Origin of the sequence: Methanolobus sediminis, assembly GCF_031312595.1 — an archaeon.
GTDB lineage: Archaea > Halobacteriota > Methanosarcinia > Methanosarcinales > Methanosarcinaceae > Methanolobus > Methanolobus sediminis.
The window spans coordinates 1499460-1557130 of sequence record NZ_CP133592.1 but is presented as its reverse complement, the minus strand read 5'-3'; the positions used below and the strand labels follow the sequence as shown (position 1 = coordinate 1557130).

Here is a 57671-nt window from a genome sequence, read left to right as displayed (position 1 = left end):
ACCACCGAACAGTTCAAGTGACTGCTCAACAACCCTTTCTCCCAGATTGAATATTTTAGGAAGAAGTGATTCCCTGGCAACAAGCGGAACATTTCCAGTAACAACATAAGTAGGAAGAATTTCAGCCTCTTCAAGCTCTTTTGGAGAACCAAGCCTGAAAATCTCATCTGCATTGGACTCGACCCTGCGGTCCATACTAAGCATTTCAAGGATACCTGTACTGAGCTTGTAGCCTTCTTCCCTGAGTGGTGAATAGAAGAAATGAAGATAATATCTGGTTCCTACAATGAATTCCTGAATTGTGAACTTTTCATTCGGATCGATATGTTCCTGGAATTCTTCATAGTTCTTGGCGATAAAGAAACCACGTCCGCCTTTTGCACCATGATACTTGACCATTACAGGGCCATCGATTTCCTGTGGTTTGACAAGCCTTGGCATTTCAATACCAGCGCCTTCAAGCCATTCACGTTCCATTTCCCTGTCTGATTCCCATTCAAGAACTGCCCTGTTTCCAAAAGTAGGGACTCCGAGTTCGGCAAAAGCCTTGCCACCCATATACTCTACAAATGAACCATGTGGGATTATAATAGCATTTTTCGCGCGAAGCTCATCAACGATATTCGGAATCTCCTTGTAGCTGTCAACTACAATGAACTCATCCGGTTTTGCAAGAGGAAAAGCATCGTAAAATCTTGGTGGCTCCTTTACACAGATGCCTATGGTCCTGAAACCTTCCTGTCTTGCACCATAGAAGATCTGAAGACTGGAATGAGAACAAACAGTGGCAATGCTCAGATTGTCCAGGTCATAATTCTCAACAATTCCCATTATTTCTTCTTTTGTAATCATAGTGTAATAGCCCCTAGAATTTACCCCATATTGTTCTTGCTATTCTTTAACTTTACGAGTTACACTTTAAAAAGGTATAACTTCAAACGGAATTGAACTTAAAGGAAATAATATAAGTCAACATTCATATACTGGAATTTATGGGAGAGAACGAAGAAAGTACAAGCTCCGAAAAAGTGCTTATTCTTCCTCTAAGTGAGGATTCTAAAAAGATCACACAATTGCTGTCAAATGAAAAAGCAATGAAAATGCTGGAGATACTTGCGGATAGACCAATGTCAGCCAGTGATGTTGCTGAAAAACTTGACCTGCCGCTGACGACTGTGAAATATAATCTTGACGGACTCGTCGAGGCTGACCTCATAAAGGTCAAGGAAACAAAATGGAGCCGCAAGGGCAGGGAGGTAAAGATATACGAACCTGTCCATAAACTGATAGTTGTTGCCCCGGGAAGCATGAAAAATGACAGGTCATCCATCATCAGTATGCTCAAAAAGTATCTAGGACTCATTGCAGGAGCTGTTTTTGCCGCCACGGGACTTGAAGCCCTCAGCAGATACTCCATGTTTTCCTCTGCACCACAGATGGCACAGGACTCTGAAGTAATGACCAAGGCAATGCCGGAGTTTGAAGCAGATGATTTTGCAGGATACGAAGATATCCCGGACACAAATGCATCTGACACTGTGCTCTATGCGCAGACCACCACCGAAGAGATGCCTGTTGATACTCTTACAGAATCTGCTGATATTCCAACTGAATCTGCAGATATGACCTCAATACCATCAGACGGAGTGCAACCTGAAATGTTTGCCTCTGCGGCACCTAACGGAACCGATGCAGGTGCTGACATGATGAGAGAAAGTGCACTGGCAGTAAACCAGACACAGGTTGCACCAATGTCAAATACAGTAACAGACAACGTTACTGCTGCAGGAGGAGCTGTTAGTGATACATTTATGCACGGTTTGCTGTCCCATGTGAGTGTATGGTTCTTCTTTGGATGTATTTTTGTGATTACCATTCTATTTGTAAGAGAAATGTATTATAGAAAAAAGAACATATGAAGCCAGAGTGAATTGTATGAGAGTTGCTCTGAAAATAGCATATGTAGGCACTGGCTATCATGGATCACAGGTCCAGCCGGATGTAGCTACGATAGAAGGCGAGCTGTTCAATGCACTCACACAGCTTGAGATTATCGAAGATCCTAAAAGCGCACGTTTTTCAAGTTCTGGAAGAACGGATGCAGGAGTACATGCAAGAGAACAGGTTGTTGCTTTTGATACCGACAAACCCAATCTTGCAATTCCAAGGGTCATTAATTCCAAATTACCAAATTCCATATGGGCATGGGCACATGCTGAAGTTCCTGACGATTTTGACCCCAGAAGATGGGCCATCAGCCGCAAATACAGATACATAATGAGCGGTGAGCAATATGATATAGCAAAGATCAGGGCTGCTTCAAAACTGCTTGTTGGAGAACATGATTTCGCCAATTTCTGCACAAAGGAAGGAGACAAAAGCACCGTCCGCAATGTGGAAAAGATAGATGTCCGTGTCAGTGGAACCTTAACCAAAATAGATATCCAGGCAAACAGTTTCCTCTGGAACATGGTCAGGAAAATAGTCACCGCCCTTACAATGGTTGGAAGTGGAGTGAGGGATGAAGAATGGCTAATGCAGATGCTAGATCCGGAATCATATGAAGAAGGATTGGAGTCATCACCTGCATACGGCCTGACACTCATGGAAGTGGAATACCTGGAACCTATTGACTGGTGCGAGGATGCTTATGCCATCAGGAGAGCCACAGATAATGTACACGATTATCTGGTGCGACACAGGGTCATGGCTGAAGTAATGGACCATCTAGTTCCAAACGAATAACCCCTTTTTACCTTTTTTAAGAAAATGCGTTGTACTGCAAGCATCCTGAACATAGTTATAGAGTATGAGCTCATCCGCAGGGATGTGAAGAATCCAAGGCTGGAGTTTCGCGGAGGAGAACTATATCTCATTGTTCCAAAATCGTTCATGGAACATGAAATAATAATCCGTAAGCACCGGAGATGGATATATAACCACTATTCCAAAGTGCAGAAAATCCAGGAAGTATCACAGAACATTGAACTTGTAAGCGGCAGGTCAGTGGATGAACTGAAAAGCCTCGTCAATAAATGTGTGATAATTATCGGAAAAGAACTTGAAGTCAAACCTGAAAATGTAAGGTTCAGGAAGATGAGAACTAAATGGGGAAGCTGCAGCTCAAAAGGCAACCTCAATTTCAACACTTTTTTGCAATACCTGCCGGATGAGATGGTAGAGTATATTGTCCATCATGAGATGGTTCATCTCATCGAACTGAACCATAGTCCTAAATTCTGGGATCATGTGAAAAAGCGTTATCCAGATTATAAGGAATCAGAGACAAGGCTTGCAGCCTACTGGACTCTGATACAGCAAAAATGTTAAAATTGTCAGTAGGGCTTTGTTAGTCCTTGCGGATGACAGTAAAAGTCCTTGTAAGACTCTTGTGTACTTTTTGTGTGAACACATCTACAACTGTAAAGCCAGCTTTTTCTGCAAACTCGACGACTTTCATCTCGGAAACTACAACTGCAAGTTTTCCGGTTTTAAGTATACGATACATTTCTGCAAATGAATCAGTATACAGGTGATGAAGAGATTCAGCCCTGATAGCTGCAGACCTGCCATAAGGAGGGTCAGTTACGATTGCATCTACTGATGAATCTTTAAGTGAAACACGACATGCATCACCTACCAGTAATGAATAATCAGCATCATATTCATCTAAGTTCATCTTTGCACCGTGGGATATCTTGCGGCGAACTTCAATACCAATAACATGTGCACCGATGAGACCTGCTTCAACCAGGACACCTGCAGTTCCGCTAAAAGGGTCCAAAAGTACTTCACCTGAACGTATTTGGGATATGTTCACCAATGCCCTTGCAACTCTTGGCATGAGCACACCCGGGTAGAAAAATGGTTTTTTATGTGGCGCACGGTGTTCATAGTCGCCCCTGTCAACAATTGCCACTACCGAACCCAGAACTGCCTTGTTGGTCATTATTAGACGGAAAGTCACATCAGGTTCTTTCATGTTGGCCCTGAAACCTTTACGATATATGCTGCCACCAAGTCTTCCTTCTATGAACTCCCTTTTGACATCACCATGGTGCTTGGCCCTCTTTGCACGAACAACATAGGTCTGGCCTTCTAAAAGGTGTCCTGAAAGATCGGAATTGTCACACATTTCTATTATCTGCTCGGCTTCAACTTCAAATATCCCTACTACTTTCAGAATGTAATGGGACATCGCCAATCTGCCTGCAATAAAACGAAGCTTTGCGTCCACATCCTCGCCTTCAATATCAACTATCAGGCACTGGTCGTAGAATGCATGTTCCCTGTATGTCAGTCCTTCCATTGAAAGACAGGCATAGACCTCTTTTACTGGCAGGACAGCGTGTTCACCGGATAACTCAAAAGCATACAGCATAATAACTGCAATAGAGAATAGAAGTAGTATTTAAAGCGTTTCAGTGAAGATTTAAAAAACAAAAACTAATTGGAAGTTAGTACAAAAGGAAATATCAGAACATCAGTTCTAATGCTTCTTTTCCGGTCATACCTACTTTAATTCCAAGGTTGATGGCTTTCGGGGTTGCCTCGACAACAGGTGCTGCAAGCACATCTTCAAAGCTGTTCACACCCTTGACCTTTACAGCTACGTCCCCAAGAGCAGATGCAGTTTCCATGTCAAGATAACCGCACATCACAAAACCCCTGTCAGCACGAATTACGAGTAATGAAGCATTCTGCATCGCAAAATTCAAACCCATTGCCGTCCCGTTCTCAAGTTCGATATTTTCTATCAGCATAATTTCACCATGGTCTTTTTTAGTATGTATCAGGATAATTGGTGCCATCCAATTTCAATTTTTTAAGTATTTCATCTGAATCAGTGGAAAACAACCTCTCAAAGAAATCCTCAATACGTGTCTTCTTTGATTCTTCGGAAGAAGCATTTGTTGTATCGGCGATTACATTTTCAGCATCATTTCCTTTTTCGACTGCAGGTTTTTCCTCTACAATGGAATACTCAATAGCCACTTCACCTGTGAAGCCAAACTTTCCTTGAATAATAGTTTCTTTTGATGATTCATTTACAGATTCGTTATCAACACCATCAACTGATAAAAGCTTCATCTTTTCTGGCAAGCTTATTGTAACATCGGTTTCCGGCTCACCCTGGAACCAGAGCACAGAACCAGACTCATCGAGTGGAACCCTGAAATCATAATAGACCTCATATTTGTTGACAATATCACGCTCCTCGCCTGTAAGGCCAAGAAGTTCTGGTGATATGTCTGTTTCAACGTCAAGTAAAATGACATTCTTTGAAGAATTGTCAATTTTCACGTCCATATTTTTCTCAATGGCCTGCTTAAAGGATTTGCTCATGGCCACATCAGCTTTCAGCAGTTCCCATGCACTTACAAAACCGTCATCGTCCCCGAATTCCATGTCAACGTATTTTTTGAAAATAATAGACCTGTCACCTGAGTATTTCTCCGTGTACCCCCAGGTCATACTGTCTTTCTGTATATTTATGCTGTTATCCCATTCGTAGGTTGCACTTGCAGGGATGACTAACAATGAAAAAAAAAGAAAGATTAAAGATAAGAAACTCCCGATTCTCAATCAGATCTCTTCCTGATACGTTATTTAGTTGTAACCTGACATCCGTCTTCTGTTACTATAACTGTATGCTCTGCCTGTGAAACCATTCCACCTGCAACTTCTTTAAGTACAGGATATGAATGAACGATTCCTGATCTTTCAAGCTGTATGAGAGCAAAGTCAAGTTGCGGGGTCTTCAACCATCTTTTTGCAAATGGAAGGGTCCTGTATGGAGCGAGTTCCTTAAGAAGAGCTCTTGCGGCTGGTAAACGTACTGGTTTTTTATTCACTACCTGGAAGATCTCAGTTAGTGATCCGTCCACTACCTTCCCTGCACCATCTGTTGCGAAAGGCTCTATGGCAATTATGTCACCTGTACGAAGCACAACTCCACTGGTAACTCTTTTGTTGGGTACACTAGGAGGAGCATGTGGGAGATACTGCGCAAGCCCGTGCCCTGTAAGGTTACCTACAGGTTTCAGGTCATGTGCAAGAATTGCATCCTCAATAGCTGCAGCGATATCTGCTGTGCTCACACCATTTTTAACAGTATCTATTGCAGCATCAAGTGCGTCTTTAGAAGCGTTTACAAGTTCGGTATACTTTCCAGAAAGGTCAATTGTGATTGCAGAGTCTGCAATGTAACCGTCAACATGGACACCGAGGTCAAGTTTTATGACATCTTCACCAAAGACAGTTTCCTCACCTGCAAATGGTGTGGCGTGTGCTGCCTCATCGTTACGGGAAATGTTACATGGAAAAGCTGATCCATCCGCACCGAGTTCTACTGCGCGGTTCTCCACAAACTCAGCGATCTCCAGCAAACTGACACCTACCTTGATCCTGTCCTTTGCCTCACTTCTTACCTGTGAGAGTATCTTTCCTGCTTTGAGATATTTTTCAACTATCTCTTCGATCTCCTTAACTTTGTCAGCCATGTAAAATCTCCTTATAGCAATTTAGTTGGCACTAATATACAAATTTCTTTTCCATCTCGGTCAGGTTCTCATGCCCGTCTGCTGTCACAAGGATCAGGTCTTCAAGACGAATGCCGCCTACATCCGGATAGTATAATCCCGGCTCAATGGTGATGATATTGCCTTCTTCCAGTTCCACGTCACTGTTGCCAACATATGGAAGCTCATGGATCTCAAGACCTACGCCGTGCCCTGTTGAATGAATAAAACCAACAGTTGAACCTTCTCTTATTGTGTCATAGCCTCTTTCCTTAAAAACATCACATACCTTGTTGTGTATGTCGCTGCATTTGACACCTGGTTTTACCATCTCAATCCCAGCTTTCTGAGCTTCAAGAACTGCATCATACATGTCCTTTAACTTATCAGAAGGAGTTCCATGAAGAACTGTGCGGGTCATGTCTGCATAGTATTTTTCCCTCTTACTGCGTGGGAAGATATCTATGACCACAGGTTCATCTGCCTTTAGCGGACCCTCACCTTCCCAGTGAGGATTGGCTGAACCCGTGCCACCTGCAACGATGGTGCTGTCTGCCTCACACCCATGTTCAAGAAGAGTTATATCGATTTCTTTGCGGATCATTTCTGATGTCAGGGCAAAACCACGGTAATTGAGTATGCCTTCCACATTTTCGGATTTGCGGATCATTTCCGCTGCTGCTTTCATTGCGGTGTTGCAGGCATCCTGTACTTTTCTGACAATCTTTATCTCAGATTCATCTTTTTTTGCGCGCAGCTGGGCAAATGGGCTTTTGACTGCCTGTATGCTAAATCCTTCTTCCTTAAGAGTCTGTGCAATATGATATGGGAAATCCCTGGGCACAGCAATATGTCTTGCACCTTCCTTTTGAAGGATCTTAGCGATGCAGTCGCAATAGGCAAGGGCAGGATCCTGTCTTTCCTTCACTTTTGACCTGTAATCACAGCCCTGTAAGGTACGAATGTCAGACACCCTGGATTCGATCTCAGCCCTTCCTTTTTCCATGTCGGAAATAAAGAGTATTTCGCTACCGTCCTTTATCTGAATGTATGTGAACTCGTCAGAAGCGGAAAAACGGGTTGCGTAATAAATATCGGCATTGTTCGAATTCCCTACCATCAGATATGCATCTGACTTGTGGCTTTCCAGCGTTTTGGAAATATTAATGGGAACTGTTGATGAGGTCATGATATAGTATCTAGTAGCTACTAGTACAAAATTGTTATCAAATGTCTGACTGGAAGCTGATAACACATATCCTTACAGGATTTGTTCTTTTTTGACCATATTTCTAGTGCATAATTTGGCATTTAGTCATACATAATTAGGAGTTCTATGAACATAGAATGTGGATATATTCACATTCCGGTTATATACAGCTCCATGAAAAGCAACTATTATGCACAACCCAAATCAGTACGTTTCACAGTTTTCAAATGTCTCTGATTTCCTCAGGGATATCAAGTATATAATACTGTTTTACGTACTCGGTGATTTCCTGACAACAGCTCATGCGCTTAACTATGGATTCGAAGAGAATGGTTTCCTGGCGGCAGTTATGCAGAACTATGGTGTGGGCTCTCTCCTTATACTTAAAATCCTGTTCATTGGAATCGTGTACTGGAATTATACAATCCTGAAGGATGTAGATTCAAAGTGGACAGATCTTTTGTGGAGATTGTCAAGGACGGCTATTGCATTCGTAGGTCTGTTCCTGGTGGTGAACAACCTGATGGTCATATTCATGGAATGCAGCCTTGTACAGATACTCCACACTGTAGCATTATGATGATTAAAACGGAAAAACGTTCTAAAAACGACGCAAAACGGAAAAACGGAAAAACGTTCTAAGAACGATACTAAACGGAAAATCCACCATTTTTATTACTATTCTGTAATTGAACTCTTTTGTCATGCTGTTATGTTGACATAATCCCAGCTAGCAGACCCCGGATAGTACCATTAAAAGATACAACATCAAAACAAATAGTAGTTGGAACTGTGTCGAAACTATTGTATCAAGGCCGAGAAAACACCCATAGACAACATCAAAAGGGCATAAAGAGATACAAGTAAAATTAACCTTACTACCGTGGATTTGCCGGTTTTATCAAACATAACAGTCTACAAAAAGACGGTTGTATTATAAATACATTTCTAACTGTGCAAAAATCATGCCTTTAATGAACATGTAAAGAATGCATGGTAATCAAAAGAAAACTTGACAGGGCAGAGGCGCCATGAACACTTATAATTACAGGAAGTCGTTTTTGAAGTAGCATTTGGAGAACACTAGAATAATCGAAGGCGACCATCCGACCTGTCTGACCCCTAGATAGAATCGATGATATATCAATGTTACGAATACATAGATTTGTAACATTTTGTATGCGTTTTACATATATTATCATAATTATTACTAACAATCCCGGACACCAGCTATAGTAGAAACAAAATGTCCATCCGTATTCAAAATAATATGCAAAAAGAGTATTTCAAAAGAGAATAAAATCAAATATTCGTTACGCCTGCAAAGATCACTATTCCAAAAAGGAGAGCAATGTACAGGATCGCAAGTATCAGCGCTTTAGCAGCAATCAAATTGTTAAAATCGTTCATATGTACCACAATTTAGGTAACATATACATGCTATTTATACGTAGTTAAAATTCAAAAATTATTAAAAATGTTAAATAAAGTTGATTTAATAAAGATAGAATTTAGTAATAAACCAAAACAAAAAGAGAGAATTTACCCGGAAATTCCGGGATTTAGAATTTAACGCCCGAACCGGGATTCGAACCCGGGTCGGAGCCTCGACAGGGCTCCATGATAGGCCTCTACACTATTCGGACATTCACGTTGATTTCGCTTGTGAGCACCCCTAAAAGGCTGCTCTTGTATATAAAGCTTTTTGTGCTTTATTCATGATTTTGAAAGTCCCGCCTCCCAGACTCGAACCGGGGACATCGCGGTGCCTGCGCGTAATGTGACCATGCACATGAATCAAACTACAGCCGCGCACTCTACCAACTGAGTTAAAGCGGGTCTTACAAATCATGCTTCCGCACGACAGTGCCGTGCGATGCAACACTCCAATACGCATAATCATACTTAGCTCTTTCGCCGTAAAACACGTTTGCACCTAAAGAGTATATAAAGAGAAACATCTAAGCCAGCCATAGTAAAAATTTGAAAAACAGAATCAAATAGAAAAAACCTAAAAGAACAAAAATGAAGTTGCCCCGTCACCGCAGGACAGGGGCTCTTCAGGATTAGAAAGTGTCAAGTTCTCCGTTGATGACCATCTTTGTGATCTTGGTGACATCAGCGAGCCACTCATCCATAATGACCTCAACTTCTGACTTAATAGAGTTGAAGTTTGCACCGTCGGCAGGGATGATCTGTGCGCTTGCTACAAATGGCTGGTCTATTGGCTGGCCAATCTGGGAAAGCAGCTTAATGTAAACATCATCAACATCAGGAACTGCCTTTACGATATCCTTTGCCATCTGGGTTGACAGCAGGTTGTATATCTTACCAATGTGGTTAATTGGGTTCTTACCACTGGTTGCTTCCATACTCATTGGCCTGTTAGGAGTGATAAGTCCGTTACAGCGGTTTCCACGTCCTACTGAACCGTCATCACCCATTTCTGCAGAAGTACCGGTAACTGTAAGGAACACTGAATTACACTTTACATTATCTGCTGCATTGACAAATGCCTTTACTGTGCGGTCTGTGCGCTTAAGAGCAAGGTCAGTAACGTAATCCACCATCTCTTCCTTGATGTTCAGGTAGTGGTCCATATCATCGACGTACTTGCCTACCATTCCACAGCAGATAGTAAGCTGAATATCATTGTTGTCCCTCAGACCCATGACCTTGATATCTGTACCAATTCCAGGAATCTTCTTCTTAAGATCTGTTATCAGCATTCTCTCTGAATCGTAAACGATCTGCTCAAGTTCTGAGAAGGGAGCATGCCCTACACCAAAGGAAGTATCGTTTGCAACAGGAACCCTGTCTCTCTGGAAAACATCTCTCAGGTCAGATGAACCTGTACCAAGCTTACAGTCAAGAATTATGTCTCCTTCAAGGTCAATGTCAACAATAGTATTTCTGAGATACTCCTTGGCTGCCCTCAGGGCAACAGCCTCTGCTGGAATCTCTACACCGTTGAATTCTTTGGTTGCCCTTCCTACAAGCAGAGTATAAATTGGCTGGATGACCTCTCCGCCTCCAAACTGAGGGTTTGACCTTCCTGCCACGATCTGAGTCTCATCGGTATTGTGGTGAAGGACCACACCACATTTTTCGATATATTCCTTACACAGTGCACGGCTCATTGCCTCTGCCAGACCGTCTGAGATACTGTCAGGGTGACCTACTCCCTTCCTCTCTACAAGTTCGATCTGCTGTTTTTCCACCGGTGTTTCAATCAGGTGTTCAACTTTGATGTTTCGCATGTTAATCCTCTAGAAATCAATTAAAACAAATAAAAGAAATAAATCAAATTGATTATCTATTCTTCGCTATATCAAGAACCTAATCCATATATAATATTTACCATCCAAAAAATAACCAGCGGTAATAACATTGCACGAAGTAAATTAATTATGGTAAATCTAAGCTCAGCGTGAACTCTATATGCTATAAAAGTCTTTGAAAGAACGTTCAATTGATACTGATTATAATTTCACAGAAGGATCCCCATGATACGTATTGCAATACCTAACAAAGGGCGCTTACATGACCCTACCGTAAACCTCCTTAAAGAGGCAGGCCTGCCTGTACTTGAAGGGGGAACAAGGAAACTTTTTGCTAAAACAACAGACCCTGAGATCACATATCTTTTTGCAAGAGCCGCAGATATCCCGGAATATGTGCAGGACGGTGCCGCAGATGTAGGTATCACAGGTCTTGACCTCATTGATGAGACCGAATCCGATGTAGAGGTCATGCTTGATCTTAAATTCGGTGGTGCAAATCTGGTACTTGCAGTGCCTGAAGAATCTACAATCAGTTCTGCCGCCGAGCTTCAGGGAATGCGTGTTGCAACTGAATTCCCAAACATCACTGCAAAATACTTCAAGAACCTTGGTGTTGATATAGAGGTCATAAAGGTCAGCGGTGCATGTGAAATGACACCACACGTAGGAATTGCCGATGCAATAGTGGACATTTCAAGCTCAGGGACAACTCTTGTAACCAATCATCTCAAAATGATAGAAAAGGTATTCACTTCATCAGTTTACCTCATAGCAAACAAAAAGACAAAAGCTGACAATGAGAAGATCGAACAGATCCAGACAGCTGTTGAAAGTGTGCTCAGGGCAAAGGGCAAACGTTATCTTATGATGAACGTTCCGGAAAGCGAGCTTGAAACAGTTAAGAAAGTACTTCCCGGAATGGCAGGTCCTACAGTAATGAAAGTAGAATCTGATGATTCCATACTTGCTGTACATGCCGTTGTCGATGCGTCTGGTATTTTTGCAACCGTTGGCGAGCTCAAAAAAGCAGGTGCAAAAGATATCCTAGTAGTACCAATTGAAAGAATGATGCCCTAACTGAGGATATATGTCATTCGAAGTGATACCTGCCGTTGATATGAGAAACGGCAAATGCGTACAACTGGTACAGGGTGTTCCCGGAAGCGAAATGGTTTCCATTGACGACCCGGTTGCTGTGGCAAAAGACTGGGTATCCCAGGGTGCAAAGACCCTGCATCTCATAGACCTTGACGGTGCCATTGATGGGAAACGCAGGAATGCACCAATTATAGAGAACATAGTCAAGGAATGCAAGCCTCTTGGAATGAAGATCCAGGTCGGCGGCGGAATCCGTTCTTTTGAAAATGCTGCCGAACTTCTGAACATCGGTGTTGACAGAGTAATACTCAGTACTGCTGCCATCAACAACCCACAGCTTGTAAAAGAGCTTGCTGATGAGTTTGGAAGTGAACACATAAACGTGGCTCTGGATTCCAAGAATGGTAAAGTATCTATTGAAGGCTGGAAAAAAGAATCCGAATTCACAGCCGTAGAAATGGGAATCAAATTTGAGGAGCTTGGCGCAGGAAGTATCCTATTTACTAATATAGATACTGAAGGACTACTTCAGGGAGTCAACACTGCTCCTACCGAAGAACTGGTCAGATCAGTTAACATCCCGGTGATTGCATCTGGTGGCGTAACCAAACTGGAAGATCTCATTGCACTGAAAAATACCGGAGCAAAAGCAGTTGTTGTCGGAAGTGCATTATACACTGGTAAATTCACACTTCCAGAAGCGATAAATATTATCAGTGAAGATTTATAAAGCAGCTAACTATAGAGAGCAAATTCAACAGGTGCACCCATGAGAAAAGCAGAGATTTCACGCAAAACCAGCGAAACTGACATCTTCATTGAGCTTAACCTTGACGGAAAAGGTGTTGCAGATATAAGTACAGAAGTAGGGTTTTTTGACCATATGCTGACTGCTTTCACAAAACATGGGAACTTCGACCTCACGGTAAAAGCTACCGGAGACCTCATTGTAGATGACCATCACCTGATTGAAGATACAGGCATAGTTCTTGGGCAGGTGCTGGCGGAGGCACTTGGAAACAAGGCAGGTATTGCAAGATTTGGAGAAGCACGCATTCCTATGGATGAAGCACTTGCAACCGTTGCACTGGACCTTGGAGGACGCAGCTATCTTGTAGTAGATGCAGAGTTCAAAGCTCCTAAAGTTGGTGAGTTCAGCACCCAGATGGTAGACCACTTCTTCGAAGCTGTTGCCCAGAATGCAAAAATGAATATGCATGCTCATGTTTATGGTGACAACGATCACCACAAAATAGAAGCACTCTTCAAAGCCTTCGCTTATGCTCTCAGAAGAGCAGTGATTGTAGAAGGAAACGAGATCAAAAGCACCAAAGGAGTGCTTTGATCCATTACTTAGATTTTAATAAAAATAATTGATTTTACAATTCCATAATTCCATATTATTGGAATTTAGTCCTCAATTTTTCGTAAAACTCCTGTTCTTTACCACCGGTTTTCTTTGAAAGTCTCTCTACTATCAATTCAGGAGTGCTTTTTGCAACATAATTATACCGTGGAGTCCTGTCAACTACAAGATTCAATTCTGAATCCAGACCACTGGCTTCAATTCCATCAACCCGGATGTTGCATACGGTATTTTCCATTATCTGCTCGGACAGATGTGATACGAATATCGACATTGTACTGTCATTTTCCATTAGAACCTCAAGTATCCCAGCCATTATTTTTGCTGATGCACCGGGTTCGGTGATCGACTCAAGTTCATCAGCCAGAACAAACTTAGCAGATTCATCTGCCACCACTGAGAACTCAGTAAGTGTTGTTTCAAAAGCACCTGCATCCAGTGTACCTTTTGATTTGGCAAAGTAGTACATAGACTCTGTAAGAGAGATTTCCATCTTTTCTGCAGGAACCGGGAAACCCATATGTGAAAGAATTATGCTTTGTGCAAGCAATTCCAGCAGGGAGGTCTTTCCTCCTGAATTTACTCCGCTTAAAAGTACAACACGGCTATCATCATTTACCGGTGCAAAGGAATTTCCACCTATAGAATAATCCACCGGAATTACATCTCCATGCCTTGAAAGAAGGAAAAGATTCCTTCCACCCTTAAACCCGATACCTGCACCATCTATTATAGCGGGCATTGAAAGACCGTATGTTCTTGAAAAGAGTCCAATAGCAAAACCTACATCGAAATCAAGGACTGACTTTACCATTTCCCTGGAAAGTTCCCTGTAAGCAGACAATACACGGGAAACTTCGCGTTTATGGTTGAACTTCCTTTTCTGTGCCTTTTTGTCAAGGTGCTGTCTGAGGTTATTAAGGCTTTCAACATCAGCCTCTATTGGATGCATTATTTCCTCCGGGAAAAGAGAATCCACAAGTAATCGTTCTTTTTTCTCCAGGTGAAGTTCATTGCATATCCTTTCAACAGCATTCTTTACAACTGAACTATAATTCTTATGCAGCTTCTTGCCCAGTATCTCTTTCAGTTCCATGGAACCGTTCATGACCTTGAGCATATCCTGACCACTCAATGTCATCTGACTATTCTCAAGGGATGAGTTCAGTTCCTTATTTACAGAGCTGACTGTTTCAGTAACAACTGAGTTGAGACTGGAAATTGCATCGGATATCCTGTCAAGTTCAGCATCCATTCCATGAACAATGTCACCATCCTCATCTATGAGAGCAAGAGTTGATGACAACATTTCAATAGCATCATCATCCATTTTCTCAAAAAAACTCACTCCTTTTGACCGCAGCAACCTCGCTAAATTAACAGAGGACTCGAGGGACCTGAGATTACGGGAAAAAAGGAATATCTCTTTTTCCGGTATGATCTTATAATCATCCAAGTCATCGAGATCAGATACAAATTCAGGTTCTATATCCTCGGGAAAATCAAACGCGAGGAATTTATCACCTACTGCGATCACCTGGGAAAAACCTCTGGAAATATCTATTAACTCTGAAAGAGACTTTGCAAAATGAACGTCAACTATACCTGAAAAACGCTTTCTTGCAGACTCATAACATTCCTGGTCTGATGTGATGATCACACGATCCCGTATTTTGGGACATTGGTGCCTGAAGTTAAGCTGGGAGACAGTTGACAGAAGATCTGCAACGTTATCATCGCCTTCCAGCAGGCTGGCTGTATGCATATAATATGAAACAGAGTCCCTCACCTGCATGATCTTTTCTGATTTTGCGGAAGGGTAAGGGAAGAACACATGTAACTTTTCCCTGGAATAACGTGTATGAGCAAATTCACGTACAAGGTCAAGCAATTTCTCATAGACATCCATTGCCTCCCTTGTCCTAAGAAAATCATCTACTGTTACACCTTCTACCCTGGATGCGACATCCTGTATCAATGATATGGCATAACGTTGTCCTATTCCTTCAACTTCCGAAATGCTGGCAATATCTCCAGCCAGTATCGCATCGAGTGCCTGAACCTCGCTACCAAAATGTTCCACGAAACGTTTTGACATCTTATCCCCTATACCGGGAATGTCCTGTAATGTCCTTACTTCTGCCAGCATTAGAATCATACCTCCGACCCGGATGCAAAATTGTCAAGAGTACAATTTGCGATTCCCCTTTCAACTTTATACCTGTCCCTTTCAGACATTTTGCTCATTGAAGCTGATGCTTTTGGTTGTAATTGTTTTGCATGAGCCTTGTTTCTCCTCTTGGGGATTGCCTGTGAATCATAATACATATCCCACAGGTCATCTATCTCATCTGTTGCTGATGAGAATTCCAGACTTCCGGCAAGAGAAGAAGGAACACAGATATAATGTTCTAATCCCACATGGCTCCCATTTCCTATCCATGCAACATCTTCCTGTATAACTGAAACCGGAAGATCAGGATTCTTTCTGGCAAGCCAGCGACAGAACATATCCCCTATATGATGAGGAGAATCCACTTTTACAGAAAGCACACCATTTACAGAATATGGTCGTGCAAACATGCACAGACGATGATATGAACGGCTCACGTCCCGCATGTAATTATAATATTTCTTTCCGGTTCTTGTCTTGCCGGAATATAGCAATTCGGCATTTCCTTCACATGAATCCAGAAACTGAACCAGCTCAATTGGACTTGAACTATGATGCCTCAGAACCAGCGATATGTAACCTTCAACATCAGGATCACGCTGGAACATCCTTGGTCTTTGTGAGCCGAAAATGTGGCGTACCAACTTTGAAGTATCAACTGTAGCCCTGAATCCCAGCATTTTTACATCAGTTATACCTGCAAACTCCATTTTCTGTTTCAGTGATTCCCTGTCCTTCGCACTGATGAGTTCACAATCTTTATTTTCCATAAGTTCTGCACATGCAAGCAGAACACCTTCCACATTTTCCCTGAATGCTACTATCATGCTCCCACACCTGTAAAAGAGAAAAGGTTCGTCTGTCTTTTTCCATTGAGCTCAATAAAAGGCCTTGCGCGGCTCATAACCACACCCATACGTGAAAGTTCCTTTTCAGAACTTATTGGCCTTGACTGAATGATCCTGTTTGCACCCACCGGCCCGATTCCCGGCACTTTGAGCAGGTCTTCCCTGCTTGCAGTATTCACATTTATAGGGAACGTATCAGGGTTACAGGATGCAAGAAGCATCTTTGGATCCATATCAAGAAGGAAACCATTGTCATCAAGAACAGAATCCAGGTCATATGCAGTCATGCCATAATCCTTCAGCAGATAAGATGTCTGGTATAGCCTTATCTCTCTCCACATTGGAGAAGGATCATTATTTTCAAGAGGAGTGAAGGGAACCGGATCAAAGCTCATGAAATATGGTCTTCTTAACTCATACCTGTTCATAAAGTTCTCAACGGTCCCGATAATTTCCCTGTCTGACTCCTGAACTGCACCCACCACGAATTGAGTGTCGTTGGCACCGATAATGCGTCCTCTAAAACCTTCTTCTTTTCTTTTTTTGTTAATGAGATCACGGGTCCATTGCAACCGCTGAAGCACATCGTTCTTGTAATCAAAATTAGGGCAGATCTCCGAGTAATTTATCGTACTTGTGGTCTCTGCATTTACTCCGAACTTATTTGCACATTCAGCTATCTCCTCCAGCAAATACTTAGGTGTTCCTGGCATCACACGAATGTGTATATAGCCTGTAAATCCCTGTCCTCTCAGAAGCCTTGCTACCTCCAGTTGCTTCTCAGCGGTCCTTTCAGCATCACCCATTACCCCGGATGACAGGAACAAACCTTCAATTGCATTTCTGCGATAGAATGACCACGTGATCTTTGTGATCTCTTCCGGACTTAACGATGCCTTCACAGAATCCCTGCCGCACCTGTTCGGACAATACGTGCACTCACCGGAGCAGGTATTAGTCATCAGCGTTTTGTAGAGCTGTATGCAGCGACCATCGGGTCCGAAAGCATGACAGACAGCGCTCTGGTTGCAACTATCATACTTCGTGCCTTCGGATAATACTCTCATCCTTTCCATAAGCGTCATATGGTGCTCATTAGCAGGACTTCTGCGGGTCATCAGTGAAAGATATGACAGCTATGAATATAAGCAACCTGTAAGCGGAGTGAAAGTATTCTAGAAACAAGAAAATGAGAAAAAAGACGAGAGAGAAGAACGATCTAACGTTCTTCATGGATGACTATTCATCCTGAACATTTACTTTAACTTTCAAAATGCTGATAGGTTCCAGTTTCTTCCACATAACAGTGGAATTCTTGTCAAATACGAATTCATTGACATTCTTATCGGAGAAAACACCATCCACTTCATAGACAAAGAAACCTTCCTCGCCATTGGTGGAAACAATATTATCCTGTCCGTGAACATCTTTCACTTCGACAACTGCTGCCTTCTTAAGTGCTTCCAGCAATGTGGCACCTTTTTTAACTTCAACTGTTCTGGAAGGTGCGAAGATGTCAAGTGCATGGAAAATATTCTTATTGTTAAGCTGCAGGACATGGGTCTTTCCATAAACCTTACGCTGTATAAGCTCAGCGTCCTCCAGTATGTTTGCGTGTTTTGCAGCAACCGGCACAGAGATACTGAGTTCCCTTGCAAGTTCTGATATGTGCATTTCACCCTCAGTCAGCCTTTGAAGCATCCTGAGCCGGGTTTCACTTCCAAGAGCGCTAAACAGTTTCAGACGGTCAGTGTGCTCTGGATTCTCGGAGTCATTGTTATCGATAGTGCTCATAATTAGAAGTAATTCGTGAGTGCCATATATAGTTTTCTACAAAAACAGCTCATAAAACAGTCCATATTTTGAAAAAATAAAAAGACTAAACTAAAAATATCAATAATAAAAAGAAACGTAATAAAAAATATAACTTATTTGCGTAATGCTCCTCTCTGTATATACAGTTTCTCATCCAGAGAGCGCAAGTCAGTTGCAACAAACTCATGCGTCAAGTAATCAGGTGACACCATATCAACTATCTGTGAACAATTTTCGCTTGAAAAAGGCATATGTTGATCCATCTGGTCCAGTATTCCCATTACGGACATCAGACGCTCATGAAAAGACAAATCTCCAAAACCTTCCGGAATTTCCAGGTCCATCGAGTTTCGCATGAACTCTCCTGACAGGCTGCAATGGAAATGCATGCCTTCAATTCTTTTAATGAAGTCTTCCGGATGCCTGGAAAGCACATCAAGTACCACATTGATAGAGCAGTTCTCATCCTCACACTTCATAGTGGCATTCATCAGGTGACCCGTATCAAGAACAAAAGCCCAGTTATCAAAATCAAGTAGTGAAGCAAAGTATTCAACATTCATAGGATCAAGGAATGTAAGTCCCGGCCACCAGAGATTCTCAAAGAACAGACGCACCGGAGGCTCACCATTCGGATAAACAGAAACAGCTTCATTCAAAAAATCTGCTGTTGTTTCAAGTACATCGTAGTCCGTACAATCAAAGCAGCGTGTATATACCTGTTCCATTTCTGCATAGGATACATGAAAAACCGCATACTCTGCCTCCAGAGTATGAGCGTTCTCAAGAGCCTTACTGAAAGTCCCGATAACCTCACCCCGGCTTCCACCGCCGAAAACATATATCCTTTCAAATTCCTCCATATCCTGTGTGAATACAGACGGATCGACCCATGCCCTGTGCCTTCCCATCCAGTAAGGCAGATGAACCCCTACAACCAGATCCTTTGGTACATCATCAGGTAGAGGAGAAGAGTCAACAAAAAGTTCCAGACCATCAAGATCATGTCGTACAAGGAAATTTCGAATCTTTCCCCAGTCCGAATCAAACAGTTTCATATCCGGCTCATACAATGAGAAGTTTACCGTCTCTTTCATAACTCAACCACCTACTCCTGCGGCACCTGAGAACACAACCCTTTAGATTCGCAGTTTTTTGCCATCCAGGCGGTAACGCGTACCCAGTTGTCTATGATACAGTCTTTTTCATCCGCAAGTTCATCAAATGGTACGGAATCATCTATTCCAAGAATTCCTGGAAGAGTCTTCATCAGAGAAACAGCAACTCTCCTTCCGGCTGTTTCAGGAATAAGTCCCCATGAGATCTCATCAACAATATGTAATATCGTCCCGGTTGCCCCTACCAATACGGGGTTCTTGGACATCTCTCTTAGAACTTTCAGGAAAGCTGCTTTTCGGTTTGCACCATTCAGTCCTGAGGCAACCTTCCAGTAATCTGCTTCGGATATTTCAAAACGCTCAAGCCTCACAAGCATATCCCGCTGTGAAAGAACAGTAAGATCAGATTGCAGCTCAAGTGCCTTGTGAGTGCACTCAATAACGGCTTTACCGATAAGTTCTCCCAGTTTGGAATGCTGCCCCGCATCAGTCAATTTTAAAGAACTTGCCCCATCACAGACAACTGCGACCATATCAGTTCCTGAACCAGTAGCAATTCCTTTCGAATAGCGGCTTGGAGCCATAAGTTGCTGTAAAGCAGCAGCTTTTGCCTCACTTGCGGTTATAATTGCTCTTGCCATGGCATATTCCGGAAGATCAGCTCCAATGATAAGGATCATATTTATAGTACCCTGGATGAACTGGTGAGAACCGTCCTCCTGATAATACGATGCGGGGTCACCGACACGTCCCCCATTTACTTCAATGCCGGCAGTCATGACAGCAGTCACTTCGACCCCGCGGAAAGACTTTGTTACAATAGCAACGTTGTCCATGTTGGCAGCTGTCAGAAGCCCTGAAGAAGTATCCGGATCGACTCCAAGTCTTTCCGCAATAATACGAAGATAAGCAGGAACACTACCACCTTCCAGTTCCTTTGGTGCATGTTTGCCTTTTGGGATCATGTGATTAAAAACTGCCCTGACATCTTCACGATATCCTCCGTTTAGCCAGGAGGTTGTAAGTGTTTTGTGTCCTTGTGGCAAGCTAACAAGAATAGAATCGCTGAATCGGTAAACTTTCTCCTTGCCCGTGGTCTCAAAAAGAAGGACACTTTCCCTTTCTGTACCGCTTTCAGCCTTTGAAGGATCGGCATCCATATCTGCCCCGTTTGTGGTTCTGGAAGTCATGGAATATTCTCCAGGATATTGTAGAATTAACAATAAATGAAACCTATGATACGCAGCAGATCAAGATTGAGAGCGCTGCTACCAGCATATGTGAATACATATGATCTGCCCTGCGACTAAATCCGGTTACACGGAGGATCTGGTTGCACAGGACATTAATGAATATATCACTGAGTGTTTTAAATATCTTTTCAAATACAATGGAGCATGAAAATTCATGCCCCAACTTCCTCGTTCTCATGCGAAGCAGTTGTCCTGCTACCGGATCCAGACTTCAGAAGCCTTGAAACATACAACCTTGCCCATCCAAAGATGAACAATGAACCCAATATATTTCCTGTTACCATTCCCCACCATACTCCGACAAGTCCCAGATTCAGGTTAAAGGCAAAGATCACAGCAAACAGTGGAACGAATATCAGAGCACGCAGTATGGAAGCAAAGAGCGCATTCATTCCCTTACCAACACCCTGGAAGAGAGAGGAAGAAAGCAAACCAAGAGAGACAGTAGGATAGAATATGCAAATAATCCTCAGGAATACGGTAAGGTCATTTGTGATATGTGATGCACTTTCTGACAGAGTGAATACCCATGCGATCTGAGGTGCCAGGACAAAAGTGAAGAAAGCTATCACTGTTTCCACTATAAAACCTACTTTCATGGCGTATATGTGTGTGAAAGACACCTTGTCATAGGAACCTTCACCATATGAGAAACCTGCAAGCGTTACAACTGCCGTGGCAATTCCTATTAGCGGAGCGATGGCAATAGTAACAACACGCCACCCTACAGTATAAACTGCAACACCATCAGTATTGCTCACAGCAATTATGATGACATTCATTATAAGCATCATAAAAGCCATTGATGTCTGCTGCACTGATGCCGGTATACCAACACGGAAAATATCCCTGAGAATTCCTTTTTCAAAATGGAAATCTTTGAAATCAAATGTGATATATGTGTCTTTTCTGAAGAACAGCCAGTTCACCATCATAACTGCAGTAACTGCCATTGAGAGAACTGTTGCCCAGGCTGCACCGGAAACACCTAAGTTCAGCTTATAGATGAATATCGGGTCAAGGACTATATTCAACACAGAACCGAATATCATGGCGTTCATAGCTCTTTTGGTGTCACCCTCACTACGCAGTATAGCATTTGCAACGTTAGTGAAAAAGAGAAGAATACTTCCACCGAAGATGATCTTACCATAGACACTTGCCATTGCAGTTGTTTCCCCTGCACCTATAAGAACGAATATTGGTTCAGCAAAAGTATACAGAGGTATCGTGAACAGAGCTGAAAGTATCAGCATTAGTATCATTGTATGAACTGCAACGTTATCAGCCCCTGTTTTATCCCTTGAGCCAAGCCTGCGGGATATAGCAGAACCTGCACCCACACCAAGACCAGTGGACAATGCAATAATCATAAAGAAGAACGGGAATACGAAACCTACAGCTGCAAGGGCATTAGCTCCAAGCCCTGAAACCCAGAATGTATCCACCAGGTTGTAAAGTGTCTGAACAGACATTCCAAGCATCATTGGCAATGCCAGTTTGAACATTGCTTTTTTAGGGTCGCCCAGTATGGCCTTCATGCCGGATGTAGTTTTTCCAAGCCCTGCTTTTGGCTCAGAATTATCGTCAAAATTATTATCAGTCATTTGAAGCCTTCCTCATTTCGTTTTCCGAAGCAATGTTCATTGCCGCCTTTTCCACAAGTGAGATGAACATAGCCTTTTCCTCATCGTTGAAACCCCGAAGCAGTACATCATTGAGATTAGCACCTATTTCCATCAGTATAGGAGCCATTTTCTGACCTTCCCCTGTAAGATAGACACAATAGGCACGCTTGTCTTTGGGGTCGCGTTTCCGGATCACATAACCCTGATCCTCAAGCTTGTTCAGCGAACGGGTGATCGTTGCCCTGTCGTATCTCAACATATTTGCAAGAGATTCCTGACTGACACCGTCATGGTGAAGCAAGCGCATGAAAAACGGGAACTGACCGCTTCCCAGACCGTATGCATCCAGTTCATTTGAAAGATAGATATTGATAGACCTGAAAAGGTGCGAGATGTCACGGCCGATGCATTCGTTTTTCCCTATACATTTGCAGGAATTGTCATCAAGAACAGCGGATTTAGGATCAGGATTCATTAAGGTCACCATAATGTTGTAATTGCAATTATTGCACATGCAATTGTTGCATATGCAACTACCCTATAAAAGCGTATGCTATATGAAAAAAGGAAGAAAGATCAATCAACAAAAAGTTCAACGCCCATAAGCTCGAGGAAAATCTCTTCCAGTGACGGGACTATAGTACGCATTTCAACAATGTCCCCGCCTTTGGAAGCAACCCATTTTGTAGTCTGGTTAACTACATCAATGTCGTTTGTGATAACAACATAGCTTTCATCAACTTCTTTGATCACTTCAGAGATATTGTAGTCCGTAATGTCGTCAACCTTAAACTCAAGCCGATACTGGATCTTACCATACTCTTTCCTGATCTCCTCGGCTGTGCCAAGTGTTACAAGCCTTCCGCCTTTTAAGATCAGTATCCTGTCACAGAGACTTTCCACCTGATACAGGTTATGGGCAGTGAAGATGATAGTCTTGCCGGATTGCTTCAGAGAACGAACATAATCAGTAATATACCTGGAGGTCATTGGATCAAGACCCGAGGCAGGTTCATCATAAATAAGAACATCAGGATCATTAATCAGTGAGCGTGCAATAGCGACTTTACGCTTCATACCTTTAGAAAGATCACCTATCTTCTTGCCGTCAGGATTGAGCGCAAGATCAAAAAGAAGCTCACGTATCCTTTTCTTTGCCTGGTCTTTAGGAACACAATATAACTCAGCAAAGTACATCAGATAATCATCCACTTCCATGCCCTCATAAAGAGGAGATTCTTCTGGAAGAAAACCGAGGAATGACTTTATTTCAACAGCATTGGTGGCTATATCCAGACCTTTCATGTGGATAGAACCGGCTGTTGGCCTGATCAGACTGCTGAGCATTTTCAGAGTAGTGGTCTTACCTGCACCGTTTGGCCCCACAATTCCGAAGATCTGACCTTTTTCCACTGAGAATGAAAGATTATCAACGGCTACAAAATCGCCATATTCCTTGCGAAGTCCTTTTACTTCAATTATGCCAGGTTCCACACATAGACTATGAACCTTACTATATATAAATTAAATTATAAAATAAAAAAGAGCATAGTTGAATTACAACTATGCCAGTAAGACCTTAGATCTTGTACATGTGCACATCCACCTGCGGGAATGGGATCTCGATATCCTGTGCACCGAATTCTGCATGAATTGCTATTGTAAGGTCGTTCTTTACGCCCCAGAAGTCTGAAGTGTTAACCCATGCACGAAGCTGTAGATTCACAGAGGAATCTGCCAGTTCGGTGGTTATAACTGCAGGTGCCGGATCTGACAGTACGCGGGAATCCCTTTTGATAACATCCAGTGCGACCTTAACAGCTCTTGGAATATCAGTAGAGTAACTTACACCAACATCAACAGCCACTCTTCTGGTTGGCATACGTGTCACATTGATTATCGGACTGCCCCACACAAGTTTATTTGGAATTGTGATGAACTGGTTATCAGGTGTGAGAAGTTCTGTTGCCATGATACCCACTGCATGCACATTACCTGACATTCCATTGACGGTTACAAATTCTCCTTTGTCAAGTGGCCTGAGGGATGCTATCCACACACCTGCAGCCAGGTTGTTCAGAGAATCCTGCAAACCGAATCCGAGGACCAGACCTATCACTGCAGAAAGTCCGACTACAACTGAACTTATGTCAACTCCAAGTGCACTGACAACTGCCAGAAGCACGCCCACATATAATAGAGCACGCAGGAAACGCACAAGGAATTCAATAACCAACGCAGGAAGTTTTGTCTTTTTCAATCCGTTGCGGAACATACCGGAAAGTATTCCCGCAATAATAATTCCGGCAACAAGAACCACTAAAGCAAATAAAATATTTGCCACAGTGATATCTGTGTAAGGAATCGCCTGAGATAAAATATCTGCCATCTATAAAACTCCATTAAATAATTAAGACTTGTTGAAATATATCATTAAATAGTGGGGGTTTCAGTACATATAACTCTTTTTAATTTATATACACAGTATATTTATGAAACAAATATTAATATAATAGATTACTAATAAAATAACTATGCCAGGCTGGTTAACTATCGCAAAATGGGAGCTAATGCGATCAAAACTCAAATTTGATGCACGCTCAATAATCATGCTCATGATGGCACTCATACTTGTGGTAGCATCATCCTACGCTGCATCACAAACCGGGATGAGCATGAACCAGAAGATATACCTTGTAGCTTTTTCCCAGCCAGACGTGCAACCAATTATTGAAACGGACCAGCGATTTGACTACATGCTTGTGGATAGGTATGAGGCCACCGTATACTATGAATACGGAGCTGACATGGCCATTATCGGCAACAATGTCTACCTGGCCGACACCAGAAAAGCGGCCTCTGCAGGTGACGCACTTGAAAATACATTCAAAGAGTACAGAGAGATCGTACTCAGCTCATATAATGACATTAACAATACTCACCCGGTGTGGGTTACCGTCCATGACCTGGAAAGACCCCAGGACTTCCAGCTTGCAGGAGCCACGGATACACTGGATGAACTCAGCAGAGGTTACAACAGGACAGCCGTACTGGAGAGCGTTCCAGGAGGAAGTGAAGCTGCAAGTGGTGATGGCAGTGTGAGGACCGGTTCATCAACAATTTCTCCCGAAGACATCGAGGCACTTGATGCCATGCAAGGAAAGACATTCTTTGAGAGGCAGACCATTGCAACACCATCGAACTTCAACCCACCTGTTCCTTTTACAGCAATACTTTACGCATTCCTGTTCATATTCCCGATATATTTCGTATCACAATTCTACTCCACCAGCCTGATGGATGAGCGTACCAACCGCAAAGGAGAGCTTGTGTTAATAGCACCGCTTAAAAGCAGGGACATTGTTATTGGCAAGACTGTACCATACCTTGTAATAACAATGGCAATCCAGGCAGCCATAACCCTGTACATACTCAAGATACCATCTACACTTGCTGATGTGGAGAGAATTGTCCTGATACTGGCTGCAATAATGCCGGTAATACTACTCTTCTTTGCACTTTCGTTTTACAGCGCAATCCTCTCAAGGAGTTTCAAGGAACTTACATTTGCAAGCGTTTTCCTTTCAGTCGTGATATCAGGATACCTGTTCTTCCCGGCAATGTTTGCAAACATCCATGCAATAAGTTCCATTTCCCCGATCACCCTGATAGTGAGGCTCATTGAAGGAGAATCAGTGCCCATGAACACATACCTGTTCTCCACATTACCATTCTATCTTGTAGCAGGAGCAGTTTATGCATTCGGAACCTCCATCTTCAGGGAAGAGGACCTGTTCACTCAGAAATCAATAGGTTCAAAGATAATAGACTGCTTTGAAATGTTCCTTTCATACCGCTACGGGTCTGTCTTTTTCCTCAGTATCATCTTCATCCCTGTAGTTTATATGACACAGCTCATGCTCATTGTCATGCTTTTCAACCTGCCGGTTCCTTATTCGATTATTGCAATGATCATATTGTCAGCACTGGCTGAAGAGATAGTCAAATCCATAGGAATCTATACACTTTTCAAGAGAAAGATAAGCGAGATTACATTCAAAAATGCCATACGCCTGTCAATATTGTCCGGTGCAGGATTCTTTGTTGGAGAAAAAGCCGTTGCTGTACTTACACTTGCACCTATTGCAAGTTCAGCTTTCGGGACAGTGATGACAATGGGTGCATTACTGCTTATACCGCTGCTTCTGCATATAACAACCATAATAATCAGTTCACTGGTAATGTACTGGAAGGGACCTGGTGCCTATAAATATGCAGTAGTGGCTGCAACAATTTTCCACACCATATATAACATGACAATTCTCAGGGGGCTGCTATTCTGAGAAAGACGGGAAACTCGTGCAGGAAAATGAAAACTGTGGCGAAGAAAGAATTCAAAGACCTCCTTACAGAGAAAACTTTCATACTTGCAATTATAATCCAGCTTTTCATAGCATCATTCTCAACCTTCCTTGTCATTGGCCTGACATCTTTCTATGACCCAACAGCGCTTGGAAATGTCGACTTTGATGGAGTTAACATCGGAGTTGTTGGAACTCAGGATGATGAACTCTACAACATACTGATAGAAAACAATGTGCAGACTTACCTGTACGATGACTTTATTCCGGCCTACGGAGACTTCTTTGACCGGAAAATTGATGCTATCATAGTAACTCCCCTTGGAACAGCCGAAGGCACGGACCTGCTCAACGTTGACATCTACCTGCCAAAATCAGAAATCAAAGCAACGGTCATATCTCTACAGCTGAAGGAATCACTGGAAGAATACGAACAGAGTGCCAGGGATGTCAGGGCACAGAGACTTCCGGGATATTCACCCATAGAATTCAATATCATTAAAAGAGGAGTGCATGCTTCATCAACATTCTTTGAATTCGTTTATGTGGCACTGCTGCCACTACTGGTATTCACACCTGCCTTCATTTCCGGCGGCCTTATAATTGATTTCATAACTGAAGAGTATGAACGCAAAACAATGGACTTGCTTCTTGCATCTCCCGCATCTTTGCTTGAGATCATAAGCGGTAAAGCCATACTTGCGATCCTTGTCGTACCGCTGCAATCATTTGTGTGGATTCTGCTCCTGTCCATGAACCGGATATCTATAAGCCATTCACTTCAGATTTTGCTGATAGTCACACTGATAGCATCCGTGCTTGTATTCTCAAGTACCATAATTGCAGTGTTCTTCAAAGACAGGGGTGTAGCACAGCTACTGTACTCACTTGTATTGATATTCCTGTTCATGTCATCGTACCTCTTCACAAATTCCCCACTTAACCTTGTAACACGGCTTTCCATTGATAGTATCACTGCAATAGAAAGCTGGACATGGACCGGTATTTACCTGTTACTGGCACTGTTCCTATACCTGGCAACAATGCTGGTTATCAAAAAAGACCCACATAACATTTAAAAATACACGGATGATAATAATGCGACTGACCCGGCTGCTTTTATTGACCATTATCCTGATGACATTCATAAATCCTGTTAATTCCACTGCAGTTAAAGAGGAAGATATATGGATCTTCCAAGGTTCGTATGAACTTGGAGTTGGAGAAAGAGCATATCTTGAAGGATTTACAGTCAAAGTAAACGAGATCAACGAGGTAAATTTACTCACAGCAACTCTGCTAATATACAGCAACTCTATTTTCATGGAGTCTTTTGACGTGGATGCAGGAGTTAACAATGAACACATCTATGATGGTGAGTTGAAGATCAATGTTGTCTCTATAGAGAATAACAAGATTTCTCTAGAGATATACAAGCATAAATCCGAACTTGTGTGGGTCACAGATATCCCAAAGACAGCATTTAAAGCAGGAGACTCACTTTCAGGAAATAATTATCGCATTACGCTTGAAGGAATAAACGGAAGTACGGCAGATGTTGTTGTCAAACTGGATGGGGAAGAGTATGAGAGGACATACACCAGCGGTGCTTATGAAAAGTTCTCAGAGGATTTCATGATTAATATTGTGTACATCAACAAGGACACTCAGGAAGTTTTCATCGAAACGCTCAAGCCTGGTGCACCTCAGATCCAGATCGATGTTGGAAATCTTCAGGAAAGCTATGAACCGGATGGTTATGTGGAATACGAACTTGTGGTCACGAATAACGGAACAATACCTTTGCATGGAATCATACTCACCACTGAATGTGATGATGGTGAAGTAGAACTTGTAACACAACAACATTCCATACTGGACCCGCAGAAAAAGAAAAAGTTCCAGATACGTATAAAGCCTTATATTGAGCCTGTTACCAGAAATATCACGATCACTACCAGTGTAGAAGGATATGACTACAGGGGAAATAAATACAAGGACCAGATAAAAACGGAAGCAACGGTCAATTCCTATATTTCCATTGAAAAAGAAGTGATCTCTAAAGAGAAAGCATCCGAAGATCCTGAATTTGGAACTGAACAGTATTTCCAGATCAATATTACAGTTGCTAACAAAGCAAATTTCCAGACAGCTGTCACAGTTACTGATATCCTGCCTCCTGAATTTATACCAAATGATATTGAAAGCACTGAGTGGTCAATGGCTCTTTCTGCAGGAGAAACAAAAAGCATCGGGTATTTTACATCTTCAACCGAGCCGGGAGATTTTACTTTTGAGCCTGCAACTGTTGTCTGGAAAGATAGCGGTGAAACTTACACGATGCAATCCAACGTGATCGACGGAACATTCCATGTAAGCGGTTCCAGGGTAATACTCCAGAAAGAAATAAGTTCCAGCTACATGGTTGTGGGAGAAACAATTGATGTTACCCTCAAAGTTACAAATCAAGGAGACAAAGATATCGATATCTCTTTCAGGGAAGACATCCCGGATGAACTCAGTTATGTGAACGGTGAAAGTGAATGGCAAGGGACACTTGAAGCAGGAACAACAAATGAGTTCACATATATTGTAAAGGCTGAAAGATCTGGAGAATACTACCTGCCTGAAACCGAACTGAGTCTTACGGATGAGAATGATAAGAAGGATAATGTCGTTTCAGATGAACTTTTCCTTTTCATTGATGACGTACCTGTTGATGCAGATAATCAATACTATGAACAAACCTACAATCAGCTGGATGCATCGGCTTCGTACCCCGGTGATACATCTGTTGCAGACCCGGATATTACAAGTGTAGATGTCATGAAATTCCTTGTTTCATCTTTTGCAAGCCTTTTAGCTATAATTGCAATCGTGCCGACATTCGCATATTTATTTATATCCAGAGTATATAAGTAATGAAAAAAATATAAATCAGGAATTGAGTATGAATATTGCAGCGTTTATAGGATCTTCAATGCTTTTTGTCTTGTTTGTAATTGTAGTGCTCTTTGTCCTGATCAATATGTCATCCAGGCTTGCACTTATCATTTTACTGGCAATCCCTCTTGTATTTATTTTTGTGGTACCTGACATATCAATTGCTTTTCTTTCCATCCAGCAGATGTCGCTGGTTAACGGACTTGTACCGGTGAATAACTTCCACATATTGCTTATGATCTGGTCCACTCTCATTGGAGTTATTCTGTATACGGAATTCCTCACATGGTATCTGGGAAAGGGTATGAGGCTGAAGAAAAATGCCGATGGTTCTATGAAAAACGGCGTTTCTGCTAAACTGGATAAAAGCGTGTACGATGCTATTGGAAACGTCAAAAATATCCTTAGCAACAAAAAATAAGGGGCACAAAAGTGTTATGCAAATAACACATCTTTTTTAACATAGACTTATGAGGAGGGTATGCCTGAACGCCGAAGAACTAATGGAAAGCAATGATGATGTGGTGACTGTCAACGAGGAGTTCAAACCAAGAGCCTGGAGAGCCGGACTGTATTCCGCAGTATTCCCCGGACTGGGACAGATGTACAACGGAGACTTTGGCAGAGGCTCTTTTTATTTTGTCCTGGCTTTCATACTGATAGTCACATCTCACCTTATATTACCACTATTCATTTTAATTGCATTCTGGATCTACAACATATACCAGGCTTACAGCTACGCCAGAAGTTTCAGAAAAGGTATCAACAAAGATGATTAGAACTATAAAAACTGAAATATGATATAATTAAAATAAGTGCATAAAAAGAAGGAGCAAATTACTCCTCTTATGCCGGATTATTTTTGTTATATGGTGCTGCTGCCAGTGATGAAACACCACTTGATGCAATTGAACTGTAGACTGGCTGTGTTGGTGCAAGCCATACGGCACCTGTTCCCTCGAATGTCTGAAGAAGACCTTCTCCTGATGTAAGCTTTCCGGCAATTCCTTTGCCTGATCTTTCGACACTGAATTTTACTGAATCAGACCTGAGGAGAGCAAAGTTTCCGTCAACCTGAAGGCGCTCGTTGTCAAGGTTATATTTAAGAATTTCAGACATTGGTACAGGGCTTTCAAGTATGCATGTACCTGTTCCGCTAATTTTGGTCTGGAACCATCCTTCGCCACCGAAAAGACCTGCTGTGATGTTCTTCTGACTTGCAACGCCTACTTCAAGACTTGATTCTGCACAATAGAAAATACCTTTGTCCACAATTATTGAACCATTATCAAGACTTACAATGATGAAATGACTGAAACTTGGTTCAAGGAATATCTCACCGGAACCCTTGTAAAGCGGATTGAAAGTGGATTCGTTTGTGAGCTTGTTCTTGATCATTTTCTTTGCAAGACCACCAACACCACCTATGTTTGCATCACATGTGATGTTACCTTTCTGGAAGTAAAGAGCTCCGGGTTCTACGATCACGCCGCTGTTGTTCAATGTGACCTTTATCTGCTTAAGGGTCATGCCTGCCTGCTGTATATAGTACAGGTGCCTTGCAAGTGAAGGATCCTTGCTTCCTGTGAGAGATTTATATTCTATGATCTCTGCTTTGAAATCTCCTTTATCGACACTATCAAGAACGTTAATGTTGTTATAGAATTTACTTTCAGCTATAATACCACATCCAGGTGAAAAATCACATTCGGTAAATTAATCTTGCTTTTGTAGACGAATAATATATAAATATGTCACATATAAATATATCTCAACTGTGAATATGAAATGTACTCTAACCCAATAAAGCACGGTCCAAAACCTTACAAAATTGCAGTCATACATGGAGGACCCGGAGCTCCCGGAACTGTAACTGATATGGCCGAACACCTTTCAGACAGACATAGTGTACTGGAACCTTTACAGACTGCCATGAGTGTTGACGGGCAGATTAGTGAACTCAGAGTAATGCTCAAAAAGCATGCAAAATTGCCAGTAACATTGATAGGACATTCATGGGGAGCATGGCTGGCTTTTATGTTCACCGCACGTTACCCTACTTATGTCAGTAAGCTAATTCTTGTGGCCAGCGGACCATTTGAGGAACACTATGCCAGATCTATAATGTCTACCAGACTTGAAAGGCTTGGTGAAAGCGGAAGGCAGGAATACCTGCACCTGAGTACAAGTATGAACAATCCTGCGGTGAGCAATAAGAACGTTGCCTTTGCAAGATTCGGAAAACTCATGTCAGATGCTGATTCCTTTGACCTGGAATCAATGTTGGAAATCAATCAGACATTTTGTCATGACTGTTATAATCTCAATAAAAGAGTGTGGGAAGAAGCTGATTACCTGAGAAGAACAAAAAAACTCCTGAATATGGGAAAAGACATCCATTGTCCGGTAGTTGCCATTCATGGAGATTATGACCCGCATCCATATGAAGGTGTAAAGGAACCTCTCTCACGTATACTGGAAAACTTCAGGTTCATCCTGCTTGAGAACTGTGGTCATTATCCGTGGCTGGAAAGACATGCATCCAGAGAGTTCTATCAGGTCCTTGAAAAAGAGCTTGAAAGCTGAAGCAAATAAAAGAAAAAAATCTGATGAATAATTATTCATCAGCAACGTCATGATAGTAATATTCACCCTTGGCTTTCTGTTCCCTGTCAAGCCTTGAGTCCTTTTTGTTGACCCTTGGACGGGAAGTATCTTCATCACGCCTGAATGTGATATCCAGATTTGCAAGGAACTTGTTCATACCATCCTGCATGCTTAAAGGCTGGTGTGCCTTTCCGTAAACTGCCGGTTCACCTTCAAACACAATGAGACGCTCACTGAGCATGTCTATCATGTAAATGTCGTGGTCAACTACCATTGCGGTCTTACCGTTGTTCTCGGCGAATCTCTTGATGACCTTTGTTGCCATAGAACGCTGTTCTACGTCAAGGTGAGCACTTGGCTCGTCAAGAATGTACATGTCTGCTTCCTGACAGAGACATGCAGCAATCGCTACTCTCTGGAGTTCTCCACCACTGAGCTCTGTGAGCATGCGGTCATAGAGCCTCTCAATGTTCAGAGGTTTTGCAACCTCGGTCTGGAAGTAACTGCTATTGAATTTATTTGAAAGACCTCCCAGGAAATAGCGAACCTGCATAGGACTGTCAGCTTTGATGTACTGTGGTTTGTATGCTATCTTGATGTTGTGGTCAAGCTTTCCTTCATCAGGTTCTATCTCACCTGCAAGTATCTTCACAAATGTAGACTTACCAATACCGTTCGGACCGACAATTCCCAGAACCTCGCCCTCTTTCAGTGAACCGCCATCGGTTGAAAGTGAGAAGCCTTCACCGTATTTCTTGGAGAAAGCATCATAATCAAGAAGTGTGTTGATATCGGTTTCAACCCTTGGAGGGTGGACCTCGAACTTAATTGCTTCAGGTCTTACACGCACGTTCTCTTCAGGCAGGAAGCCTTTGAGATACTGGTTAATGGCAATACGCACACCCTTTGGATGAGTGATCACACCGTATCCACCTGGCTCACCGTATGCCACATGTACTGCATCCGCAAGCATGTCAAGTATGGCAAGGTCGTGTTCTACAACAAGAACCGCCTTGTCCTCGGCAATCTCCTGAATGAGCTGTGCGGAGTTGATACGCTGGTAGATATCAAGATAAGGACTTATTTCATCAAAGAAGTAGAAATCTGCATCTTTGGCTGCACAGGCTGCAATGGCAACCCTCTGGAGTTCACCACCACTGAGCTCTGTGATCTTGCGGTCCATTACATGTGAAAGGTTCAGGCGTTCAACAAGTTCAGGGAGCTTGCCTCTTTCGTCGGTCTTGTCAAGGAGCTCACTTGTCTTGCCCTTGAAAGCCTTTGGGATCATGTCCACATACTGAGGCTTCTGTGAAACTTTTATGTCACCATCAACTACATCACTGAAATAATCGTAAAGGGCTGTACCTGCATAGTGATGAAGTACCCTTTCCCAGTTGCTGTTATCCTCTGAGAAGTTAGGGACAAGAGTTCCTGACAGAATCTGGACTGCGGTACTTTTACCGATACCGTTGGGACCAAGGATACCTGTTACTTTCCCTACCTGTGGCACCGGCAGGCCGTACAGTGCAAAGCCATTCGGACCATACCTGTGGGTTGGTTCAGTTAGTGCCTCAGGAAGACCAATGATCATTATAGCTTCAAAAGGACACTTGTGGACACATATACCACAACCTACGCACATCTCTTCGGAGATTATTGGTTTTCCGTCATCCCCAAAGATAATGGTCTCGTCACCCGTTCTCACACGGGGACAGTATTTTTCACATTCATGACTGCAGCGTCTTGGCTGACACCTGTCTTTGTTCAATATAGCAATTCGCATGTAAGATCCCTGTCAATAAAATAAAATGAATAAAAGATAAAAATAGAAGATCAATTCAGAAGCAATGTCCATGTTAGAAGACAGAAGTCGATAACTATGAACTCAACGTAGAACCAGTCCTTAAAACCAAACTCTTTTGGCTTTATCTTGAATATAGGGAATGAGAATTTCATGACATAGAAGGAAATACCGACTATGAACATCAGTATAACATACCACTCATAACCAGTTTCAGTGGGAATGCCTTCACCAAGCTGCGTATAGGCAATAATACCTGCCACTATGCCTATAATAGCAGCAACTGCCGTTTTGATGATTCCCTCCTTATGAGCCTGCTTCTTTTCCTCCGGTGTTCTCACCTTGAACTGTGATCTTCCGTGGGATGGAGTAGGAGCTGGTTGCGCATCATCAGCGGGTTTTACTTCAGTATTGTCCACTGACTGCTTTTTGTTGGATGGTTTTGACAAAGTGATCTGATCTCCTGGTACAACTTGGATAGTGTGGGTACTATAAAATCAAGTACTTATATAAATGTTTATCCTGCCAGAGTGAACTTCATACAAATTCATTGCTCAGGACATTCTCGATCTTATCAATTGAAAGTGCATTAAAACCGATGGAATCGAGATGTTTTGCAAATCTTCCTGGACGATGACCGTTCGGATGATAGACAACAGTGAACTCAGGATCGATGTTTTTCACCATATCTACAAGCCCACGCGCGTCAAGATGATCACTTATCTGGATTGCAGGATAACGATAATCACTGCGCCCTGTCATTACGAATTTAGAAATATGGGATGGCAGTTTGTCCAGATCCCAGGGCGGTACTATACTTATACTGTCACCGCAGCAGTTGCCAAGATATTCAAGTTCCCCGGCATCCTCAAGAAGAGTACGTGTAAGGGAGAGAGACTGGTCCTCCATCTCAATGACACCGTCATAGCCAAAACCTCTTAGCAGTTCCACAGCTCTTTGAGCTTTGCCGAATGCATAAGCTCCAAAGGCAATTGAGGAATTGTCCCTGAAAGCGTTCTCAAAACCTTCCAGGTCGTCATCAAAATAACATGTTGTGTCACCGGGATCGCCGTAATTGGCTTCGGTTATAAGAAGATCACATTCAGGAAGCATGGAAGCGTCTTTCACATCACCTGTGACAAGTATGCGGGTTCCGACTTCGTTCTCCCACATGAATGCCACTGAGCCAACCGTATGGAAATTCGGGAATGTGTGAACTTTTACGCCGCTTACCTCGATGGTTTCTCCAACTTTGAATGTCCTGCCGGCATACTTGCGGTCATGACGGATCTCAAGTGCAATAGCGGTCTTTTCAGAACAGACTGCACGGTCAGAAAGCATTGCGGATTTGCCGTGATGATCAGAATGCGCATGAGTGATAAGATAAGCATCCGGTTGCTGGTATTTTGCAGGTGTACGGGTTGTGTCGATAGAAAAAGTTACAAGTTCTCCTTCGATTGATCTGAATTTTATAGAAAGATGAGGTTTGAATGTACCGCGGGAATTCTTTTCCCTGAAAACCATTACACCAAGATCAACCAGTTCTTTCAATTCCTGTATCCCTCGAGACTGGAATGATCTTAAGCTATTTACGCTTTTTCAAGAAAAGATAAAAATAAGCTGGTCTTAGATGACCTGAAAACAGATATCAAAAACGAAAAGCAGGTGCTTAAAGCACCTTTTTAAGCTCCTCAAGGAGGATTCCTGAGGTAGTAAGGCCTGTGAAGCGCTTTACAATTTCCCCGTCTTTAAGGATGATAAGTGTAGGTACTGCCTGAATACCATATTGTGCTGCAAGACTCTGGTTCTGGTCTACATCAACGACCTTTACTTCGATCTGGCCTGCAAGTTCGGCTTCAACTTTTTCAAGATGAGGTTTCTGCATCTTACAAGGTCCACACCATGTTGCACTGAAATCCAAAAGTTCTACTTTGCTCATATGAATACCTCTAATAATTTGTAATATTGCTTAATATGAAGGAACAATGATATTTATTTGCATCCATCACCATTAAGCGGAAAGCGACTTCTTGTTGTTAGATAAATTCAAAACACACAAGTCTCCTTGCACCGGTAATGCAAGGAACATACACAACCATGTTGATAATAGTATTTAAAAGTTTCGCGTTGTTTTTATACTCAAATCCTTCTTATCTTGGAAGTGAGATCCAGCGGTTTGGCATAATACGGAGCAGTGGTCACAATAAAGTCTACATGCTTTGCATAGTCAGAGATCATTCCAAGATCAATTCCACCTGCTCCAACCTCAAGCTTTGGATTCAGGGCACGTAACTCCGGAACAAGGGTTTCCAGCTCCTGCGGACTGTAATGGTCAAGCAGGAGCACATCTGCAACCGGAGCTGACTCGAAAGCCTCCTCTCTTGTCCTTGGCTCGATCTCTATCTTGCGCATGGACCTGAGCTTTACACGCTTTTCCATGATATCGAGGTGGTTCTGCGTGATAAGAATTGAATCACTGAGAGAGTTACGGTGATGGTCACCTCCACCTATCTTTACAGCCTTAAGCTCATATTTCCTGAATCCCGGATGTGTCTTGCGGCTTGTTGCCACCATTATGTCAGGGTTTGATTTTCTTGCAAGTTCGACAGCAAAGCGTGTTTTTGATGCAATGGAACAGACCATTGAAAGGAATGTCTGTGATATCCTCCAGAGTTTGAAAATAGTTGGCAGGTCACCCTGAGCTTCAAATATAACATCATTAGGGTTGAACTCGGCCCCATCTGCAACCATGCTTACGACTTCGAGACCATTTTTCCTGTAGAAAACTGCAAGGTCATCCATACAGGCCGCAACACCATGTTCTCTTGATTTGATACGAAGCCTGCCGCTGCCTTGAATCTCAAGAAGTTCGGTGGTCTCATCTCCGTATGGGCAATCCTCTGCAAGGTAAAGGTCAAAAAAGTCTATCATTTTGTCACCTGCATGAGTAATAGTAACGTATGATTCATAACTATTGCTATTTTAAAAGAAATAAGAAAGAAAAATAAGAAAGGAGGAATCAGTCCTCCAGTGTGGAAATGTCTCCAGGGTCCTGGCCAAGTTCCTGTGCCTTGAGGAGACGTCTCATTATTTTTCCGCTTCGGGTCTTTGGCAGGGATTCCACGAACTCGATCTCTGATGGAATTGCTATCGGACCGAGGTTCATTCTTACGTGGTAGACAAGTTCCAGTTTGAGTTTATCGCTGGCTGTGTAGCCCATACGCAGAATGATGAAAGCCTTGATGGAATCTCCCTTGAGTGGGTCAGGTTTTCCTATTACTGCTGCTTCTGCAACAGCTTCGTGGGAAACGAGGGCACTTTCAACTTCTGCACTGCCAATGTTGTGACCGGCAACGATCAGGACATCGTCGGAACGTCCGAGGATCATGATGTAGCCGTCCTCATCCTTTACAGCAAGGTCGCCTGCTGCGTAGTAGTTCCCGACGGTACTCCAGTACTGGCGATATCTCTCATCGTTGTTGTAAACCGTCCTCATCATGGAAGGCCATGGTTCCTTAATAACAAGGAAACCACCTGTTCCTGCAGGAACCGGTTCGCCATTCTCATCAACGACATCTGCAATGATGCCCGGAACAGGACGACCTGCAAAACCTGGCTTCATTGGTTCACCGACAGCTGTTGTGAGCATGTGCATTCCGGTCTCTGTCTGCCACCATGTATCGAGGATCGGACACTTTTCCTTACCAATTACACGATAGTACCATTCAAACGCCTCAGGGTTGAGAGGTTCACCTACCGAGCCCAGTATCCTCAGCGAGCTGAGGTTGTACTTTTCAGGCCACTCTTCACCCATTCTCATAAACATTCTGATAGCCGTAGGTGCCGTGTAGAAGATAGTAACATCGAACTCCTCTATCATGCTCCACCAGATTCCAGGGTCCGGATAATCAGGAGTAGTCTCGGATATCAGGATAGTCGCTCCCATGGCAAGCGGACCATATACTATGTAGCTGTGACCGGTAATCCATCCAGGGTCTGCCGTACACCACATGACATCGCTTTCTTTGAGGTCGAACATATTCTTTGTTGTATAATATGTACCGACCATGTAACCACCACATGCATGCACAATTCCCTTTGCCGGACCTGTCGTACCACTGGTATAAAGGATAAAAAGCGGATCTTCGGAATCCATTACTTCTGGCTCACATTCCTTTTCTACATCTTCCATGATCTCGTAGAAATCAACCTCAATCTCAGAGAAAAGCTCCATCTGCGGAGTCATCCTTCTGAGAACTACGATCTTCTCAACGCTGGAAGCATTAACAACAGCCTCGTCCACAAGAGTCTTGAGGTCAATCCTTTTACCACGTCTCAGACTTGCATCAGCAGTAATGACTATCTTTGCCTGTGCATCCTTGATCCTTGAGTGAAGTGCATTAGCACCAAACCCACCAAAAACAACGCTGTGTACAGCACCGATACGTGCACATGCAAGCATTGCTATGATCTGCTCAGGGACAAATGGCATGTAGATACAGACACGATCACCTTTCTCTACACCAAGGGATTTGAGACCATTGGCAAATCTCATAACCTCACGGTAAAGCTGACGATATGTGAGAACAACTTCCTCGCCATCATCTCCTACCCAGATGATAGCTACCTTGTTTCTCTTACCGTTCATCACGTGCCTGTCAAGACAGTTGTAAGTGATATTCATTTTAGCATTGGTAAACCACTTTACATGTGGATGGTCCCATTCTCTGACCTTATCCCATTTTTCGAACCACTCAAGTTCTTCAGCGACGTTTTCCCAGTGTTTTTCAGGATCTTTTAAGAATTCATTGTAAGCAGTTTCATAATCGCCTATCCATGAATTTTCTTTGACGGAAGGATCAGGAAGATAGCTTTTCCCATCCAATTTGACATCAAAATTTTCAGACATGTTTACTCCATTCATAATCAATAATCATTATGTTTATTTCATGACCTCGAGTTATCTCAAGGTCTTGAACCAATACCTGCAGAGCAACCGTCTCATGTCATTTTGAAGAACAAACAAAGGTTCCAGGTGGAACCCCGGGACATGAAAGGGACCGCATTGAAAGAGCAGTCTAAAGCTAGCTACTCCTCAATTATCATGTATAATCATGACGATATTATATACCTATTTTGGTCTCTAGAACGATAAAACACCATAAAAGTGGATCTTTTTGTATGAATAAATATGAGATATATGTTAGCAACTGTCACGGTTAAAACAACAGCCAAACCTGAAAACCGAATATAAAAGAATAAACTCAAGACGAGATAAAATAACTAAAAAAGAGAAAAAGAATTTATGATGAGAGTGCCAGAATTGCTTCTGCCAGATCACCGTTGGCATTTTTCAATGCTTCACGTGCCTGATCCTCGGAAACTCCTGTCTGCTCTGCAACGAGCCTCACATCATCATCAGGTATCTGGACTTCCCTGGCGACCTCTTCCGGAGTACCGACTATCTGATAAGTATCCACACCCTGAGCATTCATAATTGAGACATTGGCATCGTTAAAAACGATATCCCTTGCAGGTGTTCTGATAATAACCTGTTCAACGTCATCGATCTCAGTGATGTTTATACCCATCTGTTTCATCATCTGTTTGACTTTTGCAGGGTTCATTCCCCTGCCACCTATTCCCGGAAACATGTAATCACCTTATATGAAATTGTTTAATAAGCCAGATAATTGTTGCTTAGCAGCAACCGCCACCACAGGATGAGCTGTTGCAGCCACCGCCGTTATTGTTATCGATGATGAAGCCCTTACCGGATGGACCATCCACGTAATCGATCTTTGCTTCTAAAAGATTATCTGCATCGTCCTTGTTCATGACGACCTTAAGTCCTTTGTCCTCAACTACAAGGTCATGTTCTTCGCTGATCTCGTCCTCAAGTGACATTCCATACTGCACACCGCAGCAGCTCATGCCTGCAACGAATACTCTGAGAGCAAGACCTTCTTTACCCTGTTCCTTAAGCAGTGATTTTAATTCGACTGCTGCATTGTCAGTTATTTCTACCATTGTTGATTCCTCATTATTTGTTTGAAATTGATACAAGGTGACTACCGGGTAATCCCTTATATGTGTTTTTGATATATAAGTTTATTCGCATGAGTACGAACTTTCTGGGCACCTGTCAAAGATATAAAGGTTATACAAATTCCACATCATCATCAACTGGATTACGCAGAACTTCACCACTTGAAGCGTTGATCTCGACTGAATTTCTCTGACCTTTAACTTCCCATACAGGCACATAGACAAGTTCTACACTAAGATTAATATCTGATGCTGCTGGCTTAAACCTTTTGTGTTCGGAGATGATCGCATCACCCTGTGTATTATCAAAACGCAGGTCGCGTGTATATTCCTCAATGACATCTTCAAGCAATTTTTTAGTCGTTTCTTCCTCAGTGATTGCAGGCATCTTGACATCATATTCCACATTTGGCACAGCAACGGTCTTCTGGATATTCTGAAGACGCATTTCCTCCTGATTACCATTCAGAGCATTGAGATAACCTGAACCATCTCCGGAAATATCTATGATCTTGGAACGGTAACGGTGTTCCACATTAAGGGAGTAACTGTACATCCAGAAAGGTACGAATTTCAGTATTGCTGCGTTTGCACCACGGATATGCGGAGCAGCTAAGGAGTAGGCCTTATCAACAGATATATTCACCGGCGGAGAGTGAAGGCTCATAACTACTGGCTCCTGAGTAGCTGGTTTTTCCAGAACCGGAAGAGGTTCCTGAATAAATTCTTCTTCAGTTTTTACTTCAGGTTCATCAAATGCTTCAGATACATAAGAGCCTTCTGGAGTCATTTCCACAGATGGAGGAGCTGCACGAGGGCGATAATACTGAACTTCCATAGGTTTTTCGTCCGGAATAAAAGGGGATCTTGGCGGACGTGATGCAAGAGATTCTTCAAGAGCTTTTTCTTCTACATGGGGTGACGAACCTGTACCAAATATCGCATTAATAGCCTCTTTTGCAACCTCGTCAACACTGCTGGAAGCAGGTTTCTTTGTACATAGCCCATCAAGCAGTTGAAGATCCTTAGTCGTTCCTTCCATATCCGCAAGTATCGCCCTGCCGATCCTTACAGCCATATCGTCACGTGTCCACACGGTCAGACCGATGTCGCGTGCATTGAGTAAGAATGAGTTAGTAACCTCTCCTGCCAGTATGTAGAGAGCCTGGCCTTCTGTCACCTGTCCTTTAAAGTCCCTTATATCTTCAAGGTCAGGATTATATGAAAGTTTAATGAACGTCTTTGAGCCGTCCTTTTCGGCTATAAGGTCAAACCTGAATGATTCGGACATATCATAGCCCGCTGATATGAAAATATCCCTCAATATTCGCACTAGTTCCTGTTTCATTATGATCATTATCCATTTTACCGGTTAACTAAAATAGCTTTCTGTGAATAAAAAAGTAAAGGTAAAAAGACCCTGAAAAGAGCCAGTATCAGAGGACACGGGTGGTCGTTTCAAGTTCAATTCCTTTATGGGTTACCATGTAGGAAATCGTCCTGTTAGGAACCAGCATTCCACGCATCTTTCGTATCATAATGGTCCTTTCAATCTCACTTCCACGTTCTTTTATCCTGAATTCTATGACCCCGTCACAGATATGACGCAACGTGTTCTCTGTAATAGAGTCATGCATGCCGCTTGTCATCAATATAAGCTGAATGGATCCTGTGGCTTTTCCAATAGAAGATATCATTTCAATAGCTTCCACCACACTGTTCAGGTTGTAAGCACGCAGGAAATATGATATGGAATCCACAACGCCCCGATACTTCTGGTCTCTTGGTTGCCTCACGGTTGCTTTAAGAAGACCCATGGAATCTATTCCCTTTTTAAGGAAATCCTTTGCTGACAGGTCGCTAGTTAACTCTTTGGGAAGGACACTGTAGAATCTTGGAAGATATGCATCGACAAATTGAAGATGGCCATCATCCATATATTTTTCTACGTCCCATTTCATGTCCTCCATCTCATGGACTATCTCCTGAGCCGGATGTTCAGAAGTAAAATAGAAAACATCTTCATTGTTCAGAAGGCCGCCATAAACAAACTGCTGAGCAAACATCTCAGAATTTGCTCCCGGTTCTGCAAGAAGGAGAATAGTTGATCCCGGAGGAACTCCTCCTCCAAGCTGTACATCAAGTCCGGCTATACCTGTAGGGATTCTGAATCCACCTGTACCATCAAAACTGTAATCCATAGTTATACCCCTGATAATAAAAATATTTATGATTAATTCATAATGAATTATATTAATACTGATAGATAATAGTATTTTATAGTATATAGCAATTAGTGGTGGACATGATAAATCTCGATGATCTGAAATATGACAATGGTCTCATCCAGGCCATCGCACAGGATAGTATTACTAAAGAAGTGCTTATGTGTGCCTTCATGAACAGGGAAGCCCTTGAAAAAACAATAGAGACAGGTATCGCTCATTACTGGAGCCGCAGCAGGCAGAGTCTCTGGAAGAAGGGAGAAAGTTCAGGCCATACACAAAAAATAGTCGAGATCCGCATCGATTGCGACATGGATGCCATACTTATGCTGGTCGAGCAGGCAGGAGGAGCATGCCACACCGGTTTCAGATCATGCTTCTTCAGGACAATAGATGGAAAGGAAGTCGGAGAGAAAGTTTTCGATCCGGAAGATGTTTACTGAAATTACATGTGTAATTGATTGCTAATATAAACAGCAGTCACTCTTTTTTTATGCTACCTGAAGTAGAGTGGCAATATAATTTATAGAAGCAACAGCTTATTCGTAATTATGGAAGAGAGTTCACAGAACAGACAAATAATAGTTCCTGATACCAGTGCGGTCATAGACGGCATCCTTTCCGGAAGGATACGTGATGAGGGACTCAGGGATGTAGATATTTATGTGCCTGAAGCAGTCATGGCTGAGCTGGAAGCCCAGGCAAACCGTGGGCTTGAGATCGGATACAAAGGCCTTGAAGAGGTACAGGAACTCCAGAAATTCGCTGAAAGCGGCGATATCAGATTATTTTTCACGGGTGTCAGACCTAATTCTGACCAGGTAAAACTTGCAAAGGGTGGAGAGATAGATGCCCTTATCAGAGAGACAGCAGTTGAACTTAAAGCTAAATTTGTCACAGGTGACAGGGTCCAGTCACTTGTTGCAAAAGCAAAAGGACTTGATGTGGATTTTGTCAAGCCGCCAATTGAGGAATTCGGACCACTTCTCGTTGATGATTTTTTCACACCTAACACAATGTCAGTGCACCTGAAACACAAAGTATCCCCAATGGCAAAGAGAGGTTCCATTGGAAATGTGCAGTATGTGAAGATAAGGGATGAGCCATGCACATATCATGAACTGAAAATGATATCCAGGGAGTTGCTTGACAGGGCACGCTCCGATCAGGAATCATTCACTGAAATGTCATTCAGCGGTGCAACGGTACTGCAGATAAGGAACATGAGGATTGCTATTTCCACACCTCCATTCTCAGATGATGTGGAGATTACAATCGTAAGACCTATCGCCTCGGTTTCATTGGAAGAGTACCGCTTAAGTGATGTGCTCAAAGAAAGAATCAGAAGCCAGAGAGGAATTCTCATAGCAGGACCACCTGGTGCAGGTAAGTCCACTTTTGCAGCAGGAGTTGCAATCTACCTGAAAGACAAGGGATTTGTGGTCAAGACCATGGAATCTCCACGCGACCTGCAGGTTCCTGATGAGATCACCCAATACGCACCTCTTGACGGAAGTCTTGAGAACACCGCAGATGTGCTTCTGCTTGTGCGTCCGGATTATACAATATATGATGAGGTGCGCAAGACCAAGGACTTCGAGACCTTTGCTGACATGAGACTTGCCGGTGTGGGTATGCTGGGAGTTGTCCATGCAAACCGCGCAGTAGACGCTATCCAGAGACTTATCGGCAGGGTGGAACTTGGTGTTATTCCACAGGTTGTAGATACGGTTATTTTCATCGACAAGGGTGAGATCGCAAAGGTACAGGTGCTTGAGTTCACTGTGAAAGTTCCTGCCGGAATGATGGAACAGGACCTTGCAAGACCTGTCATTCTTGTTTCTGACCTTGAGACGGGAAAGAGCGAGTTTGAGATATACACCTACGGCGAGCAGGTCGTAGTTATGCCGTTAGGTAGCGAGAAGCAAAGAAGTCCCTCCTGGAAACTGGCTGAAGGGGAAGTCCAGGATTACATCAGCAATTACGTCAACGGTCCGGTTGAGGTGGAAATGGTCTCAGACAACCGTGCTTTTGTACGTGTAAGGGACAAGGATCTGCCAAGAGTTATCGGTAAAGGTGGAAAGACCATAGATGAAATTGAAAGGTCACTGGGAATCCATATTGATGTGCGTAAGTTCGAAGACGGAGAGGAACGCAGACCTCGTGAGAAGAAGGAACATCATCCAATAATCGAGCGCAGCAGAAAGCATGTGATCCTAAATGTACCTGAAGCTGCAACAAGAGATGTTGAAGTCTACGCAGGCGAAGGATTCCTGTTCTCAGCAACTGTTGGCAGGCATGGAGATATCAAGGTCCGGTCTGATTCGGAGGTCGCACATGATATTATGTATGCCTTGCAGGAAGGAGAAGTCATCTGGGTAAAAGAGATATGATGATGCTGTCATCACGAATCTTTTTCTTTTTTTATTGATTTTCATTCTCCATTAACTAATCCTATGAATGCAATTGTTGAGCTCAAAACCTATTTATATGCAAAAATAATTAATTTTTAATTAGAATGGATATCGATATAAAACGTGGATATGAGGTTCTTCCGGACAACAGCATCATATTCGGGATAAGGATCACCAATAATACAGACATCGTTATTTCTGACGTGCAAATCGTCCTTGATTACAATGAATCGATTTTCGAGTTGCAGGGAGACGGGGTCCTTAAACTTGGAGACATCCACCCTACCATCGCCCGAACTGCAAAATTCACACTTAAACCCGAGACATGTATTCACAACGAGAAGATCGAAGCGAGTATCATTTATCGTGACACGAATCAGGAAAAGCACATGTCTGCCATGCAGGCAAAGGAGGTTCATTGCATCTGTCCATTCCTGCACCCAAAACAGACTACAAAAAACGAGTTTCTTCAGTTATCAGGTTCATGGCATTCAGTTGATACAGGTATAAATTATGAAGGCATCAGCGCAGAGCAACTAATCTCATTCCTGATGCGGACCTGCGCAAGAAACCTCTATGTTGCAGATGGATACACAATTTCAGGAGCTAATGTGCTGCATTTCTCGGGTGAATCTGATGGGAATACTCATTACCTGCTCACAGCCCTGATAAAAGAGAATGAAGGACTTACACAGGTGATGTTCAGAGCAGCTTCTGATAAAAAGACCGGATTAGATGGTTTTCTAAACGAAATCGTATCAGAGCTAAAGCACCTTGTTAGTACGGTCAATTCTGCAAAGGATATCGGCTTCATCAAAAATGAACTGGTAACCAGTATAATCGATACTGTGGTTTCAAGAAATAAATTCGCAACCGACAATAGAGGTTCTTCGATCAATGCCCCGAACAGGGGAATGCAAAAAGACAGCTTAGACACTCTAAAAGAAGAGGAACATAATATTCAAAAGCCGGAAGATGCTGATGTTGCAAGAATGTATGAATCTTATTTGAAAGAGGTTAAAAGTAAGCCGAAAATAGAAATAACTGAAAATATAGATTCAACTACATCATATCCTCAGGAGCTTTTTACTTCGGAAAGAGAGATAAGATCACTTAGAAGCACTGCTTCTGTCAGAAGAGAGAGAGAAACTATTAGTAAGCCAGAAAAATCAAAGAAAAAATTGATGCAACAGACACTGATCATTGTTATTCTCATGATAAGTGCCCTCTACCTGATACAAAGTCCCTTAATAAGGGAGAAAATAGGGGGAGAATATGCTTCTTCATCCGCCTCTGCCGAGAATGTGATTATAATTTTCTTTAATGCAGTGAATGAAAGTGATTTCACCACTGCTTTCAAACTATGCGAGGGACAGGACTTCCTTGTACCTACAAGTATCCAGATGTTGGTTAACAACAATGGAATAGAAGCGTGTGGCATCAAAGAGTTCAACATCGTATCAGCAGATGTTGAAAATGACATTGCGGTAATTGAAAGCAATTGTACTGCAGTCACCTTTAATATCATGGGTAATGAGAATGAACCCAAGGTCATTCCGGTATATTTCCAGTTGCAAAAAAGCGAAGCAGACTGGATGATCACAGGAATAGCATTCGACCAGCCGTATGAGATCGGAACAGCTCAGGATGCGGAAATTAACTAGAATTAAGGTGAAGCATTAACTCATACGGCTCTAATTCTTCCCCAACAACACAACCTTATTAGGAAAAATCTTCGGCCTGTCCACAACAACAAACCCAGCATTTGCAGCTATTTCGAGTGAGAATAAGCTTGAGGATACACTGGAGTTTCTGGTCGAGCAGTATCAGAAGGGGATGGAGTGACGGGAAGAGTGACTACAAACTTGTGTAGGCTTTGTGGTCACCCAACTATAAGCCGTGCAGTTTCTCTTAATAAGTGAGCAGGCATTGGGTACTTTAGTTTCCATACGAAGTTGATAGGTTTTTCATCTTCGTGACTTAAGTATTCCACCGGTCCCAAGAAATAGTAAGGTTGAGCTAAAGAATTGATGCTTTTGTTTACTCTCACAAAAAGAAGTATTGTTTGACCCCTATTTTTGTGGTTGATATATCTTTGTCCAGTTTTTGAAGCAACCCTAGTTGATGCCTGACTTTGCCAATGAAATAGATTTTCATTAATTGCATAGTCATTGTACATCGTAGTTGGAGAATAGTCCTTTTCATTCTTGTTCAATGTAATGAAAAACACATCTGTCTTTTTATCCTTGATGGGTAGCACACCAGCTTGCACTGTATGATTATTTTGCAAATCAAAATATCCAAGTCCAGCAAGCGCTTCTGCTTGCGTGTATTTAGAATGCAAACTTAGAGATGAAACATATGGCAAGCTTATTTCAGGAGAAATCGTTCTAATGATGTTCTTCTTGTATTCTAGAAGCATAATTATTTCATCATAGATTACAGGATTATCTAGCAACTTAGAAAATGCATCTTTTAATGAAGCAAACTTTTCCTTATTCCAGATAGTTAGAATGAACATTGTCAAATAGTATCTTTCTTTTTCAGATAGAGTATCTTCATCGATATTTCTGCCAGCTAGGTGCCTGAGAACGCAATCAATATAACTTCTATCATCTATATGTTGAATCCTTCTAAGACCACTTGTTAATTTATCCTCATCAGGTTCATTGAAATTATCAATGATTTCAGCTTCTACACGTGCTCTAGACCAACACATCTTTTTGTAGATATCATCAAGGTCTAAATTGTAGTAATTTATGAAATTGTCAAAAGATAATTCAATTCCCGTGTCAGCAACAAAGCTAGAAATTCTATTTACAATTGTTTGTCGTCTTAGATTGAGAGACTGACTAATGTTATCTAATATGTATTCCTTAGATTTCCTTTCTAATTCTATACTACAACCAGCAGGCAAATGTGGGAATCCTTGCTCTATTTCTAAAGCAATATCTTGACCTATATTTTCAATCAATGCTTTGAACTTCAAGTCAAATCTATAGTTTGTGTTTGCTTGTCCTACAAAATCCAATACCGTTAAGCAGTCTTTATCATCGCTTAATCTAAGTCCACGTCCTAATTGTTGCAAAAATATTGTTAAACTTTCAGTTGGACGTAAAAACAGGACTGTGTCTATTTCTGGAATGTCAACTCCTTCATTGTACAAATCCACAACAAAAATGAAGTTAATCTCTTTATTTAGCAATCTTTTCTGAACAGATCTTCTTACATCTTTGCTAGAATCTGAAGTTAAATACTCGCTTGGAATTCCATATTTATTGAATATTCCAGACATATATTCTGTATGTGCTTTTGAAACACAGAAACCTAGACCTTTAACATTTCTGATATCCAAAACAGTCTGTACTGTTTTTTCACAAATCATTTCTGCTCGATGGTTATTTGCAATGTAAAGTTCGCTGAGTTCACTTTGAACATAACCACCACGTTGCCATTTCAACTTGGAATAATCAACACTATCAGTAATACCAAAATATTGGAAGGGACATAGCAACTTTCTGTCTATTGCATCTGGCAAACGAATTTCTGCAGTTATGTGATTATCAAAGAACTTTTTAACATCCAAATTGTCAGCACGTTCTGGAGTTGCAGTTAAACCTAACAGACAGCTTGGGTTTACATGATCTAAAAGTGATTTATAACTAGGTGCTGCTGCGTGATGGAACTCATCTACTATAATATAATCGAAATATTCAGAATCTAAAAGATCATGAATTTCTTTTGAGTTGTATGTTTGAATTGATGCAAATATTTGTTCCGTACTTGATGGAATGTTTCCACCAACCATCATATCTCCAAAATTGTGATCTCTTAGAACCATTCTAAATGTGTACATCGATTGTTTTAAAATCTCTTCTCTGTGTGCTATGAACAATAAACGTGGTTCTCTTTTATGGGATTCAAAAAATTCCGGCCTGAATTTCTTAAAATCAAAAGCTGCAATCATCGTTTTGCCGGTGCCTGTCGCAGCTACAATTAAGTGTTTGTTTCTATTCAGTTGGCGTTCTGCCCATATTGATTCGAGAATTTCTTTTTGGAATGGATATGGAGTTAAATCAAAATTTGGCATCATAAATTCAGTATTTTTATCGTATTTTTCTGCTTGTAATGCCTTTATCAATCTAGACTTGTCATCTTTCTTATAAGTCTCAAATTCCCTATCATTCCAATAAGTATCAAAAGTAGCTTTTATTTTAGCCCATTGAAACGACTGCTCATACTGACTAATTTTTATGTTCCATTCTAATCCATCAGTCAATGCTGCATTAGAGATATTAGAAGAACCAATATATGCAGAAGAAAAACCAGTTTGCCTTTCAAAGAGATAGGCTTTTGCGTGCAATCTTGTTCTTCTAGTATCATAACTCACCTTCAAAGTGGTATTTGGTAAACTTTCTAGAAATTCAATTGCCTTTGAATCTGTTGCACCCATGTAGCTGGTTGTTATAACTCTTAATTCAGTTCCTTTTCTTGAAGTGAACTCTTTTAGTTCTTCTTGGAGTATCCTTATGCCACTCCATTTTATGAATGAACAAAGAATATCCACCCTATCAGATGATAAAATCTCTTTTTTAAGTTGAGAAACTAGCGAAGGGTCCTGTCTTGTACCTGTGAGCAGTGCACCTAAAGAAAGTGGGGTATCTGGACGTGAAAAATCAACACTTAGATTCTCATCTAATACTGCCATGAGTTTTTCAGCAGTTTCAGAGATATCTAAACCTTGGGTTTCGATACCATAGCGATTTAAAATATCTACAATTTCATTGCAGAGTTCTATCTGTTTATCGATCTTTGTTTTTCCATTCTTATCACCTTTAATCTCTGATAACCCATGAGAAAGAACTCGATACAGATATTGTGCTAAATAATCGTTGCTATCAGCATCATTTAGTCGGGATAAATGCTTATGCTTCTCATCAATGTCGAACAAGTTTTCTGAAAGAAATTCATTTACAATATGTTCATACAGTCCTGATTTCATAGCATCCACATTCACAATCAATATTTGTTAAGAGAATGATATTAAGAATATATTAATAAAATGCTTTTGAAAGAGTATTTTATAAAAACATCCCAAATACTAATATACACTCCCAAACAATTTACACCTCAGGAGAATCTTATCATGAAAGTATCCATTATTGGTTCAGGCTATGTAGGGTCCGTTTCAGCGGCTTGTTTTGCGGAACTCGGGCATGAAGTTATCTGCATTGACATTGATGAAGAAAAGGTAAAACAGATCAATGCGGGAACAGCACCTATCTGGGAAGAGGGACTGGATGAACTGCTGGCAAAGTACAGCCAGAAGACACTCATTGCCACATCGGATTATGATTATGCAGTTGAGAACACCGATGCTTCATTCATATGTGTGGGAACACCATCTGGAGAGGATGGGAGCATTGACCTCTCAATAGTCAAAGCTGCAAGTGCCAGCCTTGGGAAAGCCATTGCAAAGAAAGATCACTATCATGTGGTAGTTGTAAAGAGCACAGTAGTGCCTGAAACAACCGAGAAGGTCGTACTTCCGATAGTAGAAGAATACTCCGGCAAAAAGGCAGGAAAGGACTTTGGTATTGCAATGAACCCCGAGTTCCTCAGGGAAGGCAAGGCTGTCTACGATTTCATGCACCCTGACAAGATAGTGGTTGGTGCAATAGATGAGAGGTCTTCTTTTATCGTATCAGAACTCTATCGCAGGCTGGACTGCGAGATCACCCGCACCAATCCAAGGACAGCAGAGATGATCAAATACGTCAACAATTCCTTCCTGGCAACCAAGATATCCTTTGCCAACGAGGTAGGGAACATCTGCAAGCAGCTTGGCATCAACACATACGAGGTCATGGATGCCGTGGGAACAGACTTCAGGATAGAGCGTCAGTTCCTCAACTGCGGTGCTGGATTTGGTGGCTCATGCTTCCCAAAGGACGTGAAAGCTCTTATCGGCAAAGCAAACCAGATAGGATACGTACCGGAACTTCTCCAGTCCATTGTTGATGTAAATAACAGGCAGCCCCTGAAGATGATCGAGCTCCTTCAGGAAAAGATCGGTGACCTCAGGAACAAGAGGATAGCCGTACTTGGTCTGGCTTTCAAGAACGACACCGATGATATAAGGGAATCGAGATCCATTCCTGTTATCGAGAAACTGCTGCAACTTGAAGCTGACATCGCCGCATACGACCCGATGGCTGAAGAAGGCATGAAGAAACTGTTCCCTGATGTTGCATACTGCAAGAGTGCATCCGAAGCGCTCACAGAAGCTGACGGCTGCCTCATCATGACAGAATGGAACGAGTTCAGGAACCTGGATCAGGAGTTTGCTGCCATGGCAAACAGAGTTGTCATTGACGGCAGAAATCTTATCAATCCGAAAAAGCTCAGCACCGAGATCGATTACGAAGGCATCTGCTGGTAAACAGATTTTATCTACTTTTTTTCAAAAGGTTATCAGGGACATTCCCTGTACCTTTAATGTTCAGGAATAATCTTCAATTGTTCTGAGCCAAAATCCCACATCGTTACATTCATGTACCAAAACCATTCTTTAATTCTCACATGAAGAAGATCGTTATCATCGATTACGGACTTGGCAACCTCAGAAGTGTTCGCAAGGGGCTGGAACACGCAGGTGCGGACGTAATCATTTCAAGTGACCCTGAAGAGATAAAAAGTGCAGATGGCGTTATCCTTCCGGGTGTCGGTGCTTTCAGGGATGCAATGAAGAACGTGGAAGTTCTCAGAAGCACCATCGAGGAATATGTAGCATCAGGAAAACCAATGCTTGGGATCTGCCTTGGCCAGCAGATGATGCTGAGCACATCAGAGGAAGGAGGATTAACAGAAGGACTTGACCTTGTAAAAGGGCAGGTACTCAGATTCCCACACTCCGAGCTTAAAGTTCCCCACATGGGATGGAACTCGATCAAAATTACACAGAAACACCCTATTTTTGATGGAATACCTGACGGTTCCTTCGTCTATTTCGTCCACTCATACTACGTGGACACTACAGATAAGAACACGCTTGTTTCATGTGAATACGGAACCGAATTTGCAGCCGCCATTGTCAATGATGCAGGTAATGTAATAGGGACTCAGTTCCACCCTGAGAAAAGCGGTGATACAGGCCTTAAAATACTGAAGAACTTCGTTGCTATGTGCTAAAGAGATGAAAATATGGATATTGAAGGCTACGCAAAACGAGGGCTCAATAATAACGAGTCTGACCTTGAAGATAAACTGACTGCCAGAATTCTGGAAGTTAAGAAAACAAATCCTGAACATGCACGCAAACTTGCACAGGCAACCATCACCGAAGCAAAAGCAACTCTTGTACTGAAAGGTGATGTACTCGAACCCACCGTATCCGGCGTGACAATGGGAGAATTCGGTGTAGGCTCAAGAGGTCTTGGGGATTTCTACACCCACGAGAAGATTGCAGAGGTCATCGGGAAGACAAAAGCAGTCGTGGACACCACACACCTTGATGATTCAGGAGTAGTAAAATCAGAAGGTGGCGAATACATCATCCTCACAGTTGACGGTATGCACTCCAGACTTAGCGATTATTCATTCCTTGCAGGTTTCCACGTTGCAAGGGCAGCTCTTCGTGATATTTACGTTATGGGAGCAAGACCCATGGCAATGCTTTCAGATATCCATGTTGCTGATGACGGAGATGTCGGTAAGGTCTTTGACCACATTGCAGGAATCACAGCAGTTTCCGATCTTTCAGGTATCCCGCTCATTACCGGAAGCACTCTCAGGATAGGTGGTGACATGGTAATAGGCGAGCGTATGACCGGAGGAGTCGGTGCTGTTGGTGTATCAACCGACCTCACATCACGTGAACAGACACAGGTAGGAGATGTCATCCTCATGACTGAAGGAGCAGGTGGTGGAACAATATCCACAACTGCACTCTATTATGAGATGCATGACATCGTTGATGAGACTATCAACATCAAATTCCTGGAAGCATGCGAGAAACTTCTGGATTCAGGTCTTGTTAAGCACATCCATGCAATGACCGATGTCACAAACGGTGGCATTCGCGGAGACGCAAAGGAGATATCCAGAACAGCAGGTGTCAAGCTCATTTTTGAAGAAAAGGATATGAGAAAACTTGTCAACCCAAGAGTTCTTGAGATGCTTGAATCACTGGAAATTGATTACCTTGGAGTTTCCCTTGATGCTCTGCTTATCATCGCACCGGAAGAATACGCAGAAGACATCATGAAGACCATCAGAAGTGCAGACGTGGATATTTCAATAATAGGAAAAGTGGTGGAAGGAACCGGTTCTGAAGTCATTATTGACGGGGAAGCAAGGGATTTCACACCACGTTTCAGGGAATCCGCATACACACCTATCAAGAAGATGATAGGCGACGAAAATCCTCGTGATTTTGAAGAAATGAAAAAAGCCATTGACAAAGCAGCTCTCAATGCTATTGAGAAGAAACGCCGTGTTGTGGAAATGGTAAAGAGAAAGTAGAAAGGTTTTCCTTTCTACCTAAAACTTGAAACTCCACATTCTATTATCGATCGTGCTCATCATCAATCTGATCTTCAGGCTTTGATTTATCTTTCATTTTCTCAACCACAAGCACAACACCGTCTTTTTCAAGTATTGTTACCTTGTCGTCTTTTTCAATAATATCAGATGACCGTGCTTTCCAGTGTTGTCCCCTGTGAAGAACATACCCGGTCTGACCGTTTCCAATTGGTTCAAGTGCTAGAGCCATGTCACCGATAAGTTCACCAAACAGCGGTTTCTTCCTCCGTACCTCAAATACCTTGTAAATGATGAACACAAAGAAAAGTCCGATTACTATTGTCGGCGTTGCTACGGATACTATCAGCGAACGCTGGAATTCTGCCGGAGTATAGTTATTTGGAAAATCAGTCGGAACCAGCAAAATGCTGCCTGCTATTATACATACAAGACCCGCAATTCCGAAAACACCGAATCCTGGAGCCTGGAATTCAAGTACCAACAGGATAACACCGGCGACAACAAGGAACAGTGCACCTACATTCACATCAAATCCGGTTCCGATAAGTCCCAGAGCAATAGCAACCAAACCGAATAATTCAGCACCAAAACCGGGGTGTGAAATTCCAAGTATAATCGCATAAACACCAAGAAGCAGAAGCATCGAGGAAACAAGTGGATTGGAGATTATTCCCATGAAAGCCAGTCTCAGAGATGGTTCATAATAAGTGATAGACGCACCATCCGTGTCAAGGACCTTGCCTTTTACTTCTATTCCACTAACCTGTGATAGGAGATCCGGAATATCCGATGCAACATATTCAGTGACCCCGTAATCAAGAGCTGTTTCAGCATCAAGGTTCAGGTTCTTTGTTATGAACTCCTCTGCCGCCGTCTCGTTACGACCATGCATTTTTGCATTCTCTGTAGCCCTCTTGACAATGGCATTGATGATCTTATCTTCTTCTATAGGTTCACTACCGGTTGCAGTAACTGTAACCGGCTGCGCAGAACCTATAATAGTATAAGGTGCCATTGCAGCAACGTCAGTGCTGATGAGTATCAAAGTACCGGCAGACCATGCTTTAGTCCCTTCGGGATAGACATATCCTATTACCGGTACATCAGTTGCAGCAATCTGCTCGATTATGTTCAGGGTTTCATCGAGGTTACCACCTGGCGTATTGAGAGTAATAACAAGAGCTTCATAGTCACCATTTTCTGCAAACGCAATAGCATCCGCTACAATATCATCCGTTACAGGAGTAATCGAATCCGAGATATCAACAACCAGAACCTTCTGCTGTCCTGCAGCACATGCATTACCTGAGAACAGGGATAAGAGCAATGTTAAAAAAAGAAAAGTGCTCAGGTATGACCGGCACTTATGTAGCATGATTCCTCCATCACTCTTTCTTGGCAAATGCCTTTGAAAGAGCGGCAATCTCTCCGAGATCTGTTGTATTGGAAACCACGATCATGTTCTTTTCCCTTGAGATCTCTGCAAGTGTCTGCAACTCCCTGAGCTTCAGACTTGCCGGGACTTCCTGATACAACATTGCAGCCTGCTTCATCTTTTCGGCAGCCATATATTCACCCTCTGAAAGGATGATACGTGAACGCTTCTCACGCTCTGCCTCTGCCTGCTTTGCAATTGCACGGAGCATTGTTTCATCGATACTTACATCCCTCAGGGTTACACCGGTAACCTTGATACCCCACGGATCAGTGGAAATGTCAAGCTGTTCCTGAATGTTCCTGTTGACGTCTTCCCTGTTGGAAAGGACATCATCAAGTTCAAGCTGACCGATAACGTCTCTCAGAGTTGTCTGTGAGAGCATTGCGGTTGCATACCTGAAGTTCTCGACCTCGTTGACAGCCTTTGTAGGATCAATGACCTGATAATACACAACAGCATCAACTGCCACTGTTACATTATCCCTGGTGATCACAGCCTGTTTTGGTACATCAATTGCTATTACACGCAGGTCTATCTTTACAACCGTATCAATTATCGGGATAATAAGAAACAGACCAGGGCCTTTAACTCCACTTAACCTTCCCAGACGGAAGATAACTACACGTTCATATTCATTAACGATCTTGATAGCCTTGGACAATATGATAACTGCCACTATAGCTAACGGAAAAATAATGTCGATTAAAGCCATATTTTGCCACTCTCCTGAAGAAGAAACAGAGAACTTATTAAATAGATATAAATAGCTTACTTCTTAAAAATATGCCGGTGGAGAAATAATAAAAGCTCACCTTTTCAGGAGATAAAATCAATAAAAAAGATATAGAAGGCTGGGTCTGAATACTTGTTTGAGGGGATGTACACGAAAGCATGAAAGCATTGTTATTATTGAAATAACATTTCAGACCCAACAAATAATAGAACTCGTTTATTGTTTATTAATGTGATTGATTTTGACGTTAATAATTTCAAACAATGCCTTAAAAAACGCCATGCTGCGACGATTATATAAATAGACATTATAAATATTTCGCTTTTTTGATCACCCTGGACAACAAGCAAACACATAAATCCAATATATACTATCTAAGACTAGATACAATGAGCGAGAAATGTGTAGAATGCAACGGGAAAGGCTATAGTGTTACAGGCACTGCCAAATGCCCCGAGTGCAAAGGTACGGGAAAATCAAAGTCTGTAGACTTTATGAAGCTTTCTGAGAAGGATATGGCGAATTTCTTGAAAAATGGTTCATCCTGTAGCAACTGTGGCGGAACTGGAGAAATTGAAGAGAGGGACAAATGCGTGGCATGCTCCGGTAAAGGTATATTTTACAAGTGCAAGGTCTGTGGAACAGAAATGGACCGTCTTTATGATGGAGATGAGGTATGTCAGTCATGCGCAAAGAAGCAGATCGTCTACAAACTTGACAACTCATGCACCCTTGATGAGCTTGAAGTCGGAAAAATGTACCATGCGACAGTGAGGAACATTGCCGATTTCGGTGTTTTCGTTGACCTTAATTCCAATCTTAGAGGCCTTATTCATTCCAGTAACATGAATGGAAGCCTGGAAGTTGGTGAGGCTGTTATTGTCAGCTTAAAGGAAATAAAACCAAGAGGGAAAATGGATCTGGTTCCACGCAAGCTGAAAGAATACCAGACCATAGAACTTGAAAAGAAGCTCCCGGTTATACTTGCCAGCGAAATGCCACAGATGGTAGGTAAGAAGGTTAAGGTGCAGGGAGAGGTCATCCAGGTCAAACAGACAGCAGGACCTACTATATTCACAATTGCAGATGAAACAGGACAGGTTTCCGGTGCTGCCTTTGAGAGCGCGGGAGAGAGAGCTTATCCTGAAATAGAAGCTGATATGATCGTTGCAGCCACCGGGGAGATAACAGCCCGTGGTGACAGTTTCCAGCTTGAGATCCAGAGCCTTAAAAAGCTGAGCGGACCGCAGGAATCTGAGATTCTCCAGCGTATCGAAGCTGCTATTGACAAAAGAGCAGAGCCTTATGAGATTGAATTCATGGTAGAGAGTGAGGTTCTTGAAAATCTCAGACCGATCATGAAAAAGGCTGCAAAAGAAATAAGGAAGGCAATCATAAAATCCACACCTATCCTGTTGCGCCACCATGCAGATGCTGACGGAATGACTGCTGCAATGTCAATTGAAAAGGCCATCATTCCCCTCATAAAAGAAGTGAATGGAGCAGACGGGGAATATTACTTCTATAAACGTGCGCCTTCAAAGGCACCATTCTACGAGATGACTGATGTTGTCCGTGACATTGGTTTTGCACTTGAAGATGTGGCAAGACATGGACAGAAGATGCCACTTATTATAAGTGTTGACAACGGATCCTCCAACGAGAACGTGGCTGCAATGAAGCAGGCAAAAGTATACGGCATCCAGATGATAGTCATGGATCACCACCATCCTGACGATGTTGTCGATGAATACCTACTTACGCATGTTAACCCGGCACATGTTGGAGGAGACTTCGGTATGACAGCAGGTATGCTCTGTACCGAAGTAGCACGCATGATAAATGTCAACGTTGAAAACGAGATAAAACACCTTCCTGCAGTAGCTGCTCTTGGTGACCGCTCTGAAGCTGAAGAGGCAAGAAGATACATCGAACTGGTATCTGACAAGTATACCGAACAGAACCTGAGAGACATGGCGCTTGCCCTTGATTTTGCAGCATACTGGCTTAAGTTCAACACCGGAAAAGGTATCGTGGACGATATTCTGGACTTCGGTGACCACACTATACACAAGAATCTTGTCACCGTGCTTTGCGAACAGGCAAACGAGATGATAGCCGAACAGATGGATGTCTGTATGGCCCATGTGAAATCCCAGGACCTTCCAAATGGTGCGATCCTCAATGTACTGGACGTGGAGAACCATGCCCACACATTCACATTCCCACCACCAGGAAAAACA

General features: G+C 42.4%; 51 protein-coding genes and 2 tRNA genes (2 of these 53 cut by a window edge). 20 read left to right on the top strand and 33 right to left on the bottom strand.

Annotated elements, in window-relative coordinates:
* Positions 1–852, bottom strand: partial view of a formate--phosphoribosylaminoimidazolecarboxamide ligase gene (locus tag RE474_RS07470; RefSeq protein ID WP_309309760.1) — the 5' portion only. Its footprint begins 216 nt before the window's first position; 852 of the gene's 1068 nt are visible here — the first part of the coding sequence; its start codon is at positions 850–852; its stop codon lies beyond the left edge, outside the window.
* Between the two features lie 140 nt (positions 853–992).
* Between RE474_RS07470 and RE474_RS07465 the strand changes: the two genes are divergently transcribed.
* From RE474_RS07465 to RE474_RS07455, 3 genes are read left to right on the top strand one after another with little or no spacing between them, the layout of a single operon-like run.
* Positions 993–1919 carry an ArsR/SmtB family transcription factor gene (locus RE474_RS07465; RefSeq protein ID WP_309309759.1) on the top strand — a complete coding sequence of 309 codons (927 nt, stop codon included), beginning with the start codon at positions 993–995 and terminating at the stop codon, positions 1917–1919.
* 16 nt (positions 1920–1935) lie between these two features.
* Entirely contained in the window at positions 1936–2745 is an 810-nt protein-coding gene (gene truA / locus RE474_RS07460; RefSeq protein WP_309309758.1) for a tRNA pseudouridine(38-40) synthase TruA, read from the top strand.
* Positions 2746–2769: 24 nt separating this feature from the next.
* Entirely contained in the window at positions 2770–3330 is a 561-nt protein-coding gene (locus tag RE474_RS07455; RefSeq protein WP_309309757.1) for a M48 family metallopeptidase, read from the top strand.
* Between the two features lie 19 nt (positions 3331–3349).
* Here RE474_RS07455 and RE474_RS07450 read toward each other — a convergent pair whose 3' ends face one another.
* The 5 genes from RE474_RS07450 to RE474_RS07430 all read right to left on the bottom strand — a co-directional run bounded on the left by RE474_RS07450 (position 3350) and on the right by RE474_RS07430 (position 7710).
* Entirely contained in the window at positions 3350–4381 is a 1032-nt protein-coding gene (locus RE474_RS07450; RefSeq protein WP_309309756.1) for a methyltransferase domain-containing protein, read from the bottom strand.
* A 94-nt stretch (positions 4382–4475) separates the two neighbouring features.
* Positions 4476–4763 carry a YunC family protein gene (locus RE474_RS07445; RefSeq protein ID WP_309309755.1) on the bottom strand — a complete coding sequence of 96 codons (288 nt, stop codon included), beginning with the start codon at positions 4761–4763 and terminating at the stop codon, positions 4476–4478.
* Positions 4764–4782: 19 nt separating this feature from the next.
* On the bottom strand, positions 4783–5541 hold the full coding sequence (locus RE474_RS07440) for a hypothetical protein (RefSeq protein ID WP_309309754.1): 759 nt from the start codon (positions 5539–5541) through the stop codon (positions 4783–4785).
* A gap of 65 nt (positions 5542–5606) precedes the next feature.
* On the bottom strand, positions 5607–6503 hold the full coding sequence (map, locus tag RE474_RS07435) for a type II methionyl aminopeptidase (protein WP_309309753.1): 897 nt from the start codon (positions 6501–6503) through the stop codon (positions 5607–5609).
* Between the two features lie 31 nt (positions 6504–6534).
* A complete protein-coding gene (locus RE474_RS07430; protein WP_309309752.1) occupies positions 6535–7710 on the bottom strand; it encodes a M24 family metallopeptidase in 1176 nt (391 codons plus the stop codon).
* A gap of 211 nt (positions 7711–7921) precedes the next feature.
* Here RE474_RS07430 and RE474_RS07425 point away from each other — a divergent pair, with 211 nt between their 5' ends.
* On the top strand, positions 7922–8311 hold the full coding sequence (locus RE474_RS07425; RefSeq protein ID WP_309309751.1) for a DUF5658 family protein: 390 nt from the start codon (positions 7922–7924) through the stop codon (positions 8309–8311).
* Between the two features lie 993 nt (positions 8312–9304).
* Here RE474_RS07425 and RE474_RS07420 read toward each other — a convergent pair.
* From RE474_RS07420 to RE474_RS07410, 3 genes are all read right to left on the bottom strand, one after another.
* Positions 9305–9377: transfer RNA gene (locus RE474_RS07420), tRNA-Asp, on the bottom strand.
* Between the two features lie 85 nt (positions 9378–9462).
* Positions 9463–9570 (bottom strand) — tRNA-Tyr (locus RE474_RS07415).
* A 227-nt stretch (positions 9571–9797) separates the two neighbouring features.
* Positions 9798–10991: a methionine adenosyltransferase gene (locus RE474_RS07410; protein ID WP_309309750.1), complete on the bottom strand. Its 1194-nt coding sequence runs from the start codon at positions 10989–10991 to the stop codon at positions 9798–9800.
* Between the two features lie 246 nt (positions 10992–11237).
* Here RE474_RS07410 and hisG point away from each other — a divergent pair, with 246 nt between their 5' ends.
* The 3 genes from hisG to hisB are packed head-to-tail and all read left to right on the top strand — an operon-like array spanning position 11238 to position 13458.
* A complete protein-coding gene (hisG, locus tag RE474_RS07405; RefSeq protein WP_309309749.1) occupies positions 11238–12092 on the top strand; it encodes an ATP phosphoribosyltransferase in 855 nt (284 codons plus the stop codon).
* 10 nt (positions 12093–12102) lie between these two features.
* Positions 12103–12843 carry a 1-(5-phosphoribosyl)-5-[(5-phosphoribosylamino)methylideneamino]imidazole-4-carboxamide isomerase gene (gene hisA, locus RE474_RS07400; protein ID WP_309309748.1) on the top strand — a complete coding sequence of 247 codons (741 nt, stop codon included), beginning with the start codon at positions 12103–12105 and terminating at the stop codon, positions 12841–12843.
* A gap of 39 nt (positions 12844–12882) precedes the next feature.
* On the top strand, positions 12883–13458 hold the full coding sequence (hisB, locus tag RE474_RS07395) for an imidazoleglycerol-phosphate dehydratase HisB (RefSeq protein WP_309309747.1): 576 nt from the start codon (positions 12883–12885) through the stop codon (positions 13456–13458).
* Between the two features lie 55 nt (positions 13459–13513).
* Here the strand turns inward: hisB and RE474_RS07390 are convergent, their stop codons facing one another.
* The 10 genes from RE474_RS07390 to RE474_RS07345 form a co-directional block, all read right to left on the bottom strand.
* The gene (locus RE474_RS07390; RefSeq protein WP_309309746.1) at positions 13514–15628 is read right to left on the bottom strand and encodes a helix-hairpin-helix domain-containing protein; all 2115 of its coding nucleotides are present in this window, start codon (positions 15626–15628) and stop codon (positions 13514–13516) included.
* Positions 15629–15633: 5 nt separating this feature from the next.
* Positions 15634–16479 carry a DUF4130 domain-containing protein gene (locus RE474_RS07385; protein ID WP_309309745.1) on the bottom strand — a complete coding sequence of 282 codons (846 nt, stop codon included), beginning with the start codon at positions 16477–16479 and terminating at the stop codon, positions 15634–15636.
* Complete coding sequence (locus RE474_RS07380; RefSeq protein WP_309309744.1) at positions 16476–17618, bottom strand: helix-hairpin-helix domain-containing protein; 1143 nt, start codon at positions 17616–17618, stop codon at positions 16476–16478. The genes RE474_RS07385 and RE474_RS07380 overlap by 4 nt, the downstream gene beginning before the upstream one ends.
* Before the next feature lie 121 nt (positions 17619–17739).
* Positions 17740–18294: an ArsR family transcriptional regulator gene (locus tag RE474_RS07375; protein WP_309309743.1), complete on the bottom strand. Its 555-nt coding sequence runs from the start codon at positions 18292–18294 to the stop codon at positions 17740–17742.
* 134 nt (positions 18295–18428) lie between these two features.
* Positions 18429–19412, bottom strand: a complete 984-nt coding sequence (locus RE474_RS07370) for an apurinic/apyrimidinic endonuclease family protein (protein ID WP_309309742.1) — start codon at positions 19410–19412, stop codon at positions 18429–18431.
* Between the two features lie 11 nt (positions 19413–19423).
* Positions 19424–20623 carry an adenosylcobinamide amidohydrolase gene (locus RE474_RS07365; protein ID WP_309309741.1) on the bottom strand — a complete coding sequence of 400 codons (1200 nt, stop codon included), beginning with the start codon at positions 20621–20623 and terminating at the stop codon, positions 19424–19426.
* A 215-nt stretch (positions 20624–20838) separates the two neighbouring features.
* Positions 20839–22293, bottom strand: coding sequence for an MATE family efflux transporter (locus tag RE474_RS07360; protein ID WP_309309740.1), 1455 nt, complete (start codon positions 22291–22293; stop codon positions 20839–20841).
* Positions 22286–22789, bottom strand: a complete 504-nt coding sequence (locus tag RE474_RS07355; RefSeq protein ID WP_309309739.1) for a MarR family winged helix-turn-helix transcriptional regulator — start codon at positions 22787–22789, stop codon at positions 22286–22288. Before RE474_RS07355 ends, RE474_RS07360 begins: the two co-directional genes overlap by 8 nt.
* A 101-nt stretch (positions 22790–22890) precedes the next feature.
* The gene (locus RE474_RS07350) at positions 22891–23808 is read right to left on the bottom strand and encodes an ABC transporter ATP-binding protein (protein WP_309309738.1); all 918 of its coding nucleotides are present in this window, start codon (positions 23806–23808) and stop codon (positions 22891–22893) included.
* An 85-nt stretch (positions 23809–23893) separates the two neighbouring features.
* Entirely contained in the window at positions 23894–24703 is an 810-nt protein-coding gene (locus RE474_RS07345; RefSeq protein ID WP_309309737.1) for a mechanosensitive ion channel family protein, read from the bottom strand.
* 145 nt (positions 24704–24848) lie between these two features.
* On the opposite strand from RE474_RS07345, the gene RE474_RS07340 reads away from it, so the two are divergent.
* Genes RE474_RS07340 through RE474_RS07320 form a run of 5 tightly spaced genes read left to right on the top strand, consistent with a single transcriptional unit; the run spans position 24849 to position 30397 of the window.
* Positions 24849–26657, top strand: coding sequence for an ABC transporter permease (locus tag RE474_RS07340; RefSeq protein ID WP_309309736.1), 1809 nt, complete (start codon positions 24849–24851; stop codon positions 26655–26657).
* Positions 26658–26683: 26 nt separating this feature from the next.
* Positions 26684–27754, top strand: coding sequence for an ABC transporter permease (locus RE474_RS07335; protein WP_309309735.1), 1071 nt, complete (start codon positions 26684–26686; stop codon positions 27752–27754).
* Positions 27755–27773: 19 nt separating this feature from the next.
* Positions 27774–29597 (top strand): COG1361 family protein, encoded by a 1824-nt coding sequence (locus RE474_RS07330; RefSeq protein WP_309309734.1) that lies wholly within the window; start codon positions 27774–27776, stop codon positions 29595–29597.
* Between the two features lie 28 nt (positions 29598–29625).
* A complete protein-coding gene (locus RE474_RS07325; protein ID WP_309309733.1) occupies positions 29626–30039 on the top strand; it encodes a hypothetical protein in 414 nt (137 codons plus the stop codon).
* A 49-nt stretch (positions 30040–30088) separates the two neighbouring features.
* The gene (locus RE474_RS07320) at positions 30089–30397 is read left to right on the top strand and encodes a hypothetical protein (protein WP_309309732.1); all 309 of its coding nucleotides are present in this window, start codon (positions 30089–30091) and stop codon (positions 30395–30397) included.
* A gap of 67 nt (positions 30398–30464) precedes the next feature.
* On the opposite strand, the gene RE474_RS07315 is transcribed toward RE474_RS07320, so the two are convergent.
* Positions 30465–31148, bottom strand: a complete 684-nt coding sequence (locus RE474_RS07315) for an AIM24 family protein (protein WP_309309731.1) — start codon at positions 31146–31148, stop codon at positions 30465–30467.
* Between the two features lie 258 nt (positions 31149–31406).
* Between RE474_RS07315 and RE474_RS07310 the strand changes: the two genes are divergently transcribed.
* Positions 31407–32204: an alpha/beta fold hydrolase gene (locus RE474_RS07310; RefSeq protein WP_309309730.1), complete on the top strand. Its 798-nt coding sequence runs from the start codon at positions 31407–31409 to the stop codon at positions 32202–32204.
* A gap of 31 nt (positions 32205–32235) precedes the next feature.
* On the opposite strand, the gene RE474_RS07305 is transcribed toward RE474_RS07310, so the two are convergent.
* The 10 genes from RE474_RS07305 to RE474_RS07260 all read right to left on the bottom strand — a co-directional run bounded on the left by RE474_RS07305 (position 32236) and on the right by RE474_RS07260 (position 42275).
* Positions 32236–34008 (bottom strand): ribosome biogenesis/translation initiation ATPase RLI, encoded by a 1773-nt coding sequence (locus RE474_RS07305; RefSeq protein WP_309309729.1) that lies wholly within the window; start codon positions 34006–34008, stop codon positions 32236–32238.
* A 50-nt stretch (positions 34009–34058) separates the two neighbouring features.
* Positions 34059–34475: an EMC6-like membrane protein gene (locus tag RE474_RS07300; RefSeq protein WP_309309728.1), complete on the bottom strand. Its 417-nt coding sequence runs from the start codon at positions 34473–34475 to the stop codon at positions 34059–34061.
* 88 nt (positions 34476–34563) lie between these two features.
* Positions 34564–35550 (bottom strand): MBL fold metallo-hydrolase, encoded by a 987-nt coding sequence (locus tag RE474_RS07295; protein ID WP_309312223.1) that lies wholly within the window; start codon positions 35548–35550, stop codon positions 34564–34566.
* Positions 35551–35695: 145 nt separating this feature from the next.
* Positions 35696–35965: a thioredoxin family protein gene (locus RE474_RS07290; RefSeq protein ID WP_309309727.1), complete on the bottom strand. Its 270-nt coding sequence runs from the start codon at positions 35963–35965 to the stop codon at positions 35696–35698.
* A gap of 200 nt (positions 35966–36165) precedes the next feature.
* Positions 36166–36957 carry a beta/alpha barrel domain-containing protein gene (locus RE474_RS07285; protein ID WP_309309726.1) on the bottom strand — a complete coding sequence of 264 codons (792 nt, stop codon included), beginning with the start codon at positions 36955–36957 and terminating at the stop codon, positions 36166–36168.
* A gap of 88 nt (positions 36958–37045) precedes the next feature.
* Positions 37046–38935, bottom strand: a complete 1890-nt coding sequence (gene acs, locus RE474_RS07280; RefSeq protein WP_309309725.1) for an acetate--CoA ligase — start codon at positions 38933–38935, stop codon at positions 37046–37048.
* A 394-nt stretch (positions 38936–39329) separates the two neighbouring features.
* Entirely contained in the window at positions 39330–39680 is a 351-nt protein-coding gene (locus RE474_RS07275) for a nascent polypeptide-associated complex protein (protein ID WP_309309724.1), read from the bottom strand.
* Positions 39681–39726: 46 nt separating this feature from the next.
* Entirely contained in the window at positions 39727–40056 is a 330-nt protein-coding gene (locus RE474_RS07270) for a HesB/IscA family protein (protein ID WP_309309723.1), read from the bottom strand.
* A gap of 130 nt (positions 40057–40186) precedes the next feature.
* Positions 40187–41422 carry a hypothetical protein gene (locus RE474_RS07265; RefSeq protein ID WP_309309722.1) on the bottom strand — a complete coding sequence of 412 codons (1236 nt, stop codon included), beginning with the start codon at positions 41420–41422 and terminating at the stop codon, positions 40187–40189.
* Positions 41423–41510: 88 nt separating this feature from the next.
* Positions 41511–42275 carry an RAD55 family ATPase gene (locus RE474_RS07260; RefSeq protein ID WP_309309721.1) on the bottom strand — a complete coding sequence of 255 codons (765 nt, stop codon included), beginning with the start codon at positions 42273–42275 and terminating at the stop codon, positions 41511–41513.
* A 104-nt stretch (positions 42276–42379) separates the two neighbouring features.
* Here RE474_RS07260 and hisI point away from each other — a divergent pair, with 104 nt between their 5' ends.
* The 3 genes from hisI to RE474_RS07245 all read left to right on the top strand — a co-directional run bounded on the left by hisI (position 42380) and on the right by RE474_RS07245 (position 46377).
* On the top strand, positions 42380–42742 hold the full coding sequence (hisI, locus tag RE474_RS07255; protein ID WP_309309720.1) for a phosphoribosyl-AMP cyclohydrolase: 363 nt from the start codon (positions 42380–42382) through the stop codon (positions 42740–42742).
* Between the two features lie 108 nt (positions 42743–42850).
* Positions 42851–44692 (top strand): PINc/VapC family ATPase, encoded by a 1842-nt coding sequence (locus RE474_RS07250; protein WP_309309719.1) that lies wholly within the window; start codon positions 42851–42853, stop codon positions 44690–44692.
* Positions 44693–44817: 125 nt separating this feature from the next.
* Positions 44818–46377 (top strand): hypothetical protein, encoded by a 1560-nt coding sequence (locus RE474_RS07245; protein WP_309309718.1) that lies wholly within the window; start codon positions 44818–44820, stop codon positions 46375–46377.
* Between the two features lie 218 nt (positions 46378–46595).
* Here RE474_RS07245 and RE474_RS07240 read toward each other — a convergent pair whose 3' ends face one another.
* Positions 46596–49715, bottom strand: coding sequence for a DEAD/DEAH box helicase (locus RE474_RS07240; protein ID WP_309309717.1), 3120 nt, complete (start codon positions 49713–49715; stop codon positions 46596–46598).
* A gap of 144 nt (positions 49716–49859) precedes the next feature.
* Between RE474_RS07240 and RE474_RS07235 the strand changes: the two genes are divergently transcribed.
* From RE474_RS07235 to RE474_RS07225, 3 genes are all read left to right on the top strand, one after another.
* A complete protein-coding gene (locus RE474_RS07235; RefSeq protein WP_309309716.1) occupies positions 49860–51155 on the top strand; it encodes a UDP-glucose dehydrogenase family protein in 1296 nt (431 codons plus the stop codon).
* A gap of 140 nt (positions 51156–51295) precedes the next feature.
* Positions 51296–51904 (top strand): imidazole glycerol phosphate synthase subunit HisH, encoded by a 609-nt coding sequence (gene hisH, locus RE474_RS07230; RefSeq protein WP_309309715.1) that lies wholly within the window; start codon positions 51296–51298, stop codon positions 51902–51904.
* A 12-nt stretch (positions 51905–51916) separates the two neighbouring features.
* Complete coding sequence (locus tag RE474_RS07225) at positions 51917–53236, top strand: AIR synthase-related protein (protein ID WP_309309714.1); 1320 nt, start codon at positions 51917–51919, stop codon at positions 53234–53236.
* Between the two features lie 43 nt (positions 53237–53279).
* Here the strand turns inward: RE474_RS07225 and RE474_RS07220 are convergent, their stop codons facing one another.
* Both RE474_RS07220 and RE474_RS07215 read right to left on the bottom strand, forming a co-directional pair.
* Positions 53280–54632 (bottom strand): NfeD family protein, encoded by a 1353-nt coding sequence (locus tag RE474_RS07220; RefSeq protein WP_309309713.1) that lies wholly within the window; start codon positions 54630–54632, stop codon positions 53280–53282.
* Between the two features lie 10 nt (positions 54633–54642).
* The gene (locus tag RE474_RS07215; protein WP_309309712.1) at positions 54643–55407 is read right to left on the bottom strand and encodes a slipin family protein; all 765 of its coding nucleotides are present in this window, start codon (positions 55405–55407) and stop codon (positions 54643–54645) included.
* Between the two features lie 410 nt (positions 55408–55817).
* Between RE474_RS07215 and RE474_RS07210 the strand changes: the two genes are divergently transcribed.
* Positions 55818–57671, top strand: partial view of a DHH family phosphoesterase gene (locus RE474_RS07210; RefSeq protein ID WP_309309711.1) — the 5' portion only. It continues 270 nt past the right edge of the window; 1854 of the gene's 2124 nt are visible here — the first part of the coding sequence; its start codon is at positions 55818–55820; the stop codon falls past the right edge of the window.

Bases quoted from the DNA above. Each gene is read 5' to 3' on its own strand.
- RE474_RS07465 (WP_309309759.1), top strand. From the start codon at position 993: ATGGGAGAGAACGAAGAAAGTACAAGCTCCGAAAAAGTGCTTATTCTT.
- truA (WP_309309758.1), top strand. From the start codon at position 1,936: ATGAGAGTTGCTCTGAAAATAGCATATGTAGGCACTGGCTATCATGGA.
- RE474_RS07455 (WP_309309757.1), top strand. From the start codon at position 2,770: ATGCGTTGTACTGCAAGCATCCTGAACATAGTTATAGAGTATGAGCTC.
- RE474_RS07450 (WP_309309756.1), bottom strand. From the start codon at position 4,381: ATGCTGTATGCTTTTGAGTTATCCGGTGAACACGCTGTCCTGCCAGTA.
- RE474_RS07445 (WP_309309755.1), bottom strand. From the start codon at position 4,763: ATGCTGATAGAAAATATCGAACTTGAGAACGGGACGGCAATGGGTTTG.
- map (WP_309309753.1), bottom strand. From the start codon at position 6,503: ATGGCTGACAAAGTTAAGGAGATCGAAGAGATAGTTGAAAAATATCTC.
- RE474_RS07430 (WP_309309752.1), bottom strand. From the start codon at position 7,710: ATGACCTCATCAACAGTTCCCATTAATATTTCCAAAACGCTGGAAAGC.
- RE474_RS07425 (WP_309309751.1), top strand. From the start codon at position 7,922: ATGCACAACCCAAATCAGTACGTTTCACAGTTTTCAAATGTCTCTGAT.
- RE474_RS07410 (WP_309309750.1), bottom strand. From the start codon at position 10,991: ATGCGAAACATCAAAGTTGAACACCTGATTGAAACACCGGTGGAAAAA.
- hisG (WP_309309749.1), top strand. From the start codon at position 11,238: ATGATACGTATTGCAATACCTAACAAAGGGCGCTTACATGACCCTACC.
- hisA (WP_309309748.1), top strand. From the start codon at position 12,103: ATGTCATTCGAAGTGATACCTGCCGTTGATATGAGAAACGGCAAATGC.
- hisB (WP_309309747.1), top strand. From the start codon at position 12,883: ATGAGAAAAGCAGAGATTTCACGCAAAACCAGCGAAACTGACATCTTC.
- RE474_RS07390 (WP_309309746.1), bottom strand. From the start codon at position 15,628: ATGCTGGCAGAAGTAAGGACATTACAGGACATTCCCGGTATAGGGGAT.
- RE474_RS07385 (WP_309309745.1), bottom strand. From the start codon at position 16,479: ATGATAGTAGCATTCAGGGAAAATGTGGAAGGTGTTCTGCTTGCATGT.
- RE474_RS07380 (WP_309309744.1), bottom strand. From the start codon at position 17,618: ATGACCCGCAGAAGTCCTGCTAATGAGCACCATATGACGCTTATGGAA.
- RE474_RS07375 (WP_309309743.1), bottom strand. From the start codon at position 18,294: ATGAGCACTATCGATAACAATGACTCCGAGAATCCAGAGCACACTGAC.
- RE474_RS07370 (WP_309309742.1), bottom strand. From the start codon at position 19,412: ATGAAAGAGACGGTAAACTTCTCATTGTATGAGCCGGATATGAAACTG.
- RE474_RS07365 (WP_309309741.1), bottom strand. From the start codon at position 20,623: ATGACTTCCAGAACCACAAACGGGGCAGATATGGATGCCGATCCTTCA.
- RE474_RS07360 (WP_309309740.1), bottom strand. From the start codon at position 22,293: ATGACTGATAATAATTTTGACGATAATTCTGAGCCAAAAGCAGGGCTT.
- RE474_RS07355 (WP_309309739.1), bottom strand. From the start codon at position 22,789: ATGAATCCTGATCCTAAATCCGCTGTTCTTGATGACAATTCCTGCAAA.
- RE474_RS07345 (WP_309309737.1), bottom strand. From the start codon at position 24,703: ATGGCAGATATTTTATCTCAGGCGATTCCTTACACAGATATCACTGTG.
- RE474_RS07340 (WP_309309736.1), top strand. From the start codon at position 24,849: ATGCCAGGCTGGTTAACTATCGCAAAATGGGAGCTAATGCGATCAAAA.
- RE474_RS07335 (WP_309309735.1), top strand. From the start codon at position 26,684: ATGAAAACTGTGGCGAAGAAAGAATTCAAAGACCTCCTTACAGAGAAA.
- RE474_RS07330 (WP_309309734.1), top strand. From the start codon at position 27,774: ATGCGACTGACCCGGCTGCTTTTATTGACCATTATCCTGATGACATTC.
- RE474_RS07325 (WP_309309733.1), top strand. From the start codon at position 29,626: ATGAATATTGCAGCGTTTATAGGATCTTCAATGCTTTTTGTCTTGTTT.
- RE474_RS07320 (WP_309309732.1), top strand. From the start codon at position 30,089: ATGAGGAGGGTATGCCTGAACGCCGAAGAACTAATGGAAAGCAATGAT.
- RE474_RS07315 (WP_309309731.1), bottom strand. From the start codon at position 31,148: ATGACCCTTAAGCAGATAAAGGTCACATTGAACAACAGCGGCGTGATC.
- RE474_RS07310 (WP_309309730.1), top strand. From the start codon at position 31,407: ATGTACTCTAACCCAATAAAGCACGGTCCAAAACCTTACAAAATTGCA.
- RE474_RS07305 (WP_309309729.1), bottom strand. From the start codon at position 34,008: ATGCGAATTGCTATATTGAACAAAGACAGGTGTCAGCCAAGACGCTGC.
- RE474_RS07295 (WP_309312223.1), bottom strand. From the start codon at position 35,550: ATGGTTTTCAGGGAAAAGAATTCCCGCGGTACATTCAAACCTCATCTT.
- RE474_RS07290 (WP_309309727.1), bottom strand. From the start codon at position 35,965: ATGAGCAAAGTAGAACTTTTGGATTTCAGTGCAACATGGTGTGGACCT.
- RE474_RS07285 (WP_309309726.1), bottom strand. From the start codon at position 36,957: ATGATAGACTTTTTTGACCTTTACCTTGCAGAGGATTGCCCATACGGA.
- acs (WP_309309725.1), bottom strand. From the start codon at position 38,935: ATGTCTGAAAATTTTGATGTCAAATTGGATGGGAAAAGCTATCTTCCT.
- RE474_RS07275 (WP_309309724.1), bottom strand. From the start codon at position 39,680: ATGTTTCCGGGAATAGGTGGCAGGGGAATGAACCCTGCAAAAGTCAAA.
- RE474_RS07270 (WP_309309723.1), bottom strand. From the start codon at position 40,056: ATGGTAGAAATAACTGACAATGCAGCAGTCGAATTAAAATCACTGCTT.
- RE474_RS07265 (WP_309309722.1), bottom strand. From the start codon at position 41,422: ATGAAACAGGAACTAGTGCGAATATTGAGGGATATTTTCATATCAGCG.
- RE474_RS07260 (WP_309309721.1), bottom strand. From the start codon at position 42,275: ATGGATTACAGTTTTGATGGTACAGGTGGATTCAGAATCCCTACAGGT.
- hisI (WP_309309720.1), top strand. From the start codon at position 42,380: ATGATAAATCTCGATGATCTGAAATATGACAATGGTCTCATCCAGGCC.
- RE474_RS07250 (WP_309309719.1), top strand. From the start codon at position 42,851: ATGGAAGAGAGTTCACAGAACAGACAAATAATAGTTCCTGATACCAGT.
- RE474_RS07245 (WP_309309718.1), top strand. From the start codon at position 44,818: ATGGATATCGATATAAAACGTGGATATGAGGTTCTTCCGGACAACAGC.
- RE474_RS07240 (WP_309309717.1), bottom strand. From the start codon at position 49,715: ATGAAATCAGGACTGTATGAACATATTGTAAATGAATTTCTTTCAGAA.
- RE474_RS07235 (WP_309309716.1), top strand. From the start codon at position 49,860: ATGAAAGTATCCATTATTGGTTCAGGCTATGTAGGGTCCGTTTCAGCG.
- hisH (WP_309309715.1), top strand. From the start codon at position 51,296: ATGAAGAAGATCGTTATCATCGATTACGGACTTGGCAACCTCAGAAGT.
- RE474_RS07225 (WP_309309714.1), top strand. From the start codon at position 51,917: ATGGATATTGAAGGCTACGCAAAACGAGGGCTCAATAATAACGAGTCT.
- RE474_RS07220 (WP_309309713.1), bottom strand. From the start codon at position 54,632: ATGCTACATAAGTGCCGGTCATACCTGAGCACTTTTCTTTTTTTAACA.
- RE474_RS07215 (WP_309309712.1), bottom strand. From the start codon at position 55,407: ATGGCTTTAATCGACATTATTTTTCCGTTAGCTATAGTGGCAGTTATC.